51 protein-coding genes, 1 pseudogene and 1 riboswitch (1 of these 53 running past the window's edge) are annotated in these 56,081 nt (G+C 71.9%); of the genes and pseudogenes, 21 read left to right on the forward strand and 31 right to left on the reverse strand.

All coding sequences use genetic code 11. From position 1 onward, the window contains the following. Window positions 1-126: 126 nt before the first annotated feature. The gene (locus tag ACFV6X_RS13075) at window positions 127-633 is read right to left on the reverse strand and encodes a hypothetical protein (RefSeq protein WP_385382292.1); all 507 of its coding nucleotides are present in this window, start codon (window positions 631-633) and stop codon (window positions 127-129) included. A 144-nt stretch (window positions 634-777) separates the two neighbouring features. After that, the gene (locus tag ACFV6X_RS13080) at window positions 778-1,416 is read right to left on the reverse strand and encodes an HD domain-containing protein (protein WP_385381853.1); all 639 of its coding nucleotides are present in this window, start codon (window positions 1,414-1,416) and stop codon (window positions 778-780) included. A 109-nt stretch (window positions 1,417-1,525) separates the two neighbouring features. On the opposite strand from ACFV6X_RS13080, the gene ACFV6X_RS13085 reads away from it, so the two are divergent. Continuing rightward, window positions 1,526-2,482, forward strand: a complete 957-nt coding sequence (locus ACFV6X_RS13085) for a GlxA family transcriptional regulator (protein ID WP_385381856.1) — start codon at window positions 1,526-1,528, stop codon at window positions 2,480-2,482. Between the two features lie 51 nt (window positions 2,483-2,533). On the opposite strand, the gene ACFV6X_RS13090 is transcribed toward ACFV6X_RS13085, so the two are convergent. The 4 genes from ACFV6X_RS13090 to ACFV6X_RS13105 all read right to left on the reverse strand — a co-directional run bounded on the left by ACFV6X_RS13090 (window position 2,534) and on the right by ACFV6X_RS13105 (window position 5,847). Beyond that, window positions 2,534-3,679, reverse strand: coding sequence for an RNA polymerase sigma factor (locus ACFV6X_RS13090; protein ID WP_385382295.1), 1,146 nt, complete (start codon window positions 3,677-3,679; stop codon window positions 2,534-2,536). Between the two features lie 20 nt (window positions 3,680-3,699). Continuing rightward, window positions 3,700-4,107 (reverse strand): YciI family protein, encoded by a 408-nt coding sequence (locus tag ACFV6X_RS13095; RefSeq protein ID WP_385381859.1) that lies wholly within the window; start codon window positions 4,105-4,107, stop codon window positions 3,700-3,702. Between the two features lie 108 nt (window positions 4,108-4,215). Further along, window positions 4,216-5,337, reverse strand: coding sequence for an amidinotransferase (locus ACFV6X_RS13100; protein WP_385381861.1), 1,122 nt, complete (start codon window positions 5,335-5,337; stop codon window positions 4,216-4,218). A gap of 102 nt (window positions 5,338-5,439) precedes the next feature. After that, window positions 5,440-5,847 (reverse strand): RidA family protein, encoded by a 408-nt coding sequence (locus ACFV6X_RS13105; RefSeq protein WP_385381864.1) that lies wholly within the window; start codon window positions 5,845-5,847, stop codon window positions 5,440-5,442. Window positions 5,848-6,088: 241 nt separating this feature from the next. On the opposite strand from ACFV6X_RS13105, the gene ACFV6X_RS13110 reads away from it, so the two are divergent. Further along, window positions 6,089-6,760 carry a dienelactone hydrolase family protein gene (locus ACFV6X_RS13110; protein WP_385382298.1) on the forward strand — a complete coding sequence of 224 codons (672 nt, stop codon included), beginning with the start codon at window positions 6,089-6,091 and terminating at the stop codon, window positions 6,758-6,760. A gap of 44 nt (window positions 6,761-6,804) precedes the next feature. Here the strand turns inward: ACFV6X_RS13110 and ACFV6X_RS13115 are convergent, their stop codons facing one another. The 3 genes and pseudogenes from ACFV6X_RS13115 to ACFV6X_RS13125 form a co-directional block, all read right to left on the reverse strand. Continuing rightward, on the reverse strand, window positions 6,805-7,695 hold the full coding sequence (locus tag ACFV6X_RS13115) for an SDR family oxidoreductase (RefSeq protein WP_385381867.1): 891 nt from the start codon (window positions 7,693-7,695) through the stop codon (window positions 6,805-6,807). A 100-nt stretch (window positions 7,696-7,795) separates the two neighbouring features. Then, window positions 7,796-7,984, reverse strand: a pseudogene (locus tag ACFV6X_RS13120) (sodium-independent anion transporter); the annotation flags it as partial. A gap of 35 nt (window positions 7,985-8,019) precedes the next feature. After that, window positions 8,020-9,006, reverse strand: coding sequence for an alpha/beta fold hydrolase (locus ACFV6X_RS13125; RefSeq protein WP_385381870.1), 987 nt, complete (start codon window positions 9,004-9,006; stop codon window positions 8,020-8,022). Window positions 9,007-9,166: 160 nt separating this feature from the next. Here ACFV6X_RS13125 and ACFV6X_RS13130 point away from each other — a divergent pair, with 160 nt between their 5' ends. Continuing rightward, window positions 9,167-9,535 carry a hypothetical protein gene (locus ACFV6X_RS13130; protein ID WP_385381873.1) on the forward strand — a complete coding sequence of 123 codons (369 nt, stop codon included), beginning with the start codon at window positions 9,167-9,169 and terminating at the stop codon, window positions 9,533-9,535. 77 nt (window positions 9,536-9,612) lie between these two features. Here ACFV6X_RS13130 and ACFV6X_RS13135 read toward each other — a convergent pair whose 3' ends face one another. Next, window positions 9,613-10,527: an AraC family transcriptional regulator gene (locus tag ACFV6X_RS13135; protein WP_385381876.1), complete on the reverse strand. Its 915-nt coding sequence runs from the start codon at window positions 10,525-10,527 to the stop codon at window positions 9,613-9,615. Window positions 10,528-10,616: 89 nt separating this feature from the next. Here ACFV6X_RS13135 and ACFV6X_RS13140 point away from each other — a divergent pair, with 89 nt between their 5' ends. Then, a complete protein-coding gene (locus ACFV6X_RS13140; protein WP_385381878.1) occupies window positions 10,617-11,615 on the forward strand; it encodes an SDR family NAD(P)-dependent oxidoreductase in 999 nt (332 codons plus the stop codon). 134 nt (window positions 11,616-11,749) lie between these two features. Here ACFV6X_RS13140 and ACFV6X_RS13145 read toward each other — a convergent pair whose 3' ends face one another. The 3 genes from ACFV6X_RS13145 to ACFV6X_RS13155 all read right to left on the reverse strand — a co-directional run bounded on the left by ACFV6X_RS13145 (window position 11,750) and on the right by ACFV6X_RS13155 (window position 16,675). Further along, window positions 11,750-12,931, reverse strand: a complete 1,182-nt coding sequence (locus ACFV6X_RS13145; protein ID WP_385381881.1) for an amidase domain-containing protein — start codon at window positions 12,929-12,931, stop codon at window positions 11,750-11,752. 148 nt (window positions 12,932-13,079) lie between these two features. Then, window positions 13,080-14,363: a hypothetical protein gene (locus ACFV6X_RS13150; protein ID WP_385381884.1), complete on the reverse strand. Its 1,284-nt coding sequence runs from the start codon at window positions 14,361-14,363 to the stop codon at window positions 13,080-13,082. 56 nt (window positions 14,364-14,419) lie between these two features. Beyond that, window positions 14,420-16,675, reverse strand: a complete 2,256-nt coding sequence (locus ACFV6X_RS13155) for a transglycosylase domain-containing protein (RefSeq protein ID WP_385381887.1) — start codon at window positions 16,673-16,675, stop codon at window positions 14,420-14,422. Between the two features lie 572 nt (window positions 16,676-17,247). On the opposite strand from ACFV6X_RS13155, the gene ACFV6X_RS13160 reads away from it, so the two are divergent. Next, window positions 17,248-20,094, forward strand: a complete 2,847-nt coding sequence (locus tag ACFV6X_RS13160) for a PQQ-dependent sugar dehydrogenase (protein WP_385381890.1) — start codon at window positions 17,248-17,250, stop codon at window positions 20,092-20,094. 142 nt (window positions 20,095-20,236) lie between these two features. On the opposite strand, the gene ACFV6X_RS13165 is transcribed toward ACFV6X_RS13160, so the two are convergent. After that, window positions 20,237-20,788 carry a hypothetical protein gene (locus ACFV6X_RS13165; protein WP_385381893.1) on the reverse strand — a complete coding sequence of 184 codons (552 nt, stop codon included), beginning with the start codon at window positions 20,786-20,788 and terminating at the stop codon, window positions 20,237-20,239. 131 nt (window positions 20,789-20,919) lie between these two features. On the opposite strand from ACFV6X_RS13165, the gene ACFV6X_RS13170 reads away from it, so the two are divergent. Next, window positions 20,920-21,093, forward strand: coding sequence for a hypothetical protein (locus ACFV6X_RS13170; protein ID WP_385381896.1), 174 nt, complete (start codon window positions 20,920-20,922; stop codon window positions 21,091-21,093). A gap of 49 nt (window positions 21,094-21,142) precedes the next feature. Continuing rightward, complete coding sequence (locus ACFV6X_RS13175; RefSeq protein WP_385381899.1) at window positions 21,143-21,448, forward strand: hypothetical protein; 306 nt, start codon at window positions 21,143-21,145, stop codon at window positions 21,446-21,448. A gap of 126 nt (window positions 21,449-21,574) precedes the next feature. Here ACFV6X_RS13175 and ACFV6X_RS13180 read toward each other — a convergent pair whose 3' ends face one another. After that, window positions 21,575-22,633 carry an AI-2E family transporter gene (locus tag ACFV6X_RS13180; protein WP_385382301.1) on the reverse strand — a complete coding sequence of 353 codons (1,059 nt, stop codon included), beginning with the start codon at window positions 22,631-22,633 and terminating at the stop codon, window positions 21,575-21,577. 120 nt (window positions 22,634-22,753) lie between these two features. Next, window positions 22,754-24,001 carry an Ig-like domain-containing protein gene (locus ACFV6X_RS13185; RefSeq protein ID WP_385381902.1) on the reverse strand — a complete coding sequence of 416 codons (1,248 nt, stop codon included), beginning with the start codon at window positions 23,999-24,001 and terminating at the stop codon, window positions 22,754-22,756. 172 nt (window positions 24,002-24,173) lie between these two features. Between ACFV6X_RS13185 and ACFV6X_RS13190 the strand changes: the two genes are divergently transcribed. The 6 genes from ACFV6X_RS13190 to ACFV6X_RS13215 all read left to right on the forward strand — a co-directional run bounded on the left by ACFV6X_RS13190 (window position 24,174) and on the right by ACFV6X_RS13215 (window position 31,627). Continuing rightward, window positions 24,174-25,370: a lipid II:glycine glycyltransferase FemX gene (locus tag ACFV6X_RS13190; protein ID WP_385381905.1), complete on the forward strand. Its 1,197-nt coding sequence runs from the start codon at window positions 24,174-24,176 to the stop codon at window positions 25,368-25,370. A 233-nt stretch (window positions 25,371-25,603) separates the two neighbouring features. Next, complete coding sequence (murJ, locus tag ACFV6X_RS13195; RefSeq protein WP_385382304.1) at window positions 25,604-27,157, forward strand: murein biosynthesis integral membrane protein MurJ; 1,554 nt, start codon at window positions 25,604-25,606, stop codon at window positions 27,155-27,157. A 22-nt stretch (window positions 27,158-27,179) separates the two neighbouring features. Next, window positions 27,180-27,863 carry a response regulator gene (locus tag ACFV6X_RS13200; protein ID WP_385381908.1) on the forward strand — a complete coding sequence of 228 codons (684 nt, stop codon included), beginning with the start codon at window positions 27,180-27,182 and terminating at the stop codon, window positions 27,861-27,863. A 95-nt stretch (window positions 27,864-27,958) separates the two neighbouring features. Continuing rightward, complete coding sequence (locus tag ACFV6X_RS13205; protein ID WP_385382306.1) at window positions 27,959-29,410, forward strand: ATP-binding protein; 1,452 nt, start codon at window positions 27,959-27,961, stop codon at window positions 29,408-29,410. Further along, window positions 29,407-30,069: a hypothetical protein gene (locus ACFV6X_RS13210; protein WP_385381911.1), complete on the forward strand. Its 663-nt coding sequence runs from the start codon at window positions 29,407-29,409 to the stop codon at window positions 30,067-30,069. The genes ACFV6X_RS13205 and ACFV6X_RS13210 overlap by 4 nt, the downstream gene beginning before the upstream one ends. Window positions 30,070-30,190: 121 nt before the next feature. Next, window positions 30,191-31,627, forward strand: a complete 1,437-nt coding sequence (locus ACFV6X_RS13215) for an alpha/beta hydrolase family protein (RefSeq protein WP_385382309.1) — start codon at window positions 30,191-30,193, stop codon at window positions 31,625-31,627. A 169-nt stretch (window positions 31,628-31,796) separates the two neighbouring features. On the opposite strand, the gene ACFV6X_RS13220 is transcribed toward ACFV6X_RS13215, so the two are convergent. The 8 genes from ACFV6X_RS13220 to ACFV6X_RS13255 all read right to left on the reverse strand — a co-directional run bounded on the left by ACFV6X_RS13220 (window position 31,797) and on the right by ACFV6X_RS13255 (window position 40,308). After that, window positions 31,797-32,213, reverse strand: a complete 417-nt coding sequence (locus ACFV6X_RS13220) for a transglycosylase SLT domain-containing protein (protein WP_385381914.1) — start codon at window positions 32,211-32,213, stop codon at window positions 31,797-31,799. 265 nt (window positions 32,214-32,478) lie between these two features. Continuing rightward, on the reverse strand, window positions 32,479-33,372 hold the full coding sequence (locus ACFV6X_RS13225) for an ECF transporter S component (protein WP_385381917.1): 894 nt from the start codon (window positions 33,370-33,372) through the stop codon (window positions 32,479-32,481). After that, window positions 33,369-35,084, reverse strand: coding sequence for an ABC transporter ATP-binding protein (locus tag ACFV6X_RS13230; protein WP_385381920.1), 1,716 nt, complete (start codon window positions 35,082-35,084; stop codon window positions 33,369-33,371). Before ACFV6X_RS13230 ends, ACFV6X_RS13225 begins: the two co-directional genes overlap by 4 nt. Then, the gene (locus ACFV6X_RS13235; RefSeq protein ID WP_385381923.1) at window positions 35,081-36,340 is read right to left on the reverse strand and encodes an energy-coupling factor transporter transmembrane component T; all 1,260 of its coding nucleotides are present in this window, start codon (window positions 36,338-36,340) and stop codon (window positions 35,081-35,083) included. Before ACFV6X_RS13235 ends, ACFV6X_RS13230 begins: the two co-directional genes overlap by 4 nt. Continuing rightward, the gene (locus tag ACFV6X_RS13240; RefSeq protein WP_385381926.1) at window positions 36,333-36,968 is read right to left on the reverse strand and encodes an SCO2322 family protein; all 636 of its coding nucleotides are present in this window, start codon (window positions 36,966-36,968) and stop codon (window positions 36,333-36,335) included. Before ACFV6X_RS13240 ends, ACFV6X_RS13235 begins: the two co-directional genes overlap by 8 nt. Further along, a complete protein-coding gene (locus ACFV6X_RS13245; RefSeq protein WP_385381929.1) occupies window positions 36,965-38,185 on the reverse strand; it encodes a prenyltransferase/squalene oxidase repeat-containing protein in 1,221 nt (406 codons plus the stop codon). Before ACFV6X_RS13245 ends, ACFV6X_RS13240 begins: the two co-directional genes overlap by 4 nt. A 117-nt stretch (window positions 38,186-38,302) precedes the next feature. Beyond that, a riboswitch (cobalamin riboswitch) is annotated at window positions 38,303-38,428 on the reverse strand. After that, window positions 38,419-39,153 (reverse strand): GNAT family N-acetyltransferase, encoded by a 735-nt coding sequence (locus ACFV6X_RS13250; RefSeq protein ID WP_385381932.1) that lies wholly within the window; start codon window positions 39,151-39,153, stop codon window positions 38,419-38,421. (Overlaps the previous riboswitch by 10 nt.) Window positions 39,154-39,285: 132 nt before the next feature. Next, window positions 39,286-40,308 (reverse strand): MBL fold metallo-hydrolase, encoded by a 1,023-nt coding sequence (locus tag ACFV6X_RS13255; protein WP_385381935.1) that lies wholly within the window; start codon window positions 40,306-40,308, stop codon window positions 39,286-39,288. 176 nt (window positions 40,309-40,484) lie between these two features. Here ACFV6X_RS13255 and ACFV6X_RS13260 point away from each other — a divergent pair, with 176 nt between their 5' ends. Continuing rightward, window positions 40,485-41,942 carry an aldehyde dehydrogenase gene (locus ACFV6X_RS13260; RefSeq protein ID WP_385381938.1) on the forward strand — a complete coding sequence of 486 codons (1,458 nt, stop codon included), beginning with the start codon at window positions 40,485-40,487 and terminating at the stop codon, window positions 41,940-41,942. Between the two features lie 3 nt (window positions 41,943-41,945). Then, window positions 41,946-42,179 (forward strand): ferredoxin, encoded by a 234-nt coding sequence (locus ACFV6X_RS13265; RefSeq protein WP_385381941.1) that lies wholly within the window; start codon window positions 41,946-41,948, stop codon window positions 42,177-42,179. Between the two features lie 328 nt (window positions 42,180-42,507). On the opposite strand, the gene ACFV6X_RS13270 is transcribed toward ACFV6X_RS13265, so the two are convergent. Further along, entirely contained in the window at window positions 42,508-43,146 is a 639-nt protein-coding gene (locus ACFV6X_RS13270; protein ID WP_385381944.1) for a TetR family transcriptional regulator, read from the reverse strand. Window positions 43,147-43,377: 231 nt separating this feature from the next. On the opposite strand from ACFV6X_RS13270, the gene ACFV6X_RS13275 reads away from it, so the two are divergent. Genes ACFV6X_RS13275 through ACFV6X_RS13285 form a run of 3 tightly spaced genes read left to right on the forward strand, consistent with a single transcriptional unit; the run spans window position 43,378 to window position 46,768 of the window. Next, window positions 43,378-44,973, forward strand: a complete 1,596-nt coding sequence (locus ACFV6X_RS13275; protein ID WP_385381946.1) for a glycosyltransferase family 4 protein — start codon at window positions 43,378-43,380, stop codon at window positions 44,971-44,973. Beyond that, window positions 44,967-45,701 carry a class I SAM-dependent methyltransferase gene (locus ACFV6X_RS13280; RefSeq protein WP_385381949.1) on the forward strand — a complete coding sequence of 245 codons (735 nt, stop codon included), beginning with the start codon at window positions 44,967-44,969 and terminating at the stop codon, window positions 45,699-45,701. The genes ACFV6X_RS13275 and ACFV6X_RS13280 overlap by 7 nt, the downstream gene beginning before the upstream one ends. Next, window positions 45,698-46,768, forward strand: a complete 1,071-nt coding sequence (locus ACFV6X_RS13285; protein ID WP_385381951.1) for a prenyltransferase — start codon at window positions 45,698-45,700, stop codon at window positions 46,766-46,768. Before ACFV6X_RS13280 ends, ACFV6X_RS13285 begins: the two co-directional genes overlap by 4 nt. A 59-nt stretch (window positions 46,769-46,827) precedes the next feature. Here the strand turns inward: ACFV6X_RS13285 and ACFV6X_RS13290 are convergent, their stop codons facing one another. Next, window positions 46,828-47,121, reverse strand: coding sequence for a hypothetical protein (locus tag ACFV6X_RS13290; RefSeq protein WP_365445445.1), 294 nt, complete (start codon window positions 47,119-47,121; stop codon window positions 46,828-46,830). Between the two features lie 158 nt (window positions 47,122-47,279). Here ACFV6X_RS13290 and ACFV6X_RS13295 point away from each other — a divergent pair, with 158 nt between their 5' ends. The 3 genes from ACFV6X_RS13295 to ACFV6X_RS13305 are packed head-to-tail and all read left to right on the forward strand — an operon-like array spanning window position 47,280 to window position 50,876. Beyond that, window positions 47,280-48,566, forward strand: coding sequence for a hypothetical protein (locus ACFV6X_RS13295; RefSeq protein WP_385381954.1), 1,287 nt, complete (start codon window positions 47,280-47,282; stop codon window positions 48,564-48,566). After that, on the forward strand, window positions 48,563-50,137 hold the full coding sequence (locus ACFV6X_RS13300) for a substrate-binding domain-containing protein (RefSeq protein ID WP_385381957.1): 1,575 nt from the start codon (window positions 48,563-48,565) through the stop codon (window positions 50,135-50,137). The genes ACFV6X_RS13295 and ACFV6X_RS13300 overlap by 4 nt, the downstream gene beginning before the upstream one ends. Further along, window positions 50,124-50,876, forward strand: a complete 753-nt coding sequence (locus ACFV6X_RS13305) for a hypothetical protein (protein WP_385381960.1) — start codon at window positions 50,124-50,126, stop codon at window positions 50,874-50,876. Before ACFV6X_RS13300 ends, ACFV6X_RS13305 begins: the two co-directional genes overlap by 14 nt. A 4-nt stretch (window positions 50,877-50,880) precedes the next feature. Here ACFV6X_RS13305 and ACFV6X_RS13310 read toward each other — a convergent pair whose 3' ends face one another. From ACFV6X_RS13310 to ACFV6X_RS13330, 5 genes are all read right to left on the reverse strand, one after another. Continuing rightward, a complete protein-coding gene (locus ACFV6X_RS13310; protein WP_385381963.1) occupies window positions 50,881-51,891 on the reverse strand; it encodes an LLM class F420-dependent oxidoreductase in 1,011 nt (336 codons plus the stop codon). Window positions 51,892-51,987: 96 nt separating this feature from the next. After that, entirely contained in the window at window positions 51,988-52,800 is an 813-nt protein-coding gene (locus tag ACFV6X_RS13315; protein WP_385381966.1) for a hypothetical protein, read from the reverse strand. 159 nt (window positions 52,801-52,959) lie between these two features. Next, window positions 52,960-53,913: an N-acetylmuramoyl-L-alanine amidase gene (locus tag ACFV6X_RS13320; RefSeq protein ID WP_385381968.1), complete on the reverse strand. Its 954-nt coding sequence runs from the start codon at window positions 53,911-53,913 to the stop codon at window positions 52,960-52,962. A gap of 68 nt (window positions 53,914-53,981) precedes the next feature. Further along, the gene (locus ACFV6X_RS13325; protein ID WP_385381971.1) at window positions 53,982-54,632 is read right to left on the reverse strand and encodes a class I SAM-dependent methyltransferase; all 651 of its coding nucleotides are present in this window, start codon (window positions 54,630-54,632) and stop codon (window positions 53,982-53,984) included. A gap of 100 nt (window positions 54,633-54,732) precedes the next feature. Continuing rightward, window positions 54,733-56,081, reverse strand: partial view of an MFS transporter gene (locus tag ACFV6X_RS13330; RefSeq protein ID WP_385381974.1) — the 3' portion only. It continues 391 nt past the right edge of the window; only the last 1,349 of its 1,740 coding nucleotides appear in the window; the start codon falls outside the window, past its right edge; its stop codon occupies window positions 54,733-54,735.

The raw sequence follows: 56,081 nt of genomic DNA on the forward strand, positions 1-56,081 counted from the left end.
CTCGTTTTGGTTCGGTTGGTGGTGGTTTTGTGCTACCTGGGGGGCCCGCCCCCGGCGCGGCCCGCCCGCCCCGGGGGGCCCTCCACCCGCCCCCCCCCCGGCCCTGCGATGCCTGCCGCCGACGGCTCAGCAGCCGCCGCAGTTGTAGTAGGTGACGTCCCAGTGGTTGCCCTCGTCGGCGTAGATGTTGCCGGAGCCGGACCGCCACTGGAGGGCACCGTCGCCCCGCGGGCCGATGTAGGTGAAGGTGTTCTTGATGTAGTTGCCGACGCACGCGTACTTGCTGTAGTCGAGCTTGTAGCCGTTCCAGTGCGAGTACGTCCCCGAGGCGTGCCCCGTCTCCGTACCACCGGTGATGTTCAGCGCGCAGCCGCTCGCCTGCTTGAGCGTCTGGGCGCCCTGGGCGCTGGCGAGGTTGAGCTGGTCGAAGGACGTACAGGTCGGGTTGTTGCGGTTGGAGCAGTTTCCGGAGGACGACCAGGTGATGCCGGACTGCCGGAACATCGAGGTCGCGGTGGCGTGACTGATCTTGGTCGCGGCATGCGCCGAACCGGCGGTGCCGACGACCGCGACGCCGGGAGCGACGACGAGCGCGAGTGCGGTCAGCACGGACCGGACCTTGAGAGCCTTCATGGGCTGGACGGTCTGCATGGGGAACCTTCCTGCGCGGGGCCATGAATCCTGCGGGGGTGGCTGTGCAGGTGGAGCAGACCGCATCGTGCCCGAGGTCTACGCGCGTGCACCAGAGGGCAAAGCGGAATGAACCGGATGCTCTGGTCACTCGCGCCAGTCGGAGTTCTTGATGACCTCCACGAAGTCGCCGCGGACGAAGCCGGGGGAGAAGTGGGCCAGCACGTCCGCCTTGACGTTCCCGAAGGTCGTCTCCGGGCGGTCCTGGATGCCCTCGGTGAAGGCGGCGAGGATCCGGTTCTTGAAGTCCGAGCGGGGGTGGGCCGCCACGATCGCAGCCCGCTGCTCCTCGGAGACGGTGCGGTAGCCGATGCCCAGGACGTCGAGCTCCACGCCGCGGGTGACCAGGGCGATCTCCGGCGCCATGTGCAGCGGTATCTCCGGGGTGGTGTGCAGGGCGATGGCCGTCCAGACCCGGTCGGCGGGCTCGCCGGTGATGCCGTGGGCGTCGAGGAACCTCCGGGCCTCGTCGGCGCCGTCGATCTCGAACCGCCGGTCGGTGCGGCGGTAGCGCTCGGTCAGGCCCAGGTCGTGGAACATCGCCCCCACGTAGAGCAGTTCGGGGTCGAAGTGGAGCCGCTGCCTCCAGCCGCGCAGCGCCCCGAACAGGAAGACCCGCCGGGAGTGGTCGAACAGCAGGGGCGGGGCGACGTCGCGCACGAACTCCGTCGCCTCCCGTGCCAGTGTGCTGTCCGGGATCTGCACGCCCGCGATCGATTCACTCATGGTGTCGGCCCTTCCGCTCTTTCTCGCATTTCGGTGACCTCCCTCAGCGTCGCCCGGTGGCCTAACCTGGTGCCATGTCCCTGCTGCCGCACAACCCACAGATTCAGACATGACCCGGGTTGCCTTCCTCGCGTTCGACGGAGTCACCCTGCTCGACGTCAGCGGCCCTGTGGAGGTGCTGTACCAGGCGCAACGGCTCGGCCGTCCCTACACACCGCTCCTCGTCTCCCCACGCGGCGGTGACGTCACGACCGCCTCGGGTCTGGCGCTGGCCGGGACCACGGCGGCGGCCGACGCCGGTCCCGTCGACACGCTCGTGGTCGCCGGGGCCGACCGGCTCGCGGACGAGTCCGCGGGGCAGGAGCTGCTGGCGGCCGCGGCGACCCTCGCCGAGCGGGCGTCGCGGGTCGCGTCGGTCTGCAGCGGCGCCTTCGTCCTCGCCGAGCTGGGCCTGCTCGACGGACGCAGGGCGACCACGCACTGGCGCCACGCCAGGACGCTGGCCCGCCGCTACCCCCTGGTGCGGGTCGAGCCGGACGCCCTCCATGTCCGGGACGGCCGGTACGTCACGTCCGCCGGTATCAGCGCGGGCATCGACCTGGCCCTCGCGCTGGTCGAGGACGACCACGGGGCGGACGCGGCCCGGGAGGCCGCACGCGAACTGGTCGTCTTCATGCAACGCCCCGGCGGGCAGTCGCAGTTCTCCACGGCACTGGCGACCCCGCCGGCGCGCAGCGGCCTGCTGCGCTCGCTGACCGCGTCCGTGCTCGCCGACCCCGCCGCCGACCACAGCCTGCCCGCGATGGCCGCGGCCGCCGCCGTCAGCCCCCGGCACCTGACCCGGCTGTTCCAGGCCGAACTGAACACCACCCCGGCCCGCTGGGTCGAGCGGGTCCGTCTCGACCGCGCGCAGCAACTCCTCCTCGACGGGCACGGCGTGACGGCGGCGGCGCACCGCAGCGGTCTCGGCAGCGACGAGACCCTCCGCCGCGCCTTCGCCCGCCACCTGGGCACGACCCCGACCGACTACCGCAGACGCTTCACCACGACCCGCCCGCGGGACTGACCACCGGGGCGCCGGGCCCGGCGGACCGGCCCGCGCCGGCGGTGACGTCCGTCAGTGACGGTCGCGGGCGTTGAGCCGGGCGGCCTGGCGCGTCAGGTGGTCGCGTTCGGCGAGGTTCGATGCCTTGTGGGCCGCCTCGGCGTACAGCCGTGCCGCCGTCGCCAGGTCGCCGTCGCGCTCGTGGAGGTAGGCCGCCACCGCCGTGTGCCGGGGCAGTGTGTCGTCCAGTTCCGCGAGCGCCGCGAGCCCGGCGCGCGGTCCGTCGGCCGCGCCGACCGCCACCGCGCGGTTGAGCCGGACGACCGGACTGTCGGTCAGGCGCGCGAGTTCGTCGTACCACTCGACGATCTGCACCCAGTCGGTCTCCTCGGCCGCCTGGGCGTCGGCGTGCAGCGCCGCGACGGCGGCCTGGGCCTGGAACTCGCCCAGCCGGTCACGCGCGAGGGCCGTCTGGAGGATCTCGACGCCCTCGGCGATGGACGCGGTGTCCCACCGGCCACGGTCCTGCTCGGCGAGCGGCACAAGGCTGCCGTCGGGCGCGGTCCGTGTGGCGCGCCGGGCGTGGTGGAGCAGCATGAGGGCGAGCAGCCCCGCCACCTCGGGGTGGTCGATCGCGGCCGCGAGCTGCCGGGTGAGCCGGATGGCCTCGGCGGCGAGGTCGACGTCACCGGAGTAGCCCTCGTTGAAGACCAGGTAGAGGACGCGCAGCACGGTGGCGACGTCGCCGGGCTGGTCGAACCGGACGCCGGAGACGGTGCGCTTGGCACGGCTGATGCGCTGCGCCATGGTGGCCTCGGGCACCAGGTACGCCTGGGCGATCTGGCGGGTGGTGAGCCCGCCGACGGCGCGCAGCGTGAGCGCGACCGCCGACGACGGCGTCAGGGACGGGTGGGCGCACAGGAAGTAGAGCTGGAGCGTGTCGTCCACGCCGGCCGCGGGCCCGGGAGCCGGCTCCTCGTCGACGAGGTCCTCCCGCCGGCGCCGGGCGGCGTCCGCCCGGGTCGCGTCGAGGAACCTGCGCCAGGCGACGGTGACCAGCCAGCCCTTCGGGTCCCGCGGAGGGTCGGCCGGCCAGACGCGGAGGGCCTCGACCAGCGCGTCCTGCACGGCGTCCTCGGCCGCCGCGAAGTCGGCTCCGCGGCGGACGAGGATCCCGAGCACGCTCGGTGTGAGGCTCCTGAGCAGGGCCTCGTTCATCGACGACGTCACTGAAGCGGTCACTCCGTGATGGTGGGCTTCGCGGAGAGGAACGGGCGCAGCTCCAGCCACTCGTGGATCGGCTTGCCACCCGCCCCAGGGGCGGCCGAGAGCTCCCCGGCCAGCTCGACGGCGCGCTCGTGACTGTCGACGTCGATCACCATCCAGCCCGCGATCAGGTCCTTCGTCTCGGCGAACGGGCCGTCCGTGACCGGCGGGCGCCCCTCGCCGTCGTAGCGGACCCACGTCCCCTCGGGCGCGAGCGCCTGACCGTCGACGAACTCGCCGGTCTTCTCCAGCCGGTCCGCGAAGTCCTGCATGTACTGCACGTGTGCCGAGATCTCCTCCGGCGTCCACTGGTCCATGCGCACGTCGTTGACCGAGGCCGGAGCGCCACGGTAGTGCTTGAGCAGCAGGTACTTGGCCATGGTGGTTCTCCCAGGTGATGGTGCGACCCATTGTGGTCGCGTTCACCTCGGGGACGGAGCAGGTCGCGGGTTCTCGACATCGCCGCTCGAGTTTTTTGATTTTGTCCGTCAGGAGAAGTACGACTCCAGCGTGCCGCGGCGCCGGACGTCGAGCGTCGCGCAGTGGAACGAGCCGCCGAACGGCGCGTAGTGCAGCAGGTCGCACGGGATCGGCTCGAAGCCCCACTTCTCCAGCGCCCGCAGCATGTCCGTGTGATGGCGCTCGGCGATGACGCGCTTCTCGTCGACCATGAGCACGTTCATGCTCAGCCACTTGCCGCACATCGACGCGATCTTCAGCAGGCGGTCGTCGATCGGCGCGGGCTCGGGGGCGATCAGGATGTCCCACGAGCGCAGGACGTCGGGCAGCCGGTCGACGTCGATGTACTCGGGGTTGACCAGCGCCTTGCCGGGCGCCAGCAGCACGAACGTCGTGTCGATGTGCATGGGCGTGCGGCAGCGGCTCTCGATCTCGTGGATGCGGTAGGCGGGGCCGAGATGGCGGCGCAGCCAGTCGATGCCCATCCGGTTGGTGACGTTGCTCCGGGTGACGAAGAGGTCCCGTCCCGCGCGCACGAAATCCGCCGCGTCGAACACCGGCTCGAACTCGGTGAGGATGTACCGCATCGGCTCGCCGGCCTCGGGGATGCGGAAGCCGGGCTCGAAGAGCTCGTCGGTGAGCTGCGGCTTCGGTGCCGCCGTCCAGCGCGCGCCTCGCCGGAAGTAGTCCTTGAGGATCGCGCGGTAGGAGTGGGTCTCGAAGTACCGGCACGGCCATGCCATCGGCGTCTCGATGATCTCGTCGCTGATCACCAGCATGCTGTCGCGCGGGCAGGTGTTGCAGAATCCACGTGACGACCAGTCGGGAGTGCCGTAGCGCCGCTTGTGGTCGACGGCGTCCGGACGCTTGACCGTGACGTCGAGCGACTCCAGGAGGGCGATGAACTGATCGAGCTCCTGCTGTGCCCGCTCGATCAGGACGTCCGGATACTTGAAACCGGCGGCGAGCCGCTGGAACCGCGCCGCCCAGGGCGGAATGTTGCAGGTCACGACCGGATGTCCGGAAGGAATCGTCGCGCCCTCGAGGCGGCCGACGATGATCTCCTCCAGCGGGTCCCACTCGTTGTGCGAATTGACCGGCAGGGCGAGCGGCTCCTCCGCAGCGATGTCGGTCCTCTGTGCCACCGCCATGCTCAACCGCTTTCGATCGCGGAATGGTAGTAACTCAATATAGCCAATCCATTACCGAAGGTGAACAGGAGAGGGAGAGCCTCTCGGCCGGTGGAGCGCCTTTCAGTCGATCACCGCGGTGGCCTCGATCTCGACCAGATGCTCGGGTACGTCCAGTGCCGCGACGCCGACCAGCGTGCCCGGTGGGACCGGCGTGCTCCCCAGCCTGGCGGTCGCGCGGGCGACGCCCTCCAGGAACAGGGGCATCTTGTCGGGGGTCCAGTCGACGACGTACACGGTCAGCTTCGCCACGTCGTCGAAGGAGGCGCCGACCCCGGACAGGGCGATGCCGACGTTGAGGTAGCACCGCTCGACCTGCGCGGCGAGGTCGCCTTCGCCCACGGTGGCCCCGTCGGCGTCCCAGGAGACCTGCCCGGCGACGAAGATCAGCTTCGAGCCGGACGCGACGGACACCTGCCGGTAGGCGTCGATCCTCGGCAGGCCCTCGGGGTTCACCAGGGTGATGGCCATGCTGTGGGCCTCCTCGTCATCGGAGCGCTGTGCTCTCTTGTGGTTACCCGGAAACCGTAGGAGAGCGTGCGCTGACATGGAAGAACGCGCTTTTCCGTGACTGAGGAACCTTTTGGTGACCCAGCACTTCGAGGAGCGTGCGCCTGGTTCGGCTGGTGCGGCGCCAGGGAGGGTACGCGAGGGGAGAGGAGTCGATGCATCGATTCGCAGGGCCGGCGGGCCGGGGAAGAAGTTGATGTCGATGATTTCCGACATGGTTCTGGTGCCCACCGACAGCGCGATGCTCCCGGGCGACCTCGTCGTCCCGGCGTCCGCGCGCGCGGTGGTGTTGTTCGCGCACGGCAGCGGCAGTTCCCGGCACAGCCCGCGCAACCGGATGGTCGCCGCCGAGCTGCGCGCGGCCGGGATGGGCACGCTGCTGATGGATCTGCTCAGTGAACGGGAGGAACGGCATGACGCGCTGACGGGCGAGCACCGGTTCGACATCCCGTTCCTGGGCCGCCGGCTGGTCGCCGCCATCGACTGGCTGGACACGCAGCCCGACGCCCGGGGGCTCCCGATCGTCGTCTTCGGCGCCAGCACCGGTGCCGCTGCCGCCCTGGTCGCGGCCGCCGAACGCCCGGACCGTGTGCTGACCGTGGTGTCGCGGGGCGGACGGCCCGACCTGGCGGGCGAGGCGCTGGGCGCCGTACGGGCGCCGGTGCTGCTGATCGTCGGCGGTGAGGACCACGAGGTGCTGCGGCTCAACCGGGAGGCGGCCGGTCGGCTGGACGCCCCGCACGCACTGCATGTGGTGCCCGGCGCCGGCCACCTGTTCGCGGAGCCCGGGGCGCTGGAGGACGTCGCCGGCACCGCCCGGCACTGGTGCGACGAGCATCTGCGCGCGGGGCGGGAGCAGGCGCACGAGGAGTGAGGTGGCGCATCGGGAGTGAGTGCTGCGGCAGGTCCTCGACGCACCTAGGGCAGCGGTGTGCCGCCTGTGGCGTTGAGGATCTCCGCAGTGACGAAGCTCGCCTCCTGGGAGGCCAGATAGACGTACGCCGGTGCCAACTCGGCCGGTTGCGCCGGGCGGCCGAGCGGGCTCTGCTTGCCGAACTCCACCGTGTCGGGCAGCGTCGCGGGGATCAGGGGCGTCCACACCGGCCCCGGTGCGACCGCGTTCACCCGGATCCCACGCCCCACGAGCATCTGGGCCAGCCCCTGGGTGAAGGTCACGATCGCGCCCTTGGTCATCGCGTAGTCCAACAGGTGGGGGCTGGGCTTGTACGCCTGCACGGACGTGGAGTTGATGACGCTGCCGCCCTCCGGGATGTGGGACACGGCGAACTTCGTCAGCCAGAACATCCCGTACAGGTTGGTGCGCATGACCCGGTCGAACTGCTCGGTCGTGACGGCCTCGATGCCGTCCGGCTGCGACATCTGGTAGGCGGCGTTGTTCACCAGTACGTCGATCCGGCCGAACTCGGCGACCGCCCGCTCGATCAGCGCCCGGCAGTTCTCCTCCTCGCGGATGTCGCAGGCGACCGCCACCGCCTTGCGGCCGGCGTCCTCGACCAGCCGGGACGTCTCGCGCGCCTCGTTCTCCTCCTCCGGCAGGTGGGTGAACAGCACGTCCGCGCCCTCGCGGGCGAAGGCGAGCGCCACCGCCCGCCCGATGCCGGAGTCCCCGCCCGTGATGACGGCCCTGCGATCCGCCAGGCGACCGGCGCCGCGGTAGGACTCCTCACCGTGGTCCGGGGGCGGGTCCATCGGGCCGGTCCAGCCCGGGTGGGGTTGGTCCTGCGCCGGGAACTTCGGCGTCGGGTGCTGGGTCACCGGGTTCTGGCGAGTGTGCTGTGGGTCGGTCACGTCGGCCTCCTGCCTTCCGTGCGGGTCCGGACGTGCGCACGAGTGCCCACCCGCCCCTGTACGGGAAACGCGATCCCGCGGATCGGTGACCGATCAGCTGTCAGTGCCCGCCGGTGAGCTCGACGCTGAGCTCGCCGTGGATGCGGGCGCTGGGCTCGTTCAGGCCGGTGATCTCGACGACCTTGCCGCGCCGCGCGTACCTGGTCTCGACGGCGTCCAGCGCGGCGACGGACGAGGCGTCCCGGACATGGGCAGCGGACAGGTCGATGACGATCCGCTCCGGGTCGGAAGTCCGGCGCGCCCCGGCCCTGACGCCGCGTCGCGTCAGGCGGGCAGCGACGCGAGCCACCCGACGAGGAGCCGGTTGATCTCCTGAGGGCGTTCCTGCTGGATCCAGTGACCGCAGCCCTCCAGGATGTGCGAGTCGACCAGGCCGGGCAGAGTCGTGGGATAGGCCTCGACCGCGTCGGCGAGCCAGGTGGTGGAGGCGTCCTGGGCGCCGCCCACGAACAGCGACGGCTGGGTGATCGGGGCGCCGTCGTAGTCGGCGAGGTCCTCCCAGTCGCGGTCCATGTTGCGGTAGCGGGCCAGCGCCCCTGTCATGCCGGTCCGCTCGAACTCCTCGGCGTAGAAGTCCAGGTCCCGTTCGCTCAGCCAGGACGGCAGCCGGTCCGCCGGGAACCGGTCGCGCAGGCGTCCGCCGCGGCTGAGGAAGTGCGGGTCCGGCGCGCCGGGCGCGGGCATGGTGTCGGCGGACAGGGCGGCGTAGATGCCCGCGAGCCAGCCGCGTACGTCGGGCTCGATCTCCGCCTCCGCACGGCCGGGCCGCTGGAAGTAGGAGACGTAGAACTCCTGGTCCGGCCCGCCGAGCTGGGTGAAGACCTCGCTGGGCCTGGGTCCGCCGCGCGGGGCGTAGGGCACGCTGAGCAGGCCGACCGCGCGGAAGACGTCGGGGCGCATCAGTGCCGAGTCCGCGGCGATGGCGGCGCCCCAGTCGTGGCCGACGACCACCGCGGTCCGCTCGCCCAGGGCGTGCACCACCGCGGCGTTGTCCTCCACCAGGTGGTGCATCCGGTACGCGTCCACCGCCTCGGGCCGGGAGGAACGTCCGTAACCGCGGACGTCCACGGCGACCGCTCGGTAGCCGGCCGCGGCCAGGGCGGGCAACTGGTGTCGCCATGAGTACCAGGACTCCGGGAAGCCGTGTACGAGCAGGACCAGCGGACCGCTGCCCTGCTCGACCAGATGGATCCGGCCGGCGGGGGAGGGCAGCAGGCGGTGAGTGAGCTCGGCGGCGTTCGTGTGGGGCATGGATCCTCCCGGGGAGCCGATGGGACGGCCGGTGTCGCTGCTGCCGCGCTCCGGCCGAGGGCGCTGCACGGTGATCCTTCTGGGGCGGCCGGCCGGGCGCGAGTCCCGTTGCCGTTTCGGCAAGGAAATGCACTCCTGAACTTCGAGGGAAGGTGGCGACATGGCACTGCAACACCCTGCCGATCGCGGCGGTGGCAAGCGTGGACCGTTCGAACGATTCGCCGAGGCGGCCTCGTTGTTCACCAGCTCGCCCTTCTTCTACGTCCTCTGTCTGGCCCTGGTCGCCGGAGTGGTGTTCACGCATCTGTCGAGCGTCGCTCTGGAGTGGAAGGTCTTCGCCGGTGAGTGCATGACGGCCGTGACCCTGCTGCTGCTCGCCCTGCTGAAGAACTCCGAGCAACGGGCGGAGCGGGCGATTCAGCGCAAGCTGGACGCCATCGCCACCGCCCTCATCGAGTCCAACGTCGGCGACAAGGAGAAGGCGTTCGAGGACCTGAAGTCGGCGATCCGGATGGAGGAGGAGACGTGACCAGCGCGTGCGCGGTCGGCCGGTGCTGGGCGGACGCGCTGTGTCCTCGCCCCGGGCTGAGCCGCACCTCGACGGCGTCAAGGCAGCGTCGGGTGCCTGCGGTAGTCGCCCGGGGACATTCCCAGGACCCTCTTGAAGGCGACGCTGAGGGCGCTTTCGGAGCCGTATCCCACTGAGTGGGCGATGGAGGCGAGGGTCGCACCGCCTTGTCGCAGCTGCCGGGCCGCGAGTTCGATGCGCCACCGCGTGAGGTACTCCAGTGGTCCCTGGCCGACCGTGGCCTTGAAGCGGGAGGCCAAAGTGGACCGGGACACCGCGGCGGCGCCCGCCAGTTCGGCCACGGTCCAGGGCCGCGCCGGATCGCTGTGCAGCGAGGTCAGCGCCGTGGCGACCACGGGATCCCTGAGCCCCGCCAGCCACCCGGACACCGCATGCGGCTCGCGCGCGAGGTGCAGCCGCAGCACATGGACGAGCATGACGAAGGCGAGATGTTCCGCCACCAGGGCGGATCCCATCGGCTGGTGCGTCAGCTCCTGGTCGATCGCGGTCAGCGCCCATTGCACGGTCTCCGCGTGCCGGGTGCCGGCCGGTACGTGCACGACCGGCGGGAGCCTGTCGAGCAGCAGCTCCTGTGCGCGGGTCCCGAAGGAGAAGGCGCCGCCGATGAGATACACGTCGTCGCCCCGGCCTGCCCTGGCGATGCCGCCCTCGGCCCGGGCGAACACGGTGCCGGCATGGACGGGGTCGGCCTGCGGATCGCTGCGCAGCGTGAAGGGGCGCTCCTGCGTGAGCAGGTAGCAGTCGCCCTCGGCCAGTTCGATCGGCTCGTCGGTCCCGTCGACCTCCAGCAGGCAGGAGCCGCGCCGGACGGCATTGAACTTCACCGTTTCGGGGGCGTCGAACCGCACGGCCCAGCGTCCGCCCGCCGCGAGACCCGAGGACAGACGACTGCGCGTCTCCAGCAGGGTCAGCACATCCTCAAGAGGATCCATGACCACCCCCAGTCCAGTTCGGACGGTGACTAAAGAAGGAGAGACTCTCGATCATAGAGCGTCCAGTCTGCTCGTCGTAGCGTGAACGCATGACGACGAATCCCCAGGCCGACAGGCACGCACGGACCGACTCCGCCCTTGTGACCACTCCCTTCCCCTCCCACGCCCGCGCGCAGGAGGTGATCGACGGCGTGGACCTCACCGGTCTGCGTGCCGTGGTCACCGGCGGTGCCTCGGGCATCGGAGCCGAGACCGTCCGGGCCCTGGCCGCCGCCGGCGCGGAGGTCACGATCGCCACGCGCCGCCCGGGGTCCGCCGAACCGCTCGTCAAGGAGCTGGCCGCCGCCGGCGGCGGGGGCCGGGTGCGCGCGGAGGCCCTCGATCTGTCCGATCCGGCCTCGGTCGACGCCTTCGCGCGAGCGTGGCGCGGGCCCTTGGACGTCCTCGTCGCGAACGCCGGGATCATGGCCCTTCCCACCCGGACCCTGACCCCGGGCGGCTGGGAGATGCAGCTGGCGACCAACTACCTCGGCCACTTCGCCCTGGCGACCGGCCTGCACGCGGCTCTGCGGGACGCCGGCACCGCCCGCATCGTCGTCGTCAGCTCCGGCGCCCATCTCGGCGTGCCGTTCGACTTCGAGGATCCTCACTTCGCGCGCCGGCCGTACGACCCCTGGGCGGCCTACGGGCAGTCCAAGTCCGCCGGCGTCCTGCTCACGGTGGGAGCCCGCCGCTGGGCGGCCGACGGGATCACGGCCAACGCGCTCAACCCCGGATACATCCTCACCGGCCTGCAGCGGCACCTCGACGACGACACCATGCGCGCGTTCGGCGTGATGGACGGCGAGGGCAACGTGAAGCCGCTGCCGTACTACAAGACTCCCGAGCAGGGGGCCGCCACCTCCGTCCTGCTGGCCGCGTCACCTCTGCTGAAGGGCGTCACCGGCCGCTACTTCGAGGACAACCAGGAGGCGCGGACCGTCCGGGGCGCCGAGGACCGGCCCGGCGGTGTGGCCGCCCACGCGCTGGACCCGGAGGCCGCTGACCGGCTCTGGGAGTACGGCATCGAGGCGCTCCGCACCGCCTGACCACGACCGCGTGCGGCCCGACGTCGGCCGTTCGGCCGGCCCGCGTCGAGCGTGTGGGTCCTCCAGGCCCCGACGCAGACCGCCGCCCCGGCCAGCAGAAGGCCGGGGCGGCGGAAGCGGGCGCACGACGCCGATCAGGTGCGGTAGGCGTAGTACGCGGCGTTCGGGTACGACGCGATGACGCTCGCCACCGACCGGCGGTACGTGTTGGTCGAGTGGTACGTCAGGTACGGCACACCCTGCTGGCTGCGGTACGTGACGATCATCGTGTGGTCCTTGGACCCGTCCTTGTCGAAGTCGACCTGGAGCACGTCGCCGACGTCCATCTGGTAGACGTTGGCGAGGCTGGTGACGCGCTGGGAGTTCTGCGCGAACCAGGACCACTCGTTGACGCCGACGAACGAGTGCGACTGGATGTCGGCGGTGCCGAACCACCGGGTGTAGTCGTACACATAGCCGGGCACGTGCTTCCAGCCGCCCGCCTTCAGGGACTGGCTGACGAAGTTGGTGCAGTCACCGCCCGCGCCCTGCCCGTTGAAGTTCGGGTAGGCCGGGTTGTAGTTGCTCCAGTACTTCTCCGCGTAGGCGGCCATCGCCTTGTAGTCGTAGCCGCTCGCGGTGAGGTTCTTCGGGTTGGACGGCGCGGGCCGCGTGGTGGCCGCGCGCGGGGCCGACGGCGTCGTGTTGCCCGCCTTGGCCTTGGTGGCGGCCGCGACGCTCGGCGTGGCCGTCTGGTTGATCGCGAGACCGCCGTCGTCGGACTCCCGGATACCCGTCAGCCGCCAGTTGCCGTCCCGGTCCGCCTTGAAGGTCAGCTGGTGGTGCGCCTGGAACCCGGTCGTCTTCGGCTCGTCGCCGCGGACCTTCTCGTACGTCAGCGTCGTGGTCTCGGTGACCTTGACGACGGCGTTGCGGCCCTTGACGCTGGTCTGGTTCAGGGTGACGGAGGTGTTCGCCGCGCTGTACTTCTCGCCGAGCCGGGCGAGCCCGTCCTTGCGGTCGCCGAGCTGGTCCACGGCGTTGTCCTCGGTGCGGGCGGTCCCGGAGGAGACCGCGACCTCACCGGAGAAACCGTCGATCAGCGGCTTCTTGCCCTTGCCGGGCTCTTCGACCAGGGCGTTGGTGCGGTCGGTGAAGACCGCGTCGGCCAGACGCTGGAACGTGGCCTTCGTCCTGGCGTCCACCTCGGGCTCGGCCGGGGCGGACGCGCCCGCGCTCCAGTTGGGCAGCAGCGCCGCGCCCGCGGCGACCGAGGCGGCGGCCGCCGTGAGTATCGACGCGCGACGCCGCGTACGGCTCAATTTCCTTGACTTCACTGAAGTTCCCCTCTTCCCCCGGCGGAGGTATGCCGAGGTAAGCGGCATCCTTGCATGGCGTGTGTGGCCGGCGTGAAGGGGGTTGCACCCCTGACAGGGCGGGAGTTACCGGACTGTCATCCCCGCCCGCCGCGCCGGGCGGCGGCGGTCACTGCACGACCGTGGACCAGTCCGGGGACTGCGCCGGGTCCAGGCTGCGCAGCCGCTCCAGCGTGGCCGGCTTCTGCGCGTCCATCCAGGCGGCGAGCTCCTGGAAGGAGACGCACTTGACGTCCTTCTTGGTGCAGACGGTCTTGATGAGCTCGTCGACGGCGTTCATGTAGATGCCGCCGTTCCACTCCTCGAAGTGGTTGCCGATGAACAGCGGTGCCCGGCTGCCGAAGTAGACGCGGTTGAAGCCGGCCATGTAGGCGTCGACGGTCTCCTGCTGCCACTGCGGGTACATGGCCGGGTCGCCGTCGGTCTCACCGTCGGACTGGTTGTAGAGGAAGTTGAAGTCCATGGACAGGCCCTGGTACTTGCCGCCCTCGTACGGGAGCATCTGGAGCGGAAAGTCCCAGATGCCGTTCTTCTTCGTCGGCCAGATCTGGAAGTCGCCCGCGGAGCTGGCGTCGTAGCGCCAGCCGTAGTCCTTGGCCGCCTTCAGCAGGTTCTCCTGGCCCTCCAGACAGGGGGCGCGACCGCCGGTGACCGCCTTCTTGATGTCGAAGGGCAGCGGGTCGAGGTCCGTGTACCCCGTGTTGGTCTTCCACTTCTCCACGAAGCCGAAGAACTGGTCGATCTCGCTCTTCCACTCCGCGACACTCCAGTCGCCGCCGCCCCGCGCGCCGCAGAAGTGGCCGTTGAAGTGGGTGCCGATCTCGTTGCCGTCCTCCCAGGCGCCGCCGAGCTGCTCCAGCGTGGTGCGTATGTGCTCGTCGGTGGGGAAGCTGATCGCCGCGGTCCCCTTGTCGTGCTGCGGCGGGGAGTAGAGGTCCTTCTTGCTCTTGGGCACCAGGTAGATGCCCGTGAGGAAGAAGGTCATGTGGGCGTTGTACTCCTTGGCCATCTCCCGGTAGTGCGAGAACAGCTCGTCGTCACCCTGGAGGGCGCCGTCCCAGGAGAAAACCACGAACTGGGGCGGCTTCTCGCCGGGCTTGAGCGGTACCGGCTTCAACTGGTTCTTCTGCGGGCCGGTGTAGGACGTCGAGCCGTCGCCGAGCACCTTGGTCTTGCCGTCCCACGGCTCCTCGGTCGCCCGTGCGCCCGCGTTCTGCCGGTTCTGGTCGTTGGCCGAGGCGGTCGCGGCGGTGTTGCCGGTGTGGGAGAGCACCAGGTATCCCGCGACCAGGGAGGTCACGACGAGGAACGCCGCCAGGGTGATGAAACCCGGACGGGCGGCGGGACGGCGGGATGCTCGGGCCTTGCGGCGGCGGCCCGACGGCTGTTTCATCTTGCGGCTCAATCTCTCGGGGACAGGGGCTGGGGCGGTGCCGGTCGCTCCGGTGGTCAGCCGAGCGGACTCATGGCACGTGACCAGATGCCGTACGGGACACTCTCGGTTGCGGATTCCGTCCCGTCCAGGCCCTGGAGCGGCAGGGGTTCGAGGCTCTTCTTCAGATCGATGCGGTAGACGACGACCGCCGTGGCCACCTTCTTGGCGCTGCCGACGTACCAGGCGGCGGTGTCGTCCTCGGTCGTGCCCACCTTCCCGGCGACCTCGGCGTCGGCGGGAGCGGCGTCCGGGTGGGCGGTGCGGAAGGCGTCGGTGAGGGCGGACTGGACCTCGCGGGCGGTGTCGGCGCTCATGGCGCGGCGGTTGGGCGCCGCGGTGAGGGCGACCTTGTCGCCGTTGTGGGTGATCCTGCGCACCGAGTAGGGCTCGGTGTGCATGCCGTCGGCGACGAAGGTGGCGTAGCCACTGGCCATGCGGATGGCGCTGGGCGTGGAGCTGCCGGTGGACAGGGCGGGCACCTGGGCGCCGATGCTGGAGGACAGCAGCCCGGCGGCCTCGGCGGTGGAGCGCACCTTCTCCAGACCGGTGTCCATGCCGAGCTGCATGAACGGGGTGTTGACGGACTGCGCGAGCGCCTGGTGCAGGGAGATCTGCCCGTAGGACCTGCCGTCGTCGTTGTGTGCGGCGACCTTGCGGCCGCTGCGGTCCCAGTACGGGCCCTCGGGCGTCGTGACGGGCACGCCGTCGTCGCCGTTGTAGAGGGACTCCCCGGTCACCTCCGTGACCTCGCCGTCGCGGGACTTGCGCACCCCGTGCTCCAGACCGGCGGCGTAGACGAACGGCAGGAACGCCGAACCGGCGGGCACGGTGGTGGCGTTGGACTCGTTGTATCCCTGCGTACGGTGGTCGGGGCCGCCGTAGACGGCGAGGATCCGGCCGTCCGAGGCGATGGAGGCGGCGCCGTAGTGGGCGGTCCCGGCAAGCTTCGGATGATCCTCCTTGGCCTGCTTGCGGGCCTTGGTGACGGCTTCGGTGAGCTGCGCCTCGCGGTGCTTCTCGAAGGTCGTGTAGATCTGGTAGCCGCCGAGGTCGAAGTCCTTGTCGGAGATCCGCGCGGTCTTCTTGGCGTACTGCGAGGCGAGTTCGACCAGGTAGTCGCTCTGCTCGCCGGTGTCGTAGAGCGGGTTGCTCTTCAGCGGCTCGGGGAACGACTTGTACGTGGCGCGCTCCTGCGGCGACAGCTTGCCGATCGCCACCATGCGGTCGAGGATCCACGACCAGCGTTCCACGGCCCGGTCGTGGTTGGCCCGGCTGAGCGTGGGGTCGTACAGGCCGGCGCCTTTGAGCAGGGAGGAGAGGAAGGCGGCCTCGCTGGCGTCGAGCTCGCTGACGTCCTTGCCGTAGTAGGCCTGGGAGGCGCGCTGGATGCCGTAGGTACCGCGGCCGAACCAGCTGGTGTTGAGATAGCTCTCCAGGATCTCGTCCTTGCTCATCCTGTTGTCCAGCTTGAGGGCGATCATCGCCTCGGTGACCTTGCGGGTGAGCGTCTGGTCCTGGTTGAGGTAGACGTTCTTGACGTACTGCTGGGTGATGGTCGAGCCGCCCTGGGTGTCGCCCCGGCCCAGGGTGCGGAACAGGGCGCGGGTGATGCCCTTGAAGGAGATGCCGGGGTCGCTGTAGAAGCTCTCGTTCTCGGCGGCCAGCACCGCCCAGCGGACGTCCTCGGGGACGTCCTTCAGCGGCATCGCCTGCCGCTGCACCCAGCCGGTGCGGGCCATCGGGGTGCCGTCGGCCCAGAAGTACACGTTGTCCTGCTGGGTGGCGTAGGTGTTGAGGTTGTCCGGGATGTCGGTGGCGGCGTAGGCGACGACCAGGAACAGCGTGCTCAGCCCGAGGGAGGCGAGGACGCCGCCGACGGACTGGCGCCAGGAGGGGATCCAGCGGCGCCACCCGGTGCGGCCCGGCCGGGGGTACAGCGGGCGCAGTCGGCGGGCGTAGGGGCTGAGGCGGGTGGCGAGGGGGCCGAGGCGGGCGGCCAGGAAGCCGAGCACGACGGCGAGCCGGGGGCCGAGGACCGCGGTGAGGCGGGCTGCGGGGGAGGGGCGGGGGGCTTTGCGACGGCGACGGGTGGACTTGCCGGACATGCCGGACGCGGCGGAGTCCGTGTCGGGATCGTCGGATATCTCGTCGGGTACACCGGAAGTCGCGGTCACGTCGGACCCGTCGGGTATTCCGCCTTCGGGTACGCGCAGTTGCATGGTCTCGTCCGCGGCGGGCCGCGGTGGTGGTGGCGGGACCTTCAACTGCATGGTGACGTCAGGCTCCAGAGGCTCCTCGTCGCCAGCCTGATCGCGTCCCCCCTGCCCTCCCTGGGCCACGAATGTGCCTCCCTCCGCACTTCATCTTGCTCGCGCAGGCAGACCGTACGGACGTACGAGGTGGGATGTTGTTGCCGCAGCAGCGGCCGCAAATCCTGACTCCCCCTCCCCGACCTCGCGGGGTATCGCGGCGCTCTCAAATTACCAGCGTCCTTCGCAAAGTCTCCACACAGAACCGGGCGGAACTGGTCACATCTGATGTGACGGAAACCTCAGTCAAACGAGGCAACCTTCTGGTGGTCGGTCGGTCGGGGGGCCCGAAGGCGCGCGCCAGGGCGGCAGGACTTTCCGGTGGTGAACGGTTGAGGCACTTTGTCCGGGCCCGGGAAGAAGTAACGAGATCTTGGACAAAAGGACTTACGGCCCGGAACGAACGCCGCTAACTTCCTTGTGACACGCCCGTCACAGCGCGGCCGGTGTGTCATGGCGCGACGGCGCGCGCCCCGTACTCCCACGGCAGGTCCGCTCGGCCCTGTCGCTACCCCCACCTCCGGGAGGCACCTGTGCGCACAAGCCCGTTAAGACGCAGACTCCTTCGATGGCTCGTACCGACGGTGGCAGGCGCCGTCGGTATCGTTTTGCCCGCCGTCCCCGCGGGCGCCGCCGGGGAAGACGCGGGCCGGCCCGCGAAGGCGGCGGCGGCACCGGAATTCCAGCAGGTCACCCTCGCCAAGGGCGTGGCCGAGATGGGCGAGCCGATGACGCTGGCGGTCCTGCCCGACCGCTCCGTCCTGCACACCTCCCGCGACGGCACCGTCCGCCTCACCGACGCGGTCGGCAACACGAGGGTGGCGGGCAAGCTCGACGTCTACGCCCACGACGAAGAGGGCCTTCAGGGCATAGCGGCGGACCCGGCCTTCACCACGAACCGGTACGTGTACCTGTACTACGCCCCCAAAATGAGCACACCGGGCGGGGACGCCCCCGCGGAGGGCACCGCGGCCGACTTCGCCCCGTTCGACGGCGTCAACCGGCTCTCCCGGTTCGTCCTGAGGACCGACGGCACGCTCGACGTCGCCAGTGAGAGGAAGATCCTCGACGTCCCCGCCTCCCGCGGCCTGTGCTGCCACGTCGGCGGCGACATCGACTTCGACGGTGCGGGCAACCTGTACCTGTCGACGGGCGACGACTCCAACCCTTTCCAGTCCGACGGCTACACCCCGATCGACGAGCGCGCGAACCGCAACCCGGCCTTCGACGCCCAGCGGTCCTCCGGCAACACCAACGACCTGCGCGGCAAGGTGCTGCGCATCAAGGTCGACGCCGACGGCTCCTACACCGTCCCGAGCGGCAACCTCTTCGCGCCCGGCACCGCCAGGACGCGACCGGAGATCTACGCGATGGGCTTCCGCAACCCGTTCCGGATGAGCGTCGACAAGGCCACGGGCATCGTGTACCTGGGTGACTACGGACCCGACGCGGGCTCGGCCAACCCGGCACGGGGCCCCGAGGGACAGGTCGAGTTCAACCGGATCACCAAGGCCGGCAACTACGGCTGGCCGTACTGCACCGGCAGGAACGACGCCTACGTGGACCACGACTTCGCCGGCGGCACCTCGGGCTCCGCGTTCAACTGCGCGGCACCGAGGAACACCTCGCCCCGCAACACCGGTCTCACCGACCTGCCGCCCGCCCAGCCCGCCTGGATCCCGTACAACGGCGGCTCGGTACCGGAGTTCGGAGGCGGCTCCGAGTCACCCATGGGCGGACCGGTCTACCGCTACGACGCGTTTTCCACCTCGGAGGTCAAGTTCCCCCAGGAGTTCGACGGCGACTACTTCGCCGGCGAGTTCGGGCGACGCTGGATCAAGCGGATCGAGAGCGGCGGCGACGGCACGGTCCAGTCCATCAACGCCTTCCCCTGGACCGGCACCCAGGTGATGGACATGGCCTTCGGTCCCGACGGCGCCCTGTACGTCCTGGACTACGGCACCGGCTACTTCAACGGCGACGAGAACTCGGCCCTGTACCGGATCGAGCACATCACCGGGGGCCGCGCGCCCCTTGCCCAGGCCAAGGCGGACGTGACCTCGGGCAAGGCGCCGCTGAGCGTGACGTTCTCCTCCGCGGGCACCTCCGACCCGGACGGCGACGCCCTCAGCTACTCCTGGAGGTTCGGCGACGGCGGCACCTCGACGGCGGCCGACCCGGCTCACACGTACAACACCAACGGGCAGTACACGGCGACCCTCACGGTGACCGACTCCACCGGCAGGTCCGGCACCGCCTCCGTGCCGATCACCGTGGGCAACACCGCGCCCACGGTCCAACTGGACCTGCCGGCCGACGGCAGCATCTACGACTTCGGCGCGGCGATCCCCTTCAGGGTCACGGTCACCGACCCCGAGGACGGCACCATCGACTGTTCCAAGGTCAAGGTCAGTTTCATCATCGGGCACGACAGCCACGGCCACCCGCAGACCTCGGCGACCGGCTGCTCCGGCACACTGCAGACGTCGGCCGACGGTGAGCACGACCCGGACGCCAACCTCTTCGGAGTGCTCGACGCGGAGTACACCGACAAGGGAGCGGGCGGTCAGCCGGCGCTCACCACGCACGACCAGCACGTCATCCAGCCCTCCCACCGCCAGGCGGAGCACTACGGCGACTCGGCCGGCGTCCAGGTCGTCTCCCACGCCCCCGCGCACGGCGGCAGGACGGTCGGCCACATCGAGAACGGTGACTGGATCTCGTTCAAGCCGTACGCGCTGGGCAACGCGAACCAGTTCACCGCCCGGGTCTCGTCCGCCGGGACCGGAGGGACGATCGAGGTCCGGGCCGGATCGACGACCGGTACCCTGCTCGGCACCGCCACCGTGCCGGTGACCGGCGGCTGGGAGACCTTCCAGGACGTGACCACGCCCCTTGTCGACAGGCCCGGCGGCTCGACCACGTTGTACCTGGTGTTCAAGGGCGGCGCCGGCTCCCTCTTCGACGTCGACGAGTTCTCCCTCACCACCGCCACGACCACGCGCTCCGGCCCCGTGCGCGGGGTCAACAGCAAGTGCCTGGACGTCGACGGGGCGCAGACCGCGGACGGCACGAGGATCCAGGTGTGGACGTGCAACGGCAGCACCGCGCAGCGGTGGACCGTCGAGGACGGCACGCTGAAGGCGCTGGGCAAGTGCCTGGACGTCTCCGGGGGCGGCAGCGCCGACGGCACGAGGATCCAGCTGTGGACGTGCAACGGCACCGGCGCCCAGAGATGGACACCTCAGGCCGACGGCACCGTCCGTAACCCGCAGTCAGGCAAGTGCCTCGACGCGTCCGGCGGCACCTGGAACGACGGGACGCCGGTGCACCTGTGGTCCTGCCACACCGGGGCCAACCAGAAGTGGACCCTGCCCTGACGGGGAGTTCCCCGGCCGACGGGGAACTCTGACTCGCTCACGGCCGCGTCGGTGAGCCGGCCTCGACGCCGGCGGCGTGGCACCGGCGCGGCTGTGGGCGGGCAGGACTGTCTCGCGGACGTCTCCGACCACGACGGTCCGCTCAATGGCCGGCGAGGAGCTTCACGGCGACGACGCCCACGCCGATCAAGGTGTCGAGGAAGCCCGAGAACAAGGCGTTCAGCCGGCCGTTGCCCATGCGCAGGCCGCTTCGCCAGCCCCACAGGAACAGGGTGCCCACTTCCACGCCGGCGCTGATCAGCAGGGCGGTGCCCAACTCCAGGGCGCCGAGCGCCGAGATCCCGATCAGTACCAGCGGCCCCGCGGCGGTCAGCAGCAGCGGACTGGAGACGTACACGGCCGTGCGAAGTTCCTGCGGGGAGGTGCTGCGCCCGGTGAGCGCCCGGTGGGACTGCTCGTCGGCGACCAGGGTGGCCAGCCACACGCCGAGCGCCGTCACGGCCACCGTGAGGGCGGATTCGAGGTGCTCGGGGCGCTCTGTCTCGACGAGGGCGACCACGACAGCGGTCAGGGTGAGGGTCGCGTAGATGCGTTCCTTGAGCCGCGCGGCGGCGATGTCACCCGCCCGGGCCGCGGTGACGGCAATGTCCGGCGTCCTGCCCGCGTCACCCTGCTGACCTGCTGTCACCTGCACCACCCGCGCCTTCCGATGGCACACCGTAGAGGCCGGTAAGAGGTTTCGCCCGCACGCATCGCGGGCGTTCGGCCGCTCAGGCGAACAGCCCGGCACGCCACCGAGCAGGCGCGAGCGAACGGGACGAGCCGGTGCCCGCCGTCGACGTCGTCATCGACCGCGTGGTGGCGCCGATGGTGTACCGCATCCTCTTCCGCCCGGGCATGCTGGACCCCGACTACGCCCCCACGCTGATGGACACGACCCTCACCGAGCTGACGCCAAGCCCTCGAAGGCCGTGCAGGCCGCGGCGAAAGGCCGGTTGAGATCATGAAGCCGGGTGCGTTGACGTCGACACGAGGGAGAGGGACGGCCATGAGGACACTGGTGCTGGGAAGGACGCCCGCCAGGGTGACGGCGGTGCTGGCCACCCTGCGCGCGGACGGCTTCGACGCGGAGGGGGTGAGCACCGACGAGGAGGCCCGGAAGCTGCTGGAGACCGGGGAATTCGGGGTGCTGATCATCGGCGGGGGCGTGGGGCCGGAATCCCGCGCGGCGATCAAGGAGTTCGCCGCGGGGCACCAGGTGCGGCGGGTGATCGACGGCGCGCTGTCGGAGCCGTTCGACGCCTACGTACGGCGGGAGTTCGAGCCGCAGATCCGGGAGGCCGCCGAAGGGTGACAGCCACGGTCCGCCCGGCCGTCGGTCTGTCCGCCCGGCCGTCGGTCCGCTCGGCCGTCGGTCCGCTCGGCCGTCGGTCCCTCCGGTCAGTGGTCCGGGCGGACGGTGCGAGGACCGGCGGTACGCCTAGGCCTCCGCGCTCGTGGCCTCACGCAGCGTCGTGTACACCGACCAGATCACCGACACGAACGGCACCGCCACCACGGCCCCCACCACGCCCGCCGCGATCGCTCCCGCCACGACCGAGACGGCCACCACCAGCGGGTGCAGCCGGACGGCCCAGCTCATGACGAGGGGATGCAGGAGATGGCCCTCGATCTGGCCGATGACGACGATCAGTCCGAGGACCACGGCCGCCACCAGCGGTCCCTGGGAGGCGAGCGCCACGACCGTGGCCACCGCGAGGGCGATGGGTGAACCGATCAGGGGCACGAAGGCGGCGGCGAATTCGAGCAGGGCCAGGGGAACGGCCAGCGGTACGCCGAGCAGGGCCAGGGCCACACCGACGAGAATCGCGTTCGTCGCCGCCACCAGCACGATCCCCCGTGTGTAACCGGTGAAGCTGCGCCAGGCCGCCCGTCCGCCGAGTGTCACATGGGCCCGTACGGACGTCGGCAGCTGTTCGATCACCCAGGTCCATTGCCGGTGGCCCGACTGCAGGAAGAACACCGAGCAGAACAGCCCGAGGGCTACAGTGGTCAGGATCGACACCAGCCGTCTCGCGTTGCTCAGCGCCGTGCTCACGAGGTCGGAACGGTGAGTCGCGATGAACTCCGCGACCTTGTCCTGGATGTTCAGCGCGGCCACGTCCACGCGGAACGGCGGACGGCTGAGCCAGTCCTCGATCCGCCCGACGCCGTCCCGGAACTCGCTTACCAGCGTTGTGCTCTCTCCGGCCACCGCCTCGCCCACCAGCACCAGCACTCCCAGCGCCAGGACCGCGCTCCCGACGAGGGACGACGCGACGGCGAGCGGGCGCGGCATCACCCGCTCCAGCAGGTCGACGAGGGGACGCAGGAGCGCGGTGACGACCAGACCGAGGAAGACGGCGACGCCGATCTCGTGGAACTGTCCCAGTACGGCGAAGACCGCGTACACGACGGCGCCGACGGCGAGCAGGCGCCACGCGTATGCGGCGGTCCTGCGCAGGAGCGGGTACACCGAGGGCGAAGTGCCTGGCTGCATGAGCATGCGCTTCCCGCTCCCGCCTCCAGGCACCACGCCCTCGCCCCACGTTCGCCCGACGGGTCCAAGGAGAGGGGTGACGGCGCGAACACCCGCCCCACCCCTGCGCCCCACCCCGTCTCAGCTCAGCGCGCTCTTCCCCTGCCACTGCGCCCACGACACGTTCCACGCACCGAAGCCGTTCCCCGGCGCGACCACACCCTTCGTGTCCTTGCCCGTGATCTCGAACGGGTCGCCCGGCCGTACCTGTCCGTAGAACCAGGCCGCGTCCGCGTCGCTCATCCCTATGCAGCCCGAACTGCGGTTGTCGTTGCCGAAATAGCGGGCGTTCCACGGGGCGGCGTGGGCGTACATGCCCGACCAGGTCAGCCGCATCGAGTAGTCGACCATCTTGTTGTAGGCGTCGGCGAGGCCGACCGTCTCGGAGTTCATGTTGATCGTGCCCTCCTTGGCCATGAGGACGGCGGTTCCGCGCCAGGAGCGCTTGTCGCCGCCGGGCGTGCCACCGGAGACCGGGATGCGCCGCACGGTCCTGCCGTCGCGTACGAGCGTGAGCCGATGGTTGTCGAGGTCGACCTCGACGATCTGCCGGGCGCCGACGGTGAAGGTGGTCGTGTAGTCGCGCACGAACCAGCCGCCGTCCGTGCCCGAGTCGGTGCCGTTCAGTTCGGCGTCCAGAGTGACCTTGGTACCGGGTTTCCAGTACTCCTTCGGCCGCCAGTCCACCCGGTCCCTGCCCGACCAGTCGCGCATCCAGCCCCAGGAGCCCTCGGTGTCGTTCGAGGTGGTGATCCTGAGCTGCTTCTCGACCTCCGCCCGGTTCTTGACGGGGTTGTCGAAGACGAGCGAGATGGGCTGGGCGATACCGACGGTGGCGCCGGCGCCCGGCCGCCAGTCGACCTTGTTGACCTTGTCCGCCGGGGCCGTGGTGAACGAGGCCTCGGTCCTGCCCGCGGTACCGCCCACCGTCCGGGTCGCCGCCGTGACCGCGTACGCCGTGCCGGGCGCCGCCTTGCGGTCCGAGATCCATGACGTGCCGTCGCGGGCGACCTTGCCGGCGAGTCTGCGGCCCTCGCCGTCGGTGACGGTCACCGAGGTGAGACGGCCGTGCCGTGCGGTGACCGTCACGGGCTCGCCCGCCTTTGCCCGTTCTCCTGTGGGGGTGACGGTGACGGTGACCGGGCGGTCGTCGGCGGTCCTGGTCGCCCCGGTGTCCGAGGCGGTGGGAGAGCCACTCGAAGAGCAGGCGGCGAGCGGTGCCAGCAGCGCGGCCGCGACGGCAGCTTGTACCCGGGCGTGGGCGCGTACACGTGTGCGGTGCAACAGAACCTCCGTGACGGAACTGAACGAGCCTGGATCGGCGGACATTCGTGACTGTAGAGCCGGAAAACTCCAGGTCAGCGGCTACGGAGCTGTGTGACGACGACTGGTGACGAACGGTCATGGTCCGGTCACATTCACCGCTCGGGGCGGTCATGGGCCGCTGTGAGCATCTTGTGTGTCCCCGCGACAGGCCCGGGGAGAAGGAGAGGCTCAGACTGTGTCAGCGCTGCTTGTGCCGCCCGGCCGCCATGACCGAGAACGGAACCGGGACCTCGCCCTGGGACCCGTCACCGCCGAGGCCTACCGCGCCTTCCTCGCGTCCCCCGCAGGCGCGGCACTCGGCGCCGGCTTTCTCCAGTGCCCGTCCTGGGCCGGCGTCAAGGACGGCTGGCGCGCCCAGCTGGTCGGCTGGGGACCGGACCCCGACGCCGGTGAGCTGACCGGGGTCGCGCTGGTGCTGCTGCGGCAGTTCCCCGGCACCCGCAAGTACTTCGCCTACCTTCCCGAAGGCCCCGTCGTCGACTGGCGCGACCCGGACATCGACGGCTGGCTCACCCCCCTGTTGGAGCATCTGCGCCGGTTGGGCGCCTTCGCCGTCCGCATCGGCCCCTCGCCCGCGTACCGGCGCTGGGACGCCGCCCTGCTCAAGTCGCTCACCGGTCCGGGCCGGCGCCTGGCCGACGTCCTCGCCAGCGAGGTCGACCCGCTCGGCACCGCCGTCGCCGAGCGGCTGCGCGCCCGGGGCTGGCGCCGCTGCGGTGGTGACGGGACCGGGGACGACGGTGATGCCCAGCCCCGCCATGTCTTCCGGGTGCCGCTCGGCGGACGCACCACCGAGGACCTGTGGTCCGGGCTCAACCAGGAGTGGCGCCGCAACGTCCGGCGTGCCCGGAAGGAGGGCGTGGAGGTGATGGTGGGCAGCGCGGCCGAGCTTCCCGAGTTCTACCGGCTGCTGCGCGTCACCGAGGAGCGTGACGGTTTCCGGCTCGGCCGCTCGCTCGCGTACTACGAGCGTCAGTACCGGGCACTCAACGCGGAGGAGCCGGGCCGGATGAAGCTGTACCTCGCCCGGCACCGCGGGGAGATACTCGCCGCCCACACGATGATCACCGTGGGCGGCAGAGTCTGGTACCAGACCGGTGCCTCGGCCGACCACCGCCGCGAGGTCCGGCCCTCCAACGCCCTGCAGTGGCGGATGCTGCTGGACGCCCACGCCGTCGGCGCTGACGTCTACGACATGCGCGGGGTACCCTCCACTCTCGACCCTGACGAACGTGCGTACGGACTGCTGCGGTGGAAGCTCGGCACCGGCGGACAGGTCGTCGAGACGTTGGGGGAATGGGAGAGACCCTTGGGCGGCGCCGCCAACCAGACGCTTTACCGCGCCTTCCAGGCGTACCTGAACCGCCGATGAAGCGGACTACACGGGCGGCCGAGGGAACGGACAGCGGCGGTTCCGGTGCGGACCACACCAAGAGTGTCCCGCACACCGGCGCGGACGCCACCGTGCCCCGCGCCCGGCACGGCGAGCAGTCCATTGCAGGCGCAGGCGCAGGCGCAGGCGTCGTCGCCGATCCTGACAAGCCCGCCCCTCACACCCCCGGCGACGCGCCCGAGCCGCCCTCCGCGGCCCGCAGCAGCGCCGTCATGGCCGCCGGATCCATCGTGTCCCGGGCCACCGGATTCGCCCGGTCCGCCGTGGTCGCCGCGGCGCTCGGCACCATCGGGCCGACCGCCGACGGTTACGCGGTCGGCAACTCCCTGCCCACCATCGTCTACATGCTGCTCCTCGGCGGCGCCCTGAACGCCGTCTTCGTGCCGGAGCTGGTCAAGGCCGCCAAGGAGCACGCCGACGGCGGCGCCGCGTACACCGACCGGCTCGTCACCGTCTGCGTCGCCGCCCTGCTGGCGATCACCGCCGCCGCGGTGTGGGCGGCCCCCGCGATCGTCGGCCTGTACACCGACTACGTCGGCGAACAGGCGGCCATGACGATCGCGTTCGCCCGCTACTGCCTGCCCCAGATCTTCTTCCTCGGACTGTTCACGCTGCTCGGCCAGGTGCTCAACGCACGTGGCCGGTTCGGCGCGATGATGTGGGCGCCGGTCCTCAACAACCTCGTCGTCATGACCGTCTTCGGTCTGTATCTCGCGCTGGCCATGGGCGGCGGGGACAGGCTCACCGCGACCGAGACCGCGGTGCTCGGCTGGGGTACGACCGCGGGTATCGCCGTCCAGGCGCTCGCCCTGGTGCCCGCCCTGCGCGCGGCCCGCTTCCGCTGGCGGCCCCGCTTCGACTGGCGCGGCAGCGGACTGACCCGCCCGCTGCGGGCGGCCGGCTGGCTCGTGCTCCTGGTCCTGGCCAACCAGGCCGCCTACTGGGTCACGACCCGGCTGGCCACGAACGCGGGCGTCGAGGGCGGCCCCGGATTCAGCGCGTACAACAACGCGTATGCCCTGTGGGCCGTACCGCACGGCATCATCACGGTCTCCCTGGTGACGGCGCTGATGCCCCGGATGAGCGCCGCGGCCGCCGACGCGGACACCGCGGCCGTACGACGCGACGTCTCGCACGCCCTGCGCGCTTCCGCGTCCGCCGTCGTACCCGCCGCCTGCATGCTGTTCGCGCTCGCCCAGCCGGTGATGGCCCTCGTCTTCGGGTACGGCAGGACCAGCGCCGGCGACACGGCAGCCATGGCCGGGATCCTCATGGCCTTCGCGCCCGGACTCGTCGCCATGTCGGGCCAGTACGTCCTGTCGCGCACCTTCTACGCGCTCTCCGACACCCGTACGCCCTTCCTGCTCAACCTGGTGATCGTCGCCGTCAACGCGGGACTGTCCCTGGCCGCCGCCCAACTGCTGCCGGCCCGCTGGGCCGTGACAGGGATGGCGGCGGCGTACTCGCTGGCGCTGTGCGCGGGCTGGGCGGTGACGGCCCGGGTGCTGAGCCGGCGGCTCGCCGTCGCCCGGCCGCTGCGGTCGTCCGCCGCCGTCGCGCACGTACGGCTGCTCCTCGCCGCCGTGCCCGCCACCGTGCTGGGCCACCTGGCGGCCTTCGGCGCCGCACGGGCGGGGGCCCTGGCCGCCACGGCCGCCGGCGCGGCAGCCGTGGCCCTCACCTTCGCCCTGCTCGCCCGTCCGCTGCGCCTCACCGAACTCGACGCCCTGCTCTCCGGCCTGCGCCGGCGAGTCACCCGGTCCTGACCACCACCGAGGGAGACTGCTGATGCCCCGCGTGCTCCTCATCGAGGACGACCCCTCCGTACGCGAAGGAGTCGAACTCGGTCTGCGCCGCCGCGGCCACGAGGTACGGGCGGCCGCGACCGGCGAGGCCGGCCTCGCCGCGCTGATCGAGTTCCGCCCCGACCTGCTGTTGCTGGACCTGATGCTGCCCGGCATGAACGGCGTCCAGGTCTGCCGCCGGGTCCGCGAGAACAGCCAGCTGCCGATCATCATGCTCACCGCGCGCGGCGACGACTTCGACGTGGTCATCGGCCTGGAGGCCGGTGCCGACGACTACATCGTCAAGCCCGCCCGTACCGAGGTGATCGAGGCCCGCATCCGCGCCGTGCTGCGCCGTATCGAGGACGCCGGCCCGGGCCGTCCGTCCATCGAGGTCTACGGCGAGCTGGCCATCGACCGGGCCGGACTGACCGTCACCAAGGCCGGCAAGCGGCTGCCGCTGGCGCCCTCCGAGCTGAAACTCCTGCTGCACCTCTCCTCCGCCCCGGAGCAGGTGTTCAGCAGGCAGCAACTGCTGGAGCACGTCTGGGAGCACAGCTACCACGCCGACGCGCGCCTGGTCGACGCCTGCGTCAGGCGCCTCCGCAGCAAGATCGAGGACGAGGACGGCACCCCTCGCTACGTCCAGACCCTGCGGGGCTTCGGCTACCGCTTCGGACCGCTGTGATCACCGGACACGCACCCGGGCCCGGCGGTGGCGGGACGCCGGCCGGTGCGCAGGCGCCGGAGGTGCGGCGTCCGAGCCGGTCGCCGCTGCGGCGGATGCGGTCCTGGGCGTTCGGGCTGCGCGTGCGGCTGGTGCTGTCCTTCCTGCTGGTCGCCGCCGTCAGCGCCGGGACCACCGCCGCGCTGACCTACCGCGAGGCCCGTAGCGCCCTGCTGCAGACCGCCCAGGACACCGCGGTGTCGTCGTTCCGCGACCAGGTCCAGCAGACGGGCTGGGGACTGCCCGTGCAGCGGGAGGGCCTGGAGGAGGTTTTGCGCGACCTCGCCCGCAAGGGCAAACCACGCACCTGGGTGGTCTTCGCCGAGTACGGCTCGCTCCGCGCCTCCTCCGGCGAGAGCCCTGTCTCCACCGTCATCACGCCCGAGCTGCGCCGCGCCGCGCGGGCCAACCCCAACGGCAGCTTCGAGCGGGTCGTCAAGGACGGCGTCCCGTACCTCACCATCGCCATGCCCACGGTCTTCAAGGCGAGCCCCGACAGCGTGCTGCCCACCGGGCTCGTCCTCTACGCCGTCATGCGGATGACCGACGAGCAGGTCAACGTCGAGGCGCTGGTCACGGCCGCGCGGGACGGTGCCCTGCCCGGCCTCGCCGTCTCCTTGATACCCGGCCTGATCGCCTCGCGCAGCGTGCTGCGCCCCGTACGCAATCTGCGCCGGGCCGCCCAGAGCATGGGCAGCGGCAGGCTCGACACCCGGATCCCGGTGCGGGGCAGTGACGAACTGGCCGATCTGGCGCACACCTTCAACGAGTCCGCGGGCCAACTCGAACGCTCGGTGCAGGAACTGCGCGAGGCCGAGGCACGCGCCCGCCGCTTCGCCGCCGACGTCTCGCACGAACTGCGCACCCCGCTCGCCGGAATGCTCGCCGTCACCGAGGTCCTCGACGAGGACGCCGACGGGCTGGACGCCGACACCGCCCGCGCGGTCCGGCTGGTCAGCACCGAGACCGGAAAGCTCGCCGTGCTCGTCGAGGATCTGATGGAGATCTCCCGCTTCGACGCCCGCGCGGCCGAGCTGAACGCCGACGAGGTCGACGTCGCGGAGGCCCTCCGCAAGACCCTGCAGAGCCGGCAGTGGACCGACGGCCGGGTCCGCACCGAACTGCCCGATGGCATCCGCGCCCGGCTGGACCCGCGCCGCTTCGACGTCGTCGTCGCCAACCTCGTCGGCAACGCCCTGCGGCACGGCAGCGCGCCCGTCACCGTACGGCTGCGCAGCGAGGCGCGCCCCGAGGGCCCGCCCGTGCTGATCACCGAGGTCGCCGACAGCGGACCGGGGATCCGGCCGGAGGCGCTTCCGCACATCTTCGACCGCTTCTACAAGGCCGACGCCGCCCGTACCCGCTCGGCGGGCAGCGGCCTGGGACTGGCGATCACACGGGAGAACGTGAGGCTGCACGGCGGAACGATCCGTGCGGGGAACCTGCCCGGGGGCGGTGCCGTCTTCACTGTGGAGATACCGCTCCACGCGGAGGAGGCCGGCGGATGAGGGGTGCGCGAACGCGCCGACGCGCAGCAGCTGTCGCCGTGCCGGCGGCCGCGCTGCTGCTCGGTGGCTGCGGCATCCAGGAGACCGATGTCATCGCGGCGGGCAGTCCCGCCACCGTCCAGGCCTTCCTGAACCGCGACTCCGACATGCTGCTCTTCTTCCGCTCGCCCGACGGGGACCTGCTTCCCGTGCTGCGGACGACCAAGGCGGCCGGCGGGTTCGGCTCCGAATATCAGGACCTCTCCGGCGCGCAGCCTGGGCCCGCGGGGACGGAAGAGGCGGTTCTCGCGCTGCTCGGCGGCCCGGGGGAGAACGGCCGTGCCGCCGGACTCGGGACCTCACTTCCGCCTGCCGACCCCGGCGGGACCGTCACGGTCGAGGTCTCCCCGGGCGGCCTCGTCACCGCCGACGTGCCCGTCGCCCTGGGCGGACTGGACAGTACCGCACGGCGCCAGTTGATCTGCACGATCGCCTACAGCCAGGACGTCGACGGGCAGGTCACCGTCCGCCTGAGGGGACAGGACGCCGTGTCGGAGTCCGGCACCTGTGGCCTCGCCCCCGGCACCCTGCCCGACTCCGTGGAAATGCGGGCCCGGACAGCACCGCCCGACGCGACGGGCCAGTCGGACTCACCTGGTCCGGGCGGGAGAACACTATGAACGCAAAACCCAAGGTTGTGTTCCCGCACCTGGTCGCTTCATAGCATCACGGCTCGCGCTGTGAGGTAGGCGCCGAGCGACTAGGAGCGGCACAGTGGACCATCCAAGAACGGCCTTTCGCATCTTCCGGCAGTCGCGTGGCCCGGGGCGGCCCCGCCTGAGGCTGGTCGTGGGCCTCGCCGCGGCGGTGGCCGGCACCCTCGTGAACGTGCCCGCCGCCCAGGCGGAGGTGGCCCGGCCGGCCTCCGTCGCCTGTCCCTCCGGACTTGAGGACAAGGCCACTTGCTACACCGGGCAGGACGCGAACGGCGCCTACTACGCCATCGCCGTCCCCAAGCACTGGAACCGCTCGCTCGTCGTCCACGCCCACGGCGGACCCGACCTGGGCGACGGTTCCGACCCCGAGCGCAGCCTCGGTGACCTGGGTCGCTGGCAGGTCATGGTGGACCAGGGCTATGCCTGGGCCGGTTCGTCGTACCGCCGGGGTGGCTACGGCACCAGGATGGGCGCCATCGACACCGAGAACCTCCGCCGCCTGTTCGTAGGGGAGTTCGGCCGGCCGAAAAGGACGTATGTGCACGGCCAGTCCTGGGGCGGCGACGTGGCCGCCAAGGTGGCGGAGATGTACGGCAGTCGCGGAGGCCCCTACGACGGCGCGCTGCTCACCAACGGCGTCCTCGGCGGCGGCTCGCGCGGCTACGACTACCGGGTGGATCTGCGCGTGGTCTACCAGTACTACTGCGACAACCTGCCCCGTCCGAGCGAGCCGCGGTATCCGCTGTGGCAGGGGCTCCGCCCCGAGTCCACGCTGACGACCGCCGGCCTGCGCGCCCGGCTCCAGGAGTGCACCGGATACGAGTCCCCGCCGGCGGAACGTACCGCGCTCCAGCAGCGCAACCTGGACGACATCCTCGCCGTGACGCGGATCCCGGAACGCACGCTGGAGTCACATCTGCGCTTCGCCGTCTTCACCTTCCGGGACATCGTGCACAAGCGTCTCGGCGACCGCAATCCGTTCTCCAACCGGGGTGTGCGGTATTCCGGTTCGCACGACGACAAGGCGCTCAACGCCGGAGTCGAGCGGTTCTCCGCCGACCCCACGGCCGTCCGCGACCTGTCCTACGACAGTGACCTCACCGGACGGGTGGAGATTCCCGTTCTCACCCTCCACGTCATCGACGACCCCACGGCGTTCGTCGAGCACGAGGCCGCCTACCGCGACACCCTCGCCGGCGCCCACCGGGACAGGCACCTCGTGCAGACCTTCACGAACGAGCAGGAGCACAGCGAGCTGAGCGACTCCGAGTACGCCAACTCCCTGACGGCGCTCGACACCTGGGTGCGCACCGGCAGGAAGCCCACGCCGAGGTCGATCGCCGCCTCCTGCGCCGCGTTCGACCGCACCTACGGGACCGGCTGCTTCTACGACCCGGAGTTCCGGCCGTCTCCCTACGCCTCGCGTGTCAGGCCACGGCCGGGGGGCTGGAGCTGGCCGGCCATGACCGCCGCCCAGGAGAAGGCGTGGAGCCGCGTCGAGGGCGTGGGCATCGCCCCCTGACGCGGCCCTGGAGCCCCGCGGCCCGGGGGGGGGGGGGGCCCCCCGCCGCTTGGGGGGCTGGGTTCTCAGCACCAGCCGATGCTGTGGGTTCCAGGGAGCCGGCTGCGCGCGCCGGTGGCCGGCTGTGGCGGCTGTGCGGGCCCGAGGGAGGGGCTGAGGAGGGGTCGGCTCAGTACCAGCCGTTGGACTGCCAGAAGTTCCAGGCGCCGACCGGGCTGCCGTAGCGGGACTTCATGTAGTCCAGGCCCCACTCGATCTGGGTCTGGGCGTTGGTCTTCCAGTCCGAACCGGCGGTGGCCATCTTGTTGCCGGGCAGGGCCTGGACCAGGCCGTAGGCGCCGGAGGACGCGTTGGTGGCGTCGACGTCCCAGCCGCTCTCGTGCTCGACGATCTTGCTGAAGGCGTTGTACTGGGCGGCGTCCGGGATCATCTTCTTCGCGATCGCCTGGGCCTGGGAGGGGGAGGCGGCCGGCGCGGCGTGGGCCGGGGCGGCGGAGAGCGCCATGCCCGCGGCGGCAGCGGCGACGACGGCGCCGGTGAGGGCCTTCTTGGGGGCGGCGATGCGGCGGAGGACGGAGAGGGACACGGGCGAAGCCTTTCCTCGGGGACGGGGGGTGCCGCGACACACCGGAACCACGCGACACGCGGTGGAGGTGTGCGTCGGCGCCGAGGCCCAGGGGGCTTGTCGGCGCCTTGCGACGTCGTCCAGAGAAGCAGCCGAGCGAAGTGTCCGCAATGACCGCTTTTACTAGTTGCGACCGCATCCGAGGCAAAGGTCCCTCGTGTGACGTGGCTCTCAATCCCCAGGTCAGGGGCCCTGATGCCGCGTACATGACAGGCCTGCGGATCTACTACCGCGGTTCGTTGGTGACGTGCGTCATGTGGGGTGCTTCACCGCCCGTGTGACCGTCCGTGCGCGGGCTCTCACCCTGCGATGACGACGGGGGAGGGGCGAATGTGACCGGCGTCTCGAAGGCGGCGCGGCGCGTGGCCCGGCGCAGTGCCCTGAGGACCGCCGGGCCGAGCGTGACGGTGAGGACGACCGTGACGACCGCCCGGCCCAGGTCCCAGCCGAGGGAGGTGGCCAGGCAGTACGCCAGGAACCGGGCCAGGTTGGCGGGGACCGGCGCGTCCGGGTCGAAGGCGATGTTCGAGGCCAGCGCGCCCATGAAGGGCCAGCCCGCGAGGTTCATGATCGTGCCGTAGGCGAAGGCCGCCAGGAAGCCGTAGCAGGCCAGGAGCAGCAGCTCGGCGCGGCCCCGCAGCCGGTCCGGCGCCGGGAGCAGGCCCGCGGCCATCGTGAACCAGCCCATCGCCAGCATCTGGAACGGCATCCACGGGCCCACCCCGCCCGTGAGCAGGGCCGACGCGAACATGGTGATCCCCCCGAGCACGAACCCGAAGCCCGGCCCGAGCACGCGTCCGCTCAGCACCATCAGGAAGAACATCGGCTCGATGCCCGCCGTACCGGCGCCGATGGGCCGAAGCGCCGCCCCCGTCGCCGCCAGCACACCGAGCATGGCCACGGCCTTCGGACCGAGCCCCGACTCCGAGATCGTCGCCGCCACCACTCCTATGAGGAGGACCAGCAGACCCGCGAACAGCCACGGCGCGTCCTGGGCGTGCGCGGCCACCTGGGAGGTGGGCGGCGCGAGGAACGGCCAGAAGAAGGCGGCGCCACCGACCGCGCTGGTGAAAGTGAGGGCGACGAGGGAACGGGGGCCGAGGCGGACGGGACCGGTCATGACAGCGCCTCCCTCACCTGGGGCACCGTGAGCCACCGCTGCGGGGCGAGGATCTTGGTGACCTGCGGGGCGAAGGAAGGGGACGAGACGACCACGTCCGCCGTCGGGCCGTCCGCGATCACCTCGCCCTCGGCCAGCAGGACCACCCGGTGGGCCAGCTCGGCGGCCAGCTCCACGTCGTGCGTGGCCAGGACGACCGCGTGCCCCTCGGCGGCCAGCCCCCGCACCAGCGTGACCAGACGGGACTTCGCCGCGTAGTCCAGGCCCCGGGTCGGTTCGTCCAGGAGCAGCAGCGGCGGGCGGGCGGTGAGGACGACCGCCAGCGCGAGCGTGAGGCGCTGGCCCTCCGAGAGGTCGCGCGGGTGCGCGCCGTCGGTGATTCCGGGAAGCAGCTCCGACACCAGCGCCCGGCAGGTGCCGGGCTCGGCGCCCGCGTCGGCGTCGGCCGCCGCGCACTCGGCGGCGACCGTCTCGGCGTAGAGCAGGTCGCGTGGCTCCTGCGGCACGAGGCCGACCCGGCGTACGAGTTCGGGGGGCGGGGTGCGGTGCGGGGTCGCGTCGCCCACGCGGACGCTTCCGGAAGACGGCTGGACGAGACCCACCAGGGTGCTGAGCAGCGTGGACTTTCCGGCGCCGTTGCGGCCCATGAGGGCGATGGTCTCGCCGGGGGAGACGGTCAGGTCGATGTGGCGCAGGGCGGGGACGCGGCCGCGGGTGACGGCGAGGGCTTGTACTTCGGCGGCGTACGGCGAGGCCGGAGGGGCGAGAGGGCGTCTGCGCCGGAACCGCCGGTGAGGGGCGCCCCAGGTCTCGGGGGGTGCGGATCGATCGCGGGTGCGGGTCCCGTGTGGCTGGTCACGCGGTTCCCCGCGCCCCCGGGAGGCGACGGTGTCCCGTCCCTCAAGTTGTCGGCGCAGGTCCGCGGCCCGTCTCCGGGCGTCCCGGACCGTGAGAGGGAGGGGGGACCATCCCGCCAGGCGGCCGAGGTCCACGACCGGCGGGTACACCGGGGACACGGCCATCATCTCGGCCGGGGTGCCCAGGAGTGGGGCCGCTCCCGGAGCCGGGAGGAGGGCGACCTGGTCGGCGTACTGGACGACGCGCTCCAGGCGGTGCTCGGCCATCAGGACCGTCGTCCCGAGGTCGTGCACGAGGCGCTGGAGGACGGCGAGTACCTCCTCGGCGGCGGCCGGGTCGAGCGCGGAGGTCGGCTCGTCCAGGACGAGCACGCTCGGGTGCGGGGTGAGGACCGAGCCGATCGCGACGCGCTGCCGCTGGCCGCCGGAGAGGGTGGCGATCGGGCGGTGGCGCAGATCGGCGAGACCGAGCAGGTCGAGGGTCTCCTCGACGCGGCGGCGCATCACGTCCGGGGCGAGGCCCAGCGACTCCATGCCGTAGGCGAGTTCGTCCTCGACCGTGTCCGTGACGAAGTGCGCGAGGGGGTCCTGGCCGACCGTGCCCACGACGTCGGCGAGTTCGCGCGGCTTGTGGGTGCGGGTGTCGCGGCCGGCGACCGTGACCCGGCCGCGCAGGGTGCCGCCCGTGAAGTGCGGGACCAGGCCGCTGACCGCGCCGAGAAGGGTGGACTTGCCGACCCCGGACGGGCCGACGAGCAGGACGAGTTCGCCTTCCGGGACCTCGAAGTCCACGCCCTGGACAGTGGGTTCGGCCGCTCGGTCGTAGGTCACGGAGACGTCCTCGAAGCGGATCATGAGGGCTTCTCCTCGGATTCCTCAGGAGCGGGTCGTGCCGATGTGGGCGGCTCGGGAGCGGGGGTGACGAACACCGGGAGCAGGCCAAGGAGTACGGCCGCGGCGGGCAGGAGCGGCAGGGTGGGGGGGACCAGCGGGATCACGCCCGGGTGCAGGGCCGCGGGGTCGGCGGAGGCCGCGAGGGTCAGCAGGACGGCGACCGCGACGCCGGAGGCGGCGACCAGGCAGGAACGGGCGTTCCAGGTGTCGGGGCGGTAGCGGGTGCGGGGGGTGCGACGGCCGCCCAGCCAGAGGCCGGCGAGCGCGGCGGCGAGACCGGCGAGCAGGACGGGCAGGCCGTAGGTGCCGCCTTCCGCGGTGAGCAGTCCGTACGTTCCGGCGCAGACGCCGAGCAGACCGGTGAGCGTGAGGGCGGCGGTCGTACGGCGGACGGCGGGCGGCACCCGCGCGGTACGGCCGTAGCCGCGGGCGTCCATGGCGGCGGCGAGGGCGACGGAGCGTTCGAGGGCGCCTTCGAGGACGGGGAGGCCCACCTGGAGCAGGCCCCGCAGGCCCTTGTCCGGGCGGCCGCGCAGACGGCGGGCGGCGCGCAGGCGCTGGGCGTCGGCGATGAGGTGCGGGGCGAAGGTGAGCGCCACGACAACGGCCACCCCCATCTCGTAGAGCGCGCCCGGGAGGGACTTGAGGAGGCGGGTGGGGCTGGCGAGGGCGTTGGCCGAGCCGACGCAGATCAGGAGGGTGGCCAGTTTCAGGCCGTCGTACAGGGCGAAGACGAGGGTCTCGGCGGTGACCCGGCCACCCAGGCGGATGCCCTGCGCCCAGGCCGGTAGGGGGACTTCGGGGAGGGTGAGAAGGGTGTGGGAGCCGGGGAGCGGGGAGCCGAGGGTGACGGCGAAGAGAAGACGGACGAACAGCACGGCGAGGGCGAGCTTGACGAAGGCGCCGTAGGAGCGGGCCCAAGGGGTGTGGGGGCGGCGAGTGGTGACGACGTAGGCCGAGACCGTGACGAGGAGGGCGAGGAGGAGGGGGTTGGTGGTGCGGGTGGCCGCGGTGCCCAGGGCCAGGGACCAGAGCCACCAGGCACCGGGGTGGACGGGTACGGAGTGCCGGCGTCGGGGGGTGGGGTGGACGTGCAGGCAGTGCCGGCGCCGGGGGGTGGGGTGGACGTGCAGGGAGTGCCGGCGCCGAGGGGCGGGGACGCCCACCCGCGCCGGCGGGATGCCCCGCCCGTCCGCCCCCGAGCCCGTGTCAGCCATGTCTGTGCCGGCGGGCCTGCCAGCCGGCTGCCGCGCCCAGTACCGCCACCGCCGCCACCCCGGCGACGATGCCAAGCGACGGGCCGCCGCCGCTCTCGTCCTCCGATGCCCGCGACGCCTTCCTCTCCGACGAGACCTGCTCCCCGCAGCCCCTCTCCGGATAGCCGCCGATCGCGCACAACAGGGCGTTGGCGTCGTAGCGCAGAGGCTTGGCGACCGCCGCCAGGGCGTCCGCCGTCGTCGCGTCCGGGGCGAGCCGGGCGCAGGCCGTGCGGGACGCGGGCGGGGTCTCGCCGGAGGGAGCGTCCGACGCCGTGCCGAAGTCGATGACCAGGGCCACCCGCTTCAGACCGTCCCGCGCGGGGGTGCCGGCGCAGATCGTCGTGAAGCCGGCCTCGCCGCGCGGCTGGGAGGCGTCCTGGGAGTCCTCGCTGACGGCGAAGCGGAAGCCCTGGACGGAGCGGTCGGCGGGGCGGGCGGTGGAGGGACCCTGGGTGGCGTACGTCCACGCCTTGCCCTCGCGCTCCCAGAACGACCAGTAGCGGTAGCCGGTGGCCTGGGCCGGGCCCGTACCGCCCGCCAGGGCGATCAGGAGGGCGGTGAGCAGGAGCGCCGCACGGCGGGTCACGGCTGCTGCTTCCGGTTCCGGCCGCTGAGCAGGAAGCCGATGCCGACACCGGCGACCAGGCAGACACCGACGTACCACCAGACACCGAAGCCGTCCTCCGACTCGGACTTGGCGTCGCTGTCCGCGGCGGCGGTCTGCTTCGCGGCCTGCGGGGCGGGCCCCGACGCGCCCAGCAGCCGCACGAGGTCCGTGCCGCCGAAGTCGCGCGGGTCGGCGCCGGCCGCGTGCGCGGCGAGGATCAGCTGGGCGTGGGCGGCGGGGCCGCTCTGCCTGGCCCACGTGGTGGCGTTCCGCTCGAGCCACTTGAGCGGCCCGGCCGCCTGTGCGGCGCCGCCCTGGGCGGCGAGGGCCACGACGGCGTCGGCGGTGTTGCCGTAGTCGGGCTGGTCCTCGGCACCGGCGAGCGCCGACATGAGGTGGCCGTCCGCGGCGAGGGCGTCGGCGAGGTAGGAGGCGCCGTTCGCGGCGGCCTGCTCGGGCGTGAGGTCGTCGCCGTCGGTGCAGGAGGGCGCGGCCCCGGTGCCGGCGGCCTCGGCGGTCAGGCCCTTGCCGAGCGCGCCCAGCACACCGGCCGCGGTGGCGTCCGCGTTGGCGGCGAGGGCACCCTTCTCGTCGGGCTGGTAGGCGAAGGCGCCGGCGCCCTTGCCGTCGTCGCACGGTATGGCGAACGCGAGCAGGGCGTCGTAGGCGGACCTGCCGCCCTTGACGACGTTCTTCGGCTTTTCGCCGGCGGCGGAGAGGGCGCCTATCACGAGGGAGGTCGAGTTGGCGTCGCTGGGGCTGCCGGCGGTGTAGCCCCAGCCGCCGTCCTTGTTCTGCGCGGACTTCAGCCACGTGACGGCCTTGCCGGTGACGGCGTCGTGCCCGCCGAGCGCGGCGAGCGCCTGCACGGCGGCGGAGGTCATGTTGGTGTCGACCGGCGTCTTGGCGTCGCAGGCCTTGGCGGTGTCGGCGCGGTACGGCGCGAACGCGCCGTCGGCGCACTGCTGTCCGGCGAGCCAGTCCACGGCCGAGGCGGCGGGCCGCACGCCGACGGCGTCCTGGGCGAGCAGGGCGAGCGACTGGCGCCACACGCCGTCGTAGGTCGGGTCGCCCGTGCCGTACAGGCCCGAGGGCAGCGACGGCGAGGGGCTCGCGGCGTGGGCGACCGGGGTCGCGGCGGCACCGATCACTGCGGTGACGGCCAGGGCCGCTGCGCTGCGGCGGACGACATTCATGATCGGCGGGTGCCTCTCCCTGCGGGGGAGCCGCGCAGCACGGGCAACCCCCGGGCGGCTCGGCTCCGTATACCTCGACGGTGCCGTACACCGGCCGGTTGCCGGTGCACTTGAGCCGGTCACGCTTCCGTGCGGGGCGGTCCGGCTCACAGCCTCGGCTGCTCACGGTTGCGGGTCAGCGCCGGATTTGCACCGGCTTTCCCCCGTACGGGTGTGATGACGACCGGGCCACTCTACCCGCCCGTAGCCGAACCCCCCGTGGGGCGCCGGTCACACCCGGCCGGGCCTAGGCCCGGGTCTGACCAGGCCGCCGCACGGCAGCGGCCGACCGGGCCGGACTCGTGGCGGAACCAGGTCGAGTCGATCTCGCGGCCGTCGCGCAAGGTGTGCCGGGGCGGCCCCTCGGCCGGGACGAAGCCCGCCCGCGTGAGGGCGCCCCGGCTGGCCGCGTTGGTCGCCTCGGTCCCCGCGTGGACGGTGTCCATGCCGAAGTGGGCGTGGCCGAGCAGCGCGCCCGCGTGGAACAGTTCCGCGCCGAGACCCAGGCCACGGGCGTGAGGGGCGAGCCAGCCGCCCGTCTGGCCGTCGGCGTGGTTCAACTGGAGGGCTCCCGCGTAACGGCCGTCGTCCCGGCGTACCGCCACCAGGACCGTGACGTCCGCCCCGGGGTCGAGTTCGAAGGTCGCGAGCAGCTCCCGTGGGAGCCTCCGGTCGCTGTCGCCCGGGCGCATGCGCACCAGCGTCTCGCGGAGCCGGATGTCGGCCACGATCTCCTCGTCCCGCAGCCCGAGCCACCGCTGGGCCCCGCCGTCCGACCCGGTCGCGATCGCGGCCACCAGGTCCAGTTGCGTCGCCGGCGTGTGGAGCAGCAGACGTTCGGTGTGCACCGTGTGCCGGCCGAGCGCGCACGGCGCCGGCACGGCGGGCGCCGGAACGGCCCTGCGGCGCCGTAGTCGCGGCCACGCCATGCGAACTCCCGTGGAGGACAAGGGATGAGAGAAGGGGTCAGGACGTACGAGCGGCGGTGGCCGCCGTCGTCCGGGGACCGGGCCGAATCTACCGGAGGTCCGGCCCGGGCTCGTCCCGGTGCCGCGAAGGCCTCAGACCGCCACGTACGTGACCGGATCGCTCCCCGGCACCGCCTCCGCCCGCCCCAGCTTCACCAGGCGGCGCAGATGGGCCTCCGCCTCCGAGACGGCGATGTTGCGGGAACCGTAGGGGATATGGGCCCAGGGGCGGTTCCAGTCCATGCGCTCGGCGAGCTGCCAGGGGGTGAGGGGCTCGGTCAGGAGCACCAGCAGACCGGTGAGACGCGCCTCGTGATGGGTGAGCAACTCGGCCACCCGGGCAGGGGCGTCGGTGAAGGCGTGCTGGTGCGCCGGGAGGACCTCGGCGGGCCCGAGGCGGGCGACGCGCTCCAGGGAGGCCAGGTAGTCGCCGAGCGGATCGGTGACGGTCGTGTCGTCCGGGTCCTCGTACAGGCCGATGTGCGGGGTGATCCCGGGCAGCACGTGGTCGCCGGAGAACAGGCGGCCGTGGCCCGGGAGCCGGGCGGGGTGCTCCTCCTCCAGGTGCAGGCAGACATGGCCCGGCGTGTGGCCCGGCGTCCAGATCGCGCGCAGCCGGCGGCCGGGGAGGTCGAGCAGCTCGCCGGGGACGATCTCGCGGTCGGGGAGGGCGGGGGAGAGGCCGGGGAGGCGGCCGCGGGCGGCGCGCAGGGGGGCGATGTGGGCCTCGGGGGCGCCGGCCGCGGTGAGTTTGTCCGCCATGTACGAGAACCAGTGCTCGGGACGGGCCTCGTGTGTGCGGCGTACCACCGCCGCGTCCGCCGCGTGCATCGCGATCCACGCCCCCGACGCCTCCCGCACCCGGCCCGACAGGCCGTGGTGGTCGGGGTGGTGGTGGGTGACGACCACGCCGTGCACCTCGGCGGCCGAGGTGCCGCACGCCGCGAGCCCCGCGGCGAGGGCGTCCCAGGACGCCGGGTCGTCCCAGCCGGTGTCGATCAGCACCGGGCCGGCGTCCGTGTCGACGACGTGCACGAGGGTGTGGCCGAGGGGATTGTCCGGGATGGGGACTTTCAGGGACCGTACGCCGCCACCGTGGTCGTGCACCTGCGTCATGGGTTCCCCCGATCGCCACCGTGCGGTCACTATAACTAGAACACGTTTCCATGGGAGCCCGAGTCACCGGTTCCGGGCCGTGGACTCCTCCGGGGCGAGCTGGTATCAGTCTTCGTAGTCCGCATACCTGATGGAGCGTCAAGGGCGCGGCGTCGGGGATCAGGGAGGCAGTCGCCATGACGGAGCTCGTGGAACACGGACAGCTGTTCATCGGCGGGGAGTTGACCGATCCCCTCGGCAAGGACGTCATCGAGGTGATCTCCCCGCACACCGAGGAGGTCATCGGACGTGTGCCGCACGCCTCGGCGGAGGACGTGGACCGGGCGCTCGCGGCCGCCCGCCGGGCCTTCGACGAGGGGCCCTGGCCACGGATGTCCCTCGACGAGCGGATCGCGGTCGTCGGGCGGATCAAGGACGGCATCGCCGCCCGGCACGAGGAGATCGCCCGCGTGATCTCGTCCGAGAACGGGTCGCCGTACTCCTGGAGCGTCCTCGCGCAGGCGCTCGGCGCGATGATGGTCTGGGACGCGGCGATCCGGGTCGCCCGTGACTTCCCCTGCGAGGAGACGCGCGACGGCGTGCTCGGGCGGCTCCTCGTGCGGCGCGAACCGGTCGGGGTCGTCGCGGCGGTGGTGCCCTGGAACGTCCCGCAGTTCGTGGCCGCCGCCAAGCTCGCCCCCGCGCTGCTGACCGGCTGCACGGTCGTCCTCAAGCCCTCACCGGAGTCGCCGCTGGACGCGTATCTGCTCGGCGAGATCGCGCGGGAGGCCGGGCTCCCGGAGGGTGTGCTGTCGATCCTGCCCGCCGACCGTGAGGTGAGCGAGTACCTCGTCGGGCACCCCGCGATCGACAAGGTGTCGTTCACGGGTTCGGTGCCGGCGGGGCGGCGCGTGATGGAGGTCGCCGCGCGCAACCTGACCCGCGTCACCCTGGAGCTGGGCGGCAAGTCGGCGGCGGTCGTGCTGCCGGACGCGGACCTGGAGAGCGCCGTGGCCGGGATCGTGCCGGCGGCCTGGATGAACAACGGGCAGGCCTGTGTGGCGCAGACCCGGATCCTGCTGCCGCGCTCGCGCTACCCGGAGTTCGCGGAGGCGTTCGCGACGGCCGCGAGCGCGCTCGTCGTCGGCGACCCGCTGGACCCGGCGACGCAGGTGGGGCCGCTGGTCGCCCGGCGGCAGCAGCGGCGCAACCTCGACTACATCCGCATCGGCCAGGAGGAGGGCGCCAAGATCCTCACGGGCGGCGGGCGCCCGGCGGGCCTGGAGCGCGGCTGGTACGTCGAACCGACCCTCTTCGGGGACGTCGACAACTCCATGCGGATCGCCCGCGAGGAGATCTTCGGCCCGGTGATCTGCCTCCTGCCGTACGGCGACGAGGCCGAGGCCGTGAAGATCGCGAACGACTCCGAGTACGGGCTGAGCGGCAGCGTGTGGACCGCTGACGTGGGCCACGGCCTCGAGATCGCCCGCCAGGTCCGTACCGGCACGTACTCGGTGAACACCTTCAGCCTCGACATGCTCGGCCCGTTCGGCGGCTACAAGAACTCCGGCCTGGGGCGGGAGTTCGGCCCGGAGGGCTACGGCGAGTACCTCGAACACAAGATGATCCACCTGCCGTCCGGCTGGGAGGGCTGAGCCGTGGGCGATCGCTGGCAGGTTCAGGTCGACCGCTCCCTGTGCATCGGCTCGGCCCAGTGCGTCCACCACGCCCCGCACGCGTTCCGCCTCGACACGGGCCGCCAGTCCCGCCCCCTCGAAGCGGAGGCGGACGCGGGCGAGGGCATCCTGGCGGCCGCCGAGAGCTGTCCCGTCGAGGCGATCACCCTGACGCTGCTGGGGAGCGGGGAGGCGGTGTTCCCGCCCGAGGAGTAAAGGGAGATTTGAGTAAAAAAATCCCCTCTGGGGGTTCTATTCCACGAAGGGCGTCTTACTCTGATATCAGGCCTACGGGACGAGTGAGGGAGTTCGACCGGAGTAGCCGACTCCTGCGAGAGGCGAGAGCTTCCGCCGGTGCCGACGTCGACGGTCGGGCTGAGAGGCCGGAAGGACGTCACGGCCGAGCGGACCGGGCGAACCGGAAGGCGACCCCCAGCCACCTGATCCGGGCAATACCGGCGAAGGGAACCCGTCTCGTAGGTCCTTTCGCTGTGCACGTGTCCACGCGTCCATGCTCCACGCCTCCCCGTGCACGCACCCGCGGCTACGCGTCCTCCGGCGTCGTCAGGTCGATCAGGCGGCACACCGTCTCGATGTCGATCTTGACCTGGGCGATGGAGGCGCGGCCCGAGAGCCAGGTGATGAGCGCCGAGTGCCAGGTGTGCTCGATGACGCGGACGGCCGAGAGCTGGGCGGGACCGGGATCTTCCAGGCCCATGGCGTCCAGGATGATCGCCGTGGTCTGCCGGGAGACCTGGTCCACCTCGGGGCTCACGCTGCGGTCCGCGAAGGTCAGGGCGCGGACCATCGCGTCGGCCAGATGCGGCTCGCGCTGGAGCGCCCGGAAGGCCCGCATCAGGGTCTCCGCGACCCGCTCCGCCGCCGTCTCGCCCGTCGGGGGCTTCTTGCGCAGCGTGCCGTGCATGTGCTCCAACTGGTCCTGCATGGTGGCGACCAGGAGATGGATCTTGGACGGGAAGTAGCGGTAGAGGGTGCCGAGGGCGACCTGCGAGGACTCCGCGACCTCACGCATCTGCACCGCGTCGAAACCGCCCCGGCTGGCCAGTTGGGCACAGGCCCGCAGGATGCGGCGCCGGCGCGCCTCCTGCCGCTCGGTGAGGGGCGGCGCGGCGGGGGCGGCGGGCCGCGCGCGACTGGCTTCCACCTTGGCTTCCGCTGGCATGAGGTCCCGTTTCGTGACAGTGCGTGAGGGCGTGCGATCGGACAGCATGGCAGGCGCGGACCGCCGCCGCGTGCCCCGGCGAGCCGTGGCGTGAATCACCTGATCCACTGCTCACAGCGGCGCTACCTGCCGGTAGATTCAGAGCCTCTTGAACGATCAAGTCTGTAACTTGTTCTAGATTAGCGTCCCGGCGTAATCTCGCGGGACAGTGCAGGGAGAAGGGGGCCCAGAGTGACCGCTGAGGCCAGTCAGGCGGGCTCTTTGGAGGCCCTCGCCGCCGACGGCTTGCGACCGCTCCGCATCGCGCTCCTCACGTACAAGGGAAACCCGTTCTGCGGTGGCCAGGGCGTCTACGTCCGGCACCTCTCCCGCGAACTCGCGCGCCTCGGCCACCACGTCGAGGTCATCGGCGCCCAGCCCTATCCCGTCCTCGACGAGGGCTACGACGGCCTGAGCCTGACCGAGTTGCCCAGCCTCGACCTCTACCGCCAGCCCGACCCCTTCCGCACGCCGGGGCGTGACGAGTACCGGGACTGGATCGACGCCCTCGAAGTCGCGACAATGTGGACCGGCGGCTTCCCCGAGCCCGTCACGTTCTCCCTGCGGGCCCGCCGTCATCTGCGCGCACGCCGCGGCGACTTCGACGTCGTGCACGACAACCAGACGCTGGGGTACGGGCTGCTGGGCGATGTCGGCGCGCCCCTGGTGACGACGATCCATCACCCCATCACCGTCGACCGGCAGTTGGAGCTGGACGCGGCGGAGGGCTGGAAGCGGCGGTTCTCCGTGAAGCGGTGGTACGGCTTCACCCGCATGCAGAAGCGGGTGGCGCGGCGGCTGCCGTCCGTCCTCACCGTCTCCGGCACCTCGCGCCAGGAGATCGTCGACCACCTCGGCGTCCGCGCGGACCGTGTCCACGTCGTGCACATCGGCGCCGACACCGACCTGTTCTCGCCCGATCCCTCGGTGCCGCGGGTACCGGGACGCATCGTCACGACGTCCAGTGCGGACGTGCCGCTGAAGGGGCTGGTCTTCCTCGTCGAGGCGCTGGCCAAGGTGCGCACCGAGCATCCCGAGGCCCATCTCGTCGTCGTCGGGAAGCGGCCCACCGAAGGTCCGGTGGCGCAGGCCGTGCAGCGCTACGGGCTCGAAGACGCCGTCGAGTTCGTCAAGGGGATCTCCGACGCCGAACTCGTCGACCTGGTGCGCTCGGCGCAGGTCGCGTGCGTGCCGTCGCTGTACGAGGGCTTCTCGCTGCCGGCTGCCGAGGCGATGGCCACCGGCACGCCGCTGCTCGCGACGACCGGCGGGGCGATCCCCGAGGTGGCCGGGCGGGACGGGGAGACGTGCCTCGCGGTGCCGCCGGGCGACGCGGGCGCGCTGGCCGCCGGACTGAGCCGGCTCCTCGCCGACACGGAACTGCGCGCACGCCTCGGCGCGGCCGGACGTGAGCGGGTCCTGCGCCACTTCACCTGGGCACGCGCCGCGGAGGGCACGGTGGCCCGCTACCGGGAGGCGATCGCCCGCGCCGGGGAGCGCCGGCGGCCCGGTGCGGCTGCGGTGACCGATCCCTCGGGCGGTCCGGAGCGACGCGGCACCCTGGTGGCGAGCGGCCCCGCCGTTCCCGGGACTTCGAGTCCCCACTCCTCCGGCGCCGAGGAGACGGACGCGGCCACCGGCGTCGCGGGCGGCGGCGGGCATCCCACGGGCCACGTCCCGGGCGGTGTTTCCGCGAACTCCCCTTCCGCGAGCTCCCCTTCCGAGCCCCCCGAGGCCACCCCCACCAGTACCACCGGCGTCTACCGCGAAAGCAGGACCACGTGCTGACCGTCGACTTCTCCCGGTTCCCGCTCGCCCCGGGTGACCGCGTCCTGGACCTCGGATGCGGCGCCGGCCGGCACGCGTTCGAGTGCTACCGGCGCGGCGCGCAGGTCGTCGCGCTGGACCAGAACGGCGAGGAGATCCGCGAGGTCGCCAAGTGGTTCGCCGCGATGAAGGAGGCGGGTGAGGCGCCCGAGGGCGCCACGGCGACCGCCATGGAGGGCGACGCCCTCGCCCTGCCCTTCCCCGACGAGTCCTTCGACGTCGTCATCATCTCCGAGGTGATGGAGCACATCCCGGACGACAAGGGCGTACTCGCCGAGATGGTACGGGTCCTCAAGCCCGGCGGCCGGATCGCGATCACCGTCCCGCGCTACGGGCCCGAGAAGGTCTGCTGGACCCTCTCCGACGCCTACCACGAGGTCGAGGGCGGCCACATCCGCATCTACAAGGCGGACGAACTCCTCGCGAAGATACGCGAGGCCGGCCTCAAGCCGTACGGCACGCACCACGCGCACGCCCTGCACTCGCCGTACTGGTGGCTGAAGTGCGCGTTCGGCGTCGACAACGACAAGGCGCTGCCGGTGCGGGCGTACCACAAGCTGCTGGTCTGGGACATCATGAAGAAGCCGCTGGCCACGCGGGTCGCCGAGCAGGCGCTGAACCCGCTGATCGGCAAGAGCTTCGTGGCCTACGCGACCAAGCCCCACCTGCCCTCCGTGGACGCCCGGTGACCACTCCCCGGACAGAACACCTCGTCCTGCCCGGGGTCCTCACCGCCGAGCAGGCCGCCGCGACCGTACGCGGCATCCTCGCCGTGCAGCGGGAGGACGGGGCGATCCCGTGGTTCCGCGGGCACCACCTCGACCCGTGGGACCACACCGAGGCCGCGATGGCGCTGGACGCGGCCGGCGAGCACGACGCCGCAGAGCGTGCCTACCTGTGGCTGGCGGCCCATCAGAACCAGGACGGCTCCTGGTACGCGGCGTACGCCGACGGGGCGCACGACGACGTCACCGACCGGGGGCGCGAGACCAACTTCGTCGCGTACATAGCCGTGGGCGTCTGGCACCACTACCTCTCCACCGGCGACGACACCTTCCTCGACCGCATGTGGCCGGTGGTGTACGCGGCCGTCGAGTGCGTGCTGTCGCTCCAGCAGCCCGGCGGGGAGATCGGCTGGAAGCGGGAGGACGACGGGACGCCCGTCACCGACGCCCTGCTCACCGGGTGCTCGTCCATCCACCAGGCGCTGCGCTGCGCGCTCGCCATCGCCGAGCAGCGGGAGGAGCCGCAGCCCGACTGGGAGCTGGCGGTCGGCATGCTGCGGCACGCGATACGCCGGCACCCGAAGCGGTTCCTGGACAAGGACCGCTACTCGATGGACTGGTACTACCCGGTGCTGGCCGGCGCCCTGACCGGCGCGGAGGCCAAGTCCCGTGTGGAAGAGGGCTGGGAGCGGTTCGTCGTGCCCGGCCTCGGGGTGCGGTGCGTGGTGCCCAACCCGTGGGTGACCGGCGGCGAGTCGGCCGAACTCGCCTTGGCGCTGTGGGTGATGGGCGAGTCCGACCGCGCGCTGGAGATCTTGCAGTCCATCCAGCACCTACGTGATCCGGAGACCGGGCTGTACTGGACGGGTTACGTGTTCGAGGACGACGCGATCTGGCCACGTGAGCTGACCACGTGGACGGCGGGCTCGCTGCTGCTCGCCGTCGCGGCGCTGGGCGGGCACGAGGCCACGTGTGCGGTGTTCGGAGGAGAACTGCTGCCGGTGGGGCTGGATCCGGACTGCTGCGACTGATCGGTTCGGCCGGCAGTCCCCCGCGCTCCTGCGGGGTGCTCCCGCTCACCGGCGTTCGGTCAGTGCTGGCGGTGCATGCGGCCCGCGATCGCGTGGCCGACGAAGAGGTACACGACCGCCGCCAGGCCGTAGCCCGCGACGACGCGCGCCCATGCCGCGTCGAAGGTGAAGAGGTCGTAGGACCAGCCGGCCAGCCAGCGCGCGGCGTCGTGCACGAACTGCACGAAGTCGTTGCCGGGGTTGGCGTCCAGCAGGTACATGAGGATCCACAGGCCCAGGATGAGGGCCATGATGTCGGCGACGATCGCTATGACCGTGCCGGCCTGGTTCGCACCGCGATATCTGGGGGACATGCCCTACGGGTTGCCGCTCATACCTGGCTGAAACCAGAAAGGTCCGCGGCCAGGGCCGGCGCTCATTTTCCCTGCGTTCGGGTGGAGTTGACCACTCCGGGGGATGATGTTCCACGGGGTCACTGATGATCCTGGCCCCTTGAGCGGCAGGAGGGCCGTTGTCCGCGACCGTGGAACCCAGACTGACCATCCGCAGAACCACACACCGCCGCGTCCCGCGCCTCGTCGTCGCCGCGCTGCCGCTCGCCCTCGCCGGACTGCTGTCCCTGCTGGTCTCCGGCAACACCCTGAGGCCGTTCGAACGCATCACGGTCATCGACTCCCGGATGGCGTCCAAGTCCGACTACTTCAAGGACCCCGAGGTGCAGCGGCTGTTGCTCAAGCACGGCATCCGCGTGGACATCCGCCGCCTCGGCTCCCGCGGCATCGCCACCCGCTCGCTGAAGGGCCTGGACGTCGTCTTCCCGTCCGGCCAGCCCGCGGCGAAACTGATCCTGGACCGGCCGGACGACACCGGTCGGACCGTGCGCCCCTTCGTCTCCCCGCTGACCCTCGGCAGTTTCCGCGACTACGCGCAGGCCCTGGTGAAGGCCGGCGTGGCCACCCCGCAGCGCCCCACGAGCGGGTCGGAGACCCTCTACTACGACCTCGACATGGCCAAGTTCATGACCCTGCTCAACGGCGTGGACGACCGCGACGACCCCGAGGACGGTCCTAGGGACGGCGAGGGCAAGGAGGCCGACACCTGGGACGGCATCGGCTACGACGACGTGGCCGCCGGCGACCGCAACAGCGGCAGCGTCCTGGTGCGCACCTCCAACGTCTGCGAGTCCAACTCGGCCGGCACCTACCTGAGCATGCTCGCCTTCGTCGCGGGCGGCGAGAAGACGCCCGGCTCCAGCCACCCCAACGACCCCCGGCGTGCCCGGGCGGAGGTGGACCGGATCGCCGCCGAGATCAAGCCGCTCGTCACCCTCCAGGGCATGTGGGCCGACGAGCAGGCCGACAGCTACTTCTCCGCCCTCGGCGAGTCCCTGGCGCCCATCGCCCTGATCTACGAGCACCAGTTCCTGGCCCACCAGATAGCCCACGAGGCCAAGGAGGGCACGCAGGACACCAGCCGCGTCCTGCTCTACCCCAAGCCCTACGCCCTCACCGAGCCGCAGCTCATCTCCCTGAGCCCGCAGGGCGACCGCCTCGTGGAGCTGATCGAGGAGGACGGGGAACTGCGCCGGCGCGCCCTGGAACTGGGCTTCCGGATCCGCTTCTCCGGCGAGGACGGCGCCAGCCGGCAGCTCGACGACTACCTGCGGGACCACGGCATCCAGGTCCCGGTCCCGAACCCCGACCGGACGAAGGCGCTCGAACCCGGTCTGCAGGTCCTGGACGACATCATCGACTACGTCGGCGACTGCCCGCCGCCCGACCTGGACGACGCTTCATGACCCGCCTGCGACGCGCCCTGACCGCCTCGCTCGCCCTGGCCCTGCTCGCCGGCCTCACCTCCTGCACGCGGGACGAGGAACCGGTCACGCTGCGCGTCCTCGCCAGCCCCGAACTCGCCGACCTCGCCCCGCTCCTGGACGACCTGGAGCAGGACACGGGCGTCGAGCTGGAGATGGACTACGAGGCGGGCGCCGACCTCGAAGGGCAGTACCCCGGCGGCACGGCGTACGACCTGGCGTGGCTCGCCTCCGACCGCTCCTTCCAGCTCCGCGTGCAGGACTCCGAGGGCCGCCTGAGCCGGCCCGAGTCCACCCCGATCATGCGCTCGCCCGTCGTCGTCGGCCTCGAACCCGAGGTCGCCGACAAGCTGCGCGAGGCCGCCCCCGAGGGCCGGATCTCCTGGGCGGACGTGGCCGACGCGGCCGCCGAGGGCACCGTACGGTTCGCGATGGCCGACCCACGGCACAGCGACACCGGCCGCGCCGCCCTCGTGGGGGTCGCCACCGCCGCCGCCGGCACCGGACGCGCGCTGCGTGCGGAGGACGTCTCCTGCGACCGGCTGCGCGGCTTCCGCTCCGGCCAGACCCTCACCGCGCCCGGCTCCCGGGCCCTGATCGACGCCTATCTGAGCAAGCCGGGCGAGACCAACGCGCTCATCGCGCACGAGGCGGAACTGCTCGCCCTGAACGCCGGGGACCGGCGGGCCGAGCCCCTGCGGATCGTGCACCCCGCCGACGGCATGGTGCTCTCCGACTTCCCGCTGCTGCTGCTGGACCAGGAACAGCGGGAGGCGTACGGCAGGGTGGTGGACTGGCTGCTGAGCGCCGGCACCCAGCGCGAGCTGATGGAGCGGACCTTCCGGCGCCCGGTCAACCCGGACGTCGAGCCCTCCGAGCCGCTGCGCACGGACGTCGGCAACGCGCTCTCGTTCCCCGACAGCCTCTCCATCGTCCAGCAGCTGGTCACCGACTACGGCGACCCCCGCAGCCGCACCGCCGACCAGGTCGTCTTCGTCCTCGACTTCTCCACCTCGATGCGCGGCGAGCGGATGGCCGGTCTGCGCGCCGCCTTCGCCGGGCTGAGCGGTGCCGACGACACCTCCACCGGCAAGTTCGCCCGCTTCTACTTGGGCGAGCGGCTCACCGTCGTCCGGTTCGGCGGCCGGGTGCTGGAGGAGACCACGGTGACCGTGCGCGGCGACGCCGACCTGCGCACCCTGAACCAGCTGGTCGCCGACGGCGGCTACGACGACGCCACCGCCGTATGGACCGCCCTCGACCGGGGCTACCGCATCGCCACGGCCGCCGTCCGCGACGGACCCGCGCGTCCCGTCGCCATCGTGCTGATGACCGACGGCGAGAACAACGCGGGCATCGGCTACGAGGAGTTCCTGCGCCGCCACGGGGCCCTCGGGGCCGACGCGCGGGCGGTGCCCACCTTCCCCGTCCTTTTCGGAGAGGCCGACGCGGCCGCCCTGAAGCGCGCCGCCAGGGCTACCGGCGGCCGCATGGTCGACGCGGGCCTCTCCTCCCTCTCCGACGCGTTCAAGGAGATCCGTGGGTGTCATTGATGCTCAGTGGTGGGGCCTGTGGTGGCCGTGGCTGCTCGTCTGGGCCGGCACGGCGCTCTGTGCCGCCCTGGTGCTCGGATACGGCCTGCAGCGGCTGCGCGGCCGGCGAAAGGCCGGCGGGACGCATCTCGACATGTGTTTCTACCTCCACAAGCAGCGGGTCATGGACATCTACGAGGTCGGTGGTTTCGCGCAGTCCCTGAGCCAGGAGGTCGCCCACCGGCTCCAGGTCCAGGACAACTTCGGGCTGTGGGGCAGGCTCTTCTTCTGGCTGGGCAGGGCGGAACGGGGCGTCACCCGGGAGCAGGTCACCACCTACCTCCGCGAGGCCAACCCCATGAACGTCATCGGCGTGGTCATGGACGCCATGCGCAAGGAGGACCGCGTGGTGGACGCCGACCTGATCGAGGGCGACCTCGTCCTCAACCGGGCCAGCGCCGACCGGCTGAGCCGCCGCTATCCCGACGGGGACATCCCCCTCAGCGCGCTGGGTCTGGCCTACGTCTCCGTCACCGGCGGCTTCACCGCGAAGCGGGAGGAGAACGGCGTCCGCCTGAGCGCCCCCTACGGCAGCGGCGCGCAGGTGGAGATCATGTGCTTCGAGGCGCAGGGGCGGGGCGACTTCCACGAGGAGCACTACTACACGGGCAGGTTCACGGCCCGATGCCTCGGCAAGGTGCTGGCCTGGGACGAGGAGCAGCGCAGGCTGACGCTCGACCCGGTCGCCATCTTCCGCTGAGCCGTCAGGAGTTCAGCTCGGCCAGCACCCGCAGGGTGTGCGGGTCCGGGGCCAGCACCAGCAGGTCGGTCACCGGGCCCTTGCGCCACAACTCCAGCCGCTGCGCGACGCGTTCCCGGGGGCCGACGAGCGAGATCTCGTCCGCGAACGCGTCGGGCACGGCCCGCACGGCCTCCTCGCGCCGCCCGGCGAGGAACAGCTCCTGGACCCGCCGGGCCTCCTCCCCGTACCCCATGCGCGCCATCAGCTCGGCGTGGAAGTTGCGCCGCGCGTGGCCCATCCCGCCGATGTAGAAGCCGAGCATGGTCTTGACCGGCAACAGCCCCTCCGCGACGTCCTGGCAGACCCGCGCCTGGGCCAGCGGCGCCACGAGGAAGCCCTCGGGGGCGCCGGCCAGGGACGACTCGTACACCTCGGTGCGCAGCGGTGACCAGTACAGGGGCAGCCAGCCGTCGGCGATCCGGGTGGTCTGCGCGATGTTCTTGGGGCCCTCCGCGCCCAGCAGGACGGGCAGATCGGGGCGCAGGGGGTGTGTGATGGGCCTCAGTGCCTTGCCGAGGCCGGTGCCGTCCGGGCCCCGGTACGGGTGGGCGTGGAACCGCCCGTCCAGTTCGACCGGCGCCCGGCGCGCGAACACCTGCCGTACCACGTCGACGTACTCCCGGGTCGCGGTCAGCGGCGAGGACGGGAACGGCCGCCCGTACCAGCCCTCCACCACCTGCGGCCCCGACAGCCCCAGGCCCAGCATCATCCGGCCGCCGGAGAGATGGTCGAGGGTGAGGGCGTGCATGGCGGTGGTCGTCGGCGGGCGGGCGGCCATCTGGGCAACGGCGGTGCCGAGCCTGATGGTCGAGGTGTGAGCGGCGAGCCAGGTCAGCGGGGTGAAGGCGTCCGAGCCCCAGGACTCGGCCGTCCACACGGAGTCGTACCCGAGCCGCTCGGCCTCCCGGGCCAGCGTGAGGTGGTCGGGGGAGGGGCCGCGGCCCCAGTAGCCGAGCGCGAGACCGAGCCGCATACCGCCTCCTGACGCAGGGTCAGCTGTCCGAGGGGCGACTGTACGACAACGGCCCCCCGCCCGGAAGGGCGAGGGGCCGCGCGTACGGCGGGCGGATCAGCCGCGCTGGATGCCGCTGGTGTCCTGGAGGACACCGCGACGGCCGTCCTGCGTCTGCGCGACCAGCGCCTGACCGCGCTGCTCGACGGCCAGGTACCAGGTACCCGGGGCGAGTTCGGCGATCGGGGACGGCGAGCCGTCCTCCCCGAACAGCGGACGCGGCACCGGCACCGCGAACCAGAACGGGGAGAATTCCCCGCCGGACGCGGGCGGTTGCTGCGGCTGGCCGTAGGGCTGAGCGGGCTGCCCCGGCTGCGGCTGACCGTACCCGGCGGGCTGCTGGGCACCCGGGTAGCCGTAACCACCCTGCGGCGGACCGCCGTAGGGCTGGGGGGCGGCCGGGCGGGGGGCCGGGAGGAGGGCGCCCTTGAGGGCGGGGACCAGCGGGGTGGCGACGGCCGCGGCAGCCATGATCAGCGTGGCGACGAGGGCGAGGATCAAGCCCGTGCCGGCGTCGGGGCCGTCGGAGGAGTCTCCGCCGAAGTTGTTGGCGGCGCTCGCCGGGTCGAAGACGTTGCCGAGCGCGCTCCACGCGGCGAACACCGTGAAGGCGACGCCGAACTGGCCGAGGTCGAGCCCCGCGACCTTGGGGGCCTGCGGCAGCCCGTGGCCGACGACCACGAGCGCGGCGCCGATGAGACCAGCCAGCACGACGCCCATCAGCACCGGGCCGCTGCCCCACAGGCTGGGCATGTCCAGGCCGTCCGGGGCGCCGTCGGACGAGTAGAAGCCGAGGAACGACGCGATGAAGAGCAACACCGCTGCTCCGATCACCACGCCGTCGCCTCGAGTGAGGGAGCGGATATTCACTTCAGGTCCTTCGCAGGTCGTCTCGTCGTCGGTAGAGGCGTCGCTGTCACCGAGTTGCCCGAAGGCCCAGGGTGTCAAGCGCGGGGGTGGCCCCTCATCGTAGAGACGACACTATCGTCCGTACGAACGACCTGTCCGCCGGGATGATCGCACCTGTCACTACCCGCGCAGGAAACTCACGATTCCCTCAGAGATCCCTTGCGCCGCCTTCTGCCGCCAGGCTCCGCTGATCAGCAGTGCCGCGTCCTTGCTATCGCGCATGTTGCCGCACTCGATGAACACCTTCGGAACCGTTGACAGATTGAGACCGCCCAGGTCCTGACGCGTGACGAGACCGGTGCCGCTCCCGACGTAGTTGGAGGGCGCGCTGCCGGTGGCGCGGACGAAACTTCCCGCGATGCGCGCGCCGAGTTCACGCGACGGCGCGACGATCGGCCGGGTGTCGGCGGCCCCCGCGTGCACGGACGCGGGGAGGATGACATGGAACCCGCGGTTCCCGGTCCCGGACCCGTCCGCGTGGAGGGAGACGACCGCGTCGGCCTTCTCCTCGTTGCCGATCCGCGCCCGTTCGTCGATGCACGGCCCGTACTCGCGGTCGCCGTTCTGCGTCAGCCGCACCGTGGCGCCCTGCTCCTGAAGGGCCGCGCGCAGCCGGCGGGCGACGTCGAGGGTGAACTCGGCCTCCGTGTAACCCGCGTTGGTCGCCGTGCCGGTCGTGTCGCATTCCTTCTGGGTCGTCCCGATGTCGACCTTGCGGTTGATCTCGGCCGTGTGCTGGAAGTTGTGCGGGTTGTGACCGGGGTCGATGACGACGACCTTGCCCTGCAGCGCGCCCGCGCGTGAGGGCGCGGGGGCGGGCTTCCCGTCGGGCGAGCGGCCCTCGCCCGACGGGGCGGCGGACGAGGCGGACGCCGACGAGGGGAACGACCGGGCCGTGGAGGGCGCCTCGGCCTCCGTGCGCCCCGCTCCCGAACCGCCGGTGTCACCCACCGCCTCGTACACCCCCCACCCGAGGAGTGCGCCGGGCACCAGGGCCGCGACGGCGACGGTCATCGCCCGGCGGCGAGAGCGGCGGGGCGTGGACGAATCGAACTCCGGACCTGTGTACGACACGCTTGCCACCCTAGCGGCCGGGACGCCACCGCCCCTGTTTGTGTACGTCCCTCCGGGTGGCGGCCGGATCAGATCCCGGCGCTGGTGCGCCGCAGCACCCGCAGCGAGTCCGTCGCCGAGACCTCCGTGAAGGCGCCCGAGGCGAGGGCGCGAAGGTAGATCCGGTACGGGGCCTGGCCGGTGAACTCGTCGGCGGGGTCGGGGAAGACGTCGTGGATGACGAGCAGGCCGCCGTCCGCGACGTGCGGCGCCCAGCCCTCGTAGTCGGCGGTGGCGTGCTCGTCGGTGTGGCCGCCGTCGACGAAGACCAGACCGAGGGGCGTCCGCCAGATCCTCGCCACCTGGGGAGAGCGGCCCACCAGTGCCACCACGTGCTCCTCCAGGCCGGCCCGGTGCAGGGCGCGGCGGAAGGTGGGCAGGGTGTCCATCAGGCCGAGCTCGGGGTCGACGGTCTCGGGGTCGTGGTAGTCCCAGCCCGGCTGCTGCTCCTCGCTGCCGCGGTGGTGGTCGACCGTGAGCGCGGTGACGCCGGCCGCGCGGGCGGCGTCACCGAGCAGGATCGTCGAGCGGCCGCAGTAGGTGCCGACCTCCAGCAGCGGCAGCCCGAGCCGCCCGGCCTCGACGGCCGCCGCGTACAGGGCCAGGCCCTCACCCGCGGGCATGAATCCCTTCGCCGCCTCGAACGCGGCCAGGATCTCGGGCGGGGGTGCCGCGGTCATCGCAGGAGCCTTCCGGTCGTACGTGTGTCTGGGCGCCCATGCTGCCGCACCCCCGGTCGATGCGGTGACCGGGGGTGCGGGTGGGGGTGCGGGGAGAGGCTCAGGCCGTGACCGTCCTGCCGGGGAGGGCGAGGTCCAGGTCGATCGGGTCGGCGTCGCCGGAGTGGGTCGCGGCGGAGGCGAGAGGACTGTGTCCGGCCGCCTGGGCGGCGAGGACGTACGAGCCCTCGGCCGGGACCGTCAGCGCGTAGCTGCCGTCCTCGGCGGACAGGGTCGCGCCCGCGTGCCGGCCCCGCCGGTCGATCAGCGTGACCTTGGCGCGGGCGACCGGTGTGCCGTCGGCTGCCAGGACCCGGCCGCGGAAGCCGCCGAGTGCCGCGACCGCGCGCTCCAGGTTGGCGTCCTCCTCACTGCTCGCCCGCAGCTGCGGCAGGTCCGAGGGGCGGCGCCGGGGCAGGCAGAAGGCCAGGACCAGGCCGATGCCGACGGCTCCGGTCGCGATCAGGAAGGAGACCCGGAAGCCCTGCATGGTGGGGATCTCCACGCCGCCGACGGTGTTCGCGGTGTTGGCCAGCACCATGCCGATGACGGCGCTGGAGACGGACGTGCCGATGGACCGCATCAGGGTGTTGAGGCCGTTCGCCGCGCCCGTCTCCGACGCCGGGACCGCGCCGACGATCAGTGCGGGCAGCGAGGAGTAGGCGAGGCCGATGCCCGCGCCGAGGATCACCGAGGTGATGACGGTCTGCCAGGCGGCGTTCATCAGGCCGAGGCCGCCGGCGTAGCCGAGGGCGATGACCAGGAGGCCGATGATCAGCGTGGTGCGCGGGCCGTAGCGGGCGGACAAGCGGGCGTAGACCGGGGCGGTGAACATCATCGTCAGGCCCAGCGGGGCCACGCACAGACCCGCGACGACCATCGACTGGCCGAGGCCGTAGCCGGTGGCGGCGGGGAGCTGGAGGAGCTGGGGCAGGACGAGGGAGACGACGAAGAACGAGACCCCGACCATGATCGACGCGAGGTTGGTGAGCAGCACCTCGCGGCGGACGGTGGTGCGCAGGTCCACCAGCGGCGAGGAGACGCGCAGCTCCAGCAGGCCCCACAGGAGCAGGACGCCGGCGGCGGCACCGAACAGGCCGAGCGTGGTGGCCGACGACCAGCCCCAGTCGCTGCCCTTGGTGATCGGGAGCAGGAACAGCACCAGCCCGAGGGACAGCCCGAGCGCGCCCAGCACGTCGAAGCCGCCCCGCGCGCGGACCGGGGACTCCGGTACGGCGACGAAGGTGAGGGCGATGGCGACGACGCCGAGGCCCGCGGCGCCGTAGAAGAGGACGTGCCAGTCGGTGTTCTGGGCGACCAGGGCCGCGGCGGGCAGGGCGAGGCCGCCGCCGACGCCTATCGAGGAACTCATCAGCGCCATGGCCGAGCCGAGCCGCTCGCGCGACAGCA

This window comes from Streptomyces sp. NPDC059861, assembly GCF_042731435.1.
In the GTDB taxonomy this organism is placed as follows: domain Bacteria; phylum Actinomycetota; class Actinomycetes; order Streptomycetales; family Streptomycetaceae; genus Streptomyces.

Bases quoted from the DNA above. Each gene is read 5' to 3' on its own strand.
- ACFV6X_RS13075 (WP_385382292.1), bottom strand. From the start codon at position 633: ATGAAGGCTCTCAAGGTCCGGTCCGTGCTGACCGCACTCGCGCTCGTC.
- ACFV6X_RS13080 (WP_385381853.1), bottom strand. From the start codon at position 1,416: ATGAGTGAATCGATCGCGGGCGTGCAGATCCCGGACAGCACACTGGCA.
- ACFV6X_RS13085 (WP_385381856.1), top strand. From the start codon at position 1,526: ATGACCCGGGTTGCCTTCCTCGCGTTCGACGGAGTCACCCTGCTCGAC.
- ACFV6X_RS13090 (WP_385382295.1), bottom strand. From the start codon at position 3,679: ATGAACGAGGCCCTGCTCAGGAGCCTCACACCGAGCGTGCTCGGGATC.
- ACFV6X_RS13095 (WP_385381859.1), bottom strand. From the start codon at position 4,107: ATGGCCAAGTACCTGCTGCTCAAGCACTACCGTGGCGCTCCGGCCTCG.
- ACFV6X_RS13100 (WP_385381861.1), bottom strand. From the start codon at position 5,337: ATGGCGGTGGCACAGAGGACCGACATCGCTGCGGAGGAGCCGCTCGCC.
- ACFV6X_RS13105 (WP_385381864.1), bottom strand. From the start codon at position 5,847: ATGGCCATCACCCTGGTGAACCCCGAGGGCCTGCCGAGGATCGACGCC.
- ACFV6X_RS13110 (WP_385382298.1), top strand. From the start codon at position 6,089: ATGATTTCCGACATGGTTCTGGTGCCCACCGACAGCGCGATGCTCCCG.
- ACFV6X_RS13125 (WP_385381870.1), bottom strand. From the start codon at position 9,006: ATGCCCCACACGAACGCCGCCGAGCTCACTCACCGCCTGCTGCCCTCC.
- ACFV6X_RS13130 (WP_385381873.1), top strand. From the start codon at position 9,167: ATGGCACTGCAACACCCTGCCGATCGCGGCGGTGGCAAGCGTGGACCG.
- ACFV6X_RS13135 (WP_385381876.1), bottom strand. From the start codon at position 10,527: ATGGATCCTCTTGAGGATGTGCTGACCCTGCTGGAGACGCGCAGTCGT.
- ACFV6X_RS13140 (WP_385381878.1), top strand. From the start codon at position 10,617: ATGACGACGAATCCCCAGGCCGACAGGCACGCACGGACCGACTCCGCC.
- ACFV6X_RS13150 (WP_385381884.1), bottom strand. From the start codon at position 14,363: ATGAAACAGCCGTCGGGCCGCCGCCGCAAGGCCCGAGCATCCCGCCGT.
- ACFV6X_RS13155 (WP_385381887.1), bottom strand. From the start codon at position 16,675: ATGCAGTTGAAGGTCCCGCCACCACCACCGCGGCCCGCCGCGGACGAG.
- ACFV6X_RS13175 (WP_385381899.1), top strand. From the start codon at position 21,143: ATGAGGACACTGGTGCTGGGAAGGACGCCCGCCAGGGTGACGGCGGTG.
- ACFV6X_RS13180 (WP_385382301.1), bottom strand. From the start codon at position 22,633: ATGCAGCCAGGCACTTCGCCCTCGGTGTACCCGCTCCTGCGCAGGACC.
- ACFV6X_RS13185 (WP_385381902.1), bottom strand. From the start codon at position 24,001: ATGTCCGCCGATCCAGGCTCGTTCAGTTCCGTCACGGAGGTTCTGTTG.
- murJ (WP_385382304.1), top strand. From the start codon at position 25,604: ATGGCCGCCGGATCCATCGTGTCCCGGGCCACCGGATTCGCCCGGTCC.
- ACFV6X_RS13200 (WP_385381908.1), top strand. From the start codon at position 27,180: ATGCCCCGCGTGCTCCTCATCGAGGACGACCCCTCCGTACGCGAAGGA.
- ACFV6X_RS13205 (WP_385382306.1), top strand. From the start codon at position 27,959: ATGCGGTCCTGGGCGTTCGGGCTGCGCGTGCGGCTGGTGCTGTCCTTC.
- ACFV6X_RS13210 (WP_385381911.1), top strand. From the start codon at position 29,407: ATGAGGGGTGCGCGAACGCGCCGACGCGCAGCAGCTGTCGCCGTGCCG.
- ACFV6X_RS13225 (WP_385381917.1), bottom strand. From the start codon at position 33,372: ATGACCGGTCCCGTCCGCCTCGGCCCCCGTTCCCTCGTCGCCCTCACT.
- ACFV6X_RS13230 (WP_385381920.1), bottom strand. From the start codon at position 35,084: ATGATCCGCTTCGAGGACGTCTCCGTGACCTACGACCGAGCGGCCGAA.
- ACFV6X_RS13235 (WP_385381923.1), bottom strand. From the start codon at position 36,340: ATGGCTGACACGGGCTCGGGGGCGGACGGGCGGGGCATCCCGCCGGCG.
- ACFV6X_RS13245 (WP_385381929.1), bottom strand. From the start codon at position 38,185: ATGAATGTCGTCCGCCGCAGCGCAGCGGCCCTGGCCGTCACCGCAGTG.
- ACFV6X_RS13250 (WP_385381932.1), bottom strand. From the start codon at position 39,153: ATGGCGTGGCCGCGACTACGGCGCCGCAGGGCCGTTCCGGCGCCCGCC.
- ACFV6X_RS13255 (WP_385381935.1), bottom strand. From the start codon at position 40,308: ATGACGCAGGTGCACGACCACGGTGGCGGCGTACGGTCCCTGAAAGTC.
- ACFV6X_RS13260 (WP_385381938.1), top strand. From the start codon at position 40,485: ATGACGGAGCTCGTGGAACACGGACAGCTGTTCATCGGCGGGGAGTTG.
- ACFV6X_RS13270 (WP_385381944.1), bottom strand. From the start codon at position 43,146: ATGCCAGCGGAAGCCAAGGTGGAAGCCAGTCGCGCGCGGCCCGCCGCC.
- ACFV6X_RS13290 (WP_365445445.1), bottom strand. From the start codon at position 47,121: ATGTCCCCCAGATATCGCGGTGCGAACCAGGCCGGCACGGTCATAGCG.
- ACFV6X_RS13300 (WP_385381957.1), top strand. From the start codon at position 48,563: ATGACCCGCCTGCGACGCGCCCTGACCGCCTCGCTCGCCCTGGCCCTG.
- ACFV6X_RS13310 (WP_385381963.1), bottom strand. From the start codon at position 51,891: ATGCGGCTCGGTCTCGCGCTCGGCTACTGGGGCCGCGGCCCCTCCCCC.
- ACFV6X_RS13325 (WP_385381971.1), bottom strand. From the start codon at position 54,632: ATGACCGCGGCACCCCCGCCCGAGATCCTGGCCGCGTTCGAGGCGGCG.